General features: G+C 54.1%; 53 protein-coding genes, 1 tRNA gene and 1 riboswitch (1 of these 55 running past the window's edge). Of the genes, 39 read left to right on the forward strand and 15 right to left on the reverse strand.

The features are described from left to right. The 24 genes from HX773_RS14885 to HX773_RS15005 all read left to right on the forward strand — a co-directional run. A partial coding sequence (locus HX773_RS14885; protein WP_176972176.1) for a type VI secretion system contractile sheath domain-containing protein occupies positions 1 to 487 on the forward strand: 487 nt, incomplete at its 5' end. A gap of 15 nt (positions 488 to 502) precedes the next feature. Next, positions 503 to 1840 carry a type VI secretion system baseplate subunit TssK gene (gene tssK, locus HX773_RS14890; protein WP_176972177.1) on the forward strand — a complete coding sequence of 446 codons (1338 nt, stop codon included), beginning with the start codon at positions 503 to 505 and terminating at the stop codon, positions 1838 to 1840. Next, a complete protein-coding gene (gene tssL / locus HX773_RS14895; RefSeq protein WP_176972178.1) occupies positions 1837 to 2490 on the forward strand; it encodes a type VI secretion system protein TssL, short form in 654 nt (217 codons plus the stop codon). The genes tssK and tssL overlap by 4 nt, the downstream gene beginning before the upstream one ends. A 29-nt stretch (positions 2491 to 2519) precedes the next feature. Beyond that, entirely contained in the window at positions 2520 to 4148 is a 1629-nt protein-coding gene (locus tag HX773_RS14900) for an OmpA family protein (RefSeq protein ID WP_176972225.1), read from the forward strand. Positions 4149 to 4152: 4 nt separating this feature from the next. Beyond that, complete coding sequence (hcp, locus tag HX773_RS14905; RefSeq protein WP_008105313.1) at positions 4153 to 4644, forward strand: type VI secretion system effector Hcp; 492 nt, start codon at positions 4153 to 4155, stop codon at positions 4642 to 4644. Positions 4645 to 4953: 309 nt separating this feature from the next. Next, positions 4954 to 7560 carry a type VI secretion system ATPase TssH gene (tssH, locus tag HX773_RS14910; protein ID WP_176972179.1) on the forward strand — a complete coding sequence of 869 codons (2607 nt, stop codon included), beginning with the start codon at positions 4954 to 4956 and terminating at the stop codon, positions 7558 to 7560. Positions 7561 to 7565: 5 nt separating this feature from the next. Continuing rightward, the gene (locus HX773_RS14915) at positions 7566 to 8213 is read left to right on the forward strand and encodes a hypothetical protein (protein ID WP_176972180.1); all 648 of its coding nucleotides are present in this window, start codon (positions 7566 to 7568) and stop codon (positions 8211 to 8213) included. Between the two features lie 246 nt (positions 8214 to 8459). Next, the gene (locus tag HX773_RS14920) at positions 8460 to 8726 is read left to right on the forward strand and encodes a hypothetical protein (RefSeq protein ID WP_176972181.1); all 267 of its coding nucleotides are present in this window, start codon (positions 8460 to 8462) and stop codon (positions 8724 to 8726) included. Positions 8727 to 8770: 44 nt separating this feature from the next. After that, positions 8771 to 11329 (forward strand): type VI secretion system Vgr family protein, encoded by a 2559-nt coding sequence (locus HX773_RS14925; RefSeq protein WP_176972182.1) that lies wholly within the window; start codon positions 8771 to 8773, stop codon positions 11327 to 11329. Beyond that, on the forward strand, positions 11326 to 12990 hold the full coding sequence (locus HX773_RS14930; RefSeq protein WP_176972183.1) for a DUF2235 domain-containing protein: 1665 nt from the start codon (positions 11326 to 11328) through the stop codon (positions 12988 to 12990). Before HX773_RS14925 ends, HX773_RS14930 begins: the two co-directional genes overlap by 4 nt. A gap of 33 nt (positions 12991 to 13023) precedes the next feature. Next, a complete protein-coding gene (locus HX773_RS14935; RefSeq protein WP_176972184.1) occupies positions 13024 to 13713 on the forward strand; it encodes a DUF2931 family protein in 690 nt (229 codons plus the stop codon). 37 nt (positions 13714 to 13750) lie between these two features. Further along, a complete protein-coding gene (locus HX773_RS14940) occupies positions 13751 to 14242 on the forward strand; it encodes a hypothetical protein (RefSeq protein ID WP_176972185.1) in 492 nt (163 codons plus the stop codon). Between the two features lie 84 nt (positions 14243 to 14326). Beyond that, positions 14327 to 14593: a PAAR domain-containing protein gene (locus HX773_RS14945; protein ID WP_176972186.1), complete on the forward strand. Its 267-nt coding sequence runs from the start codon at positions 14327 to 14329 to the stop codon at positions 14591 to 14593. Between the two features lie 3 nt (positions 14594 to 14596). Beyond that, a complete protein-coding gene (locus HX773_RS14950; RefSeq protein ID WP_061718488.1) occupies positions 14597 to 15751 on the forward strand; it encodes a hypothetical protein in 1155 nt (384 codons plus the stop codon). Beyond that, positions 15738 to 19127 carry an ImcF-related family protein gene (locus tag HX773_RS14955; RefSeq protein WP_176972187.1) on the forward strand — a complete coding sequence of 1130 codons (3390 nt, stop codon included), beginning with the start codon at positions 15738 to 15740 and terminating at the stop codon, positions 19125 to 19127. Before HX773_RS14950 ends, HX773_RS14955 begins: the two co-directional genes overlap by 14 nt. Continuing rightward, positions 19124 to 20707 carry a type VI secretion system protein TssA gene (gene tssA, locus HX773_RS14960; RefSeq protein ID WP_176972226.1) on the forward strand — a complete coding sequence of 528 codons (1584 nt, stop codon included), beginning with the start codon at positions 19124 to 19126 and terminating at the stop codon, positions 20705 to 20707. The genes HX773_RS14955 and tssA overlap by 4 nt, the downstream gene beginning before the upstream one ends. Positions 20708 to 20727: 20 nt before the next feature. Next, the gene (locus HX773_RS14965) at positions 20728 to 21444 is read left to right on the forward strand and encodes a hypothetical protein (RefSeq protein WP_176972188.1); all 717 of its coding nucleotides are present in this window, start codon (positions 20728 to 20730) and stop codon (positions 21442 to 21444) included. A gap of 47 nt (positions 21445 to 21491) precedes the next feature. Next, entirely contained in the window at positions 21492 to 21989 is a 498-nt protein-coding gene (locus tag HX773_RS14970) for a DUF805 domain-containing protein (protein WP_176972189.1), read from the forward strand. A 29-nt stretch (positions 21990 to 22018) separates the two neighbouring features. Continuing rightward, entirely contained in the window at positions 22019 to 23782 is a 1764-nt protein-coding gene (gene tssF, locus HX773_RS14975; protein ID WP_176972190.1) for a type VI secretion system baseplate subunit TssF, read from the forward strand. Next, positions 23737 to 24834, forward strand: a complete 1098-nt coding sequence (tssG, locus tag HX773_RS14980; RefSeq protein ID WP_176972191.1) for a type VI secretion system baseplate subunit TssG — start codon at positions 23737 to 23739, stop codon at positions 24832 to 24834. Before tssF ends, tssG begins: the two co-directional genes overlap by 46 nt. Then, positions 24809 to 25342 (forward strand): type VI secretion system lipoprotein TssJ, encoded by a 534-nt coding sequence (tssJ, locus tag HX773_RS14985; RefSeq protein WP_176972192.1) that lies wholly within the window; start codon positions 24809 to 24811, stop codon positions 25340 to 25342. The genes tssG and tssJ overlap by 26 nt, the downstream gene beginning before the upstream one ends. 2 nt (positions 25343 to 25344) lie before the next feature. Further along, a complete protein-coding gene (tssE, locus tag HX773_RS14990; RefSeq protein WP_176972193.1) occupies positions 25345 to 25785 on the forward strand; it encodes a type VI secretion system baseplate subunit TssE in 441 nt (146 codons plus the stop codon). A gap of 21 nt (positions 25786 to 25806) precedes the next feature. Next, on the forward strand, positions 25807 to 26217 hold the full coding sequence (locus HX773_RS25795) for a DUF1283 domain-containing protein (RefSeq protein WP_218168268.1): 411 nt from the start codon (positions 25807 to 25809) through the stop codon (positions 26215 to 26217). A 44-nt stretch (positions 26218 to 26261) separates the two neighbouring features. Continuing rightward, positions 26262 to 27605 (forward strand): VasL domain-containing protein, encoded by a 1344-nt coding sequence (locus tag HX773_RS15005; protein ID WP_176972194.1) that lies wholly within the window; start codon positions 26262 to 26264, stop codon positions 27603 to 27605. 117 nt (positions 27606 to 27722) lie between these two features. Here HX773_RS15005 and HX773_RS15010 read toward each other — a convergent pair. Continuing rightward, positions 27723 to 27798 (reverse strand) — tRNA-Ile (locus HX773_RS15010). A gap of 189 nt (positions 27799 to 27987) precedes the next feature. Continuing rightward, complete coding sequence (locus tag HX773_RS15015; RefSeq protein ID WP_176972195.1) at positions 27988 to 28770, reverse strand: SDR family oxidoreductase; 783 nt, start codon at positions 28768 to 28770, stop codon at positions 27988 to 27990. A gap of 134 nt (positions 28771 to 28904) precedes the next feature. On the opposite strand from HX773_RS15015, the gene HX773_RS15020 reads away from it, so the two are divergent. Continuing rightward, on the forward strand, positions 28905 to 29492 hold the full coding sequence (locus tag HX773_RS15020) for a TetR/AcrR family transcriptional regulator (RefSeq protein ID WP_176972196.1): 588 nt from the start codon (positions 28905 to 28907) through the stop codon (positions 29490 to 29492). Further along, on the forward strand, positions 29489 to 30004 hold the full coding sequence (mug, locus tag HX773_RS15025; protein WP_176972197.1) for a G/U mismatch-specific DNA glycosylase: 516 nt from the start codon (positions 29489 to 29491) through the stop codon (positions 30002 to 30004). The genes HX773_RS15020 and mug overlap by 4 nt, the downstream gene beginning before the upstream one ends. A gap of 63 nt (positions 30005 to 30067) precedes the next feature. Here mug and rpoD read toward each other — a convergent pair whose 3' ends face one another. The 3 genes from rpoD to rpsU all read right to left on the reverse strand — a co-directional run bounded on the left by rpoD (position 30068) and on the right by rpsU (position 34272). Beyond that, positions 30068 to 31909, reverse strand: a complete 1842-nt coding sequence (gene rpoD, locus HX773_RS15030) for an RNA polymerase sigma factor RpoD (RefSeq protein ID WP_064738465.1) — start codon at positions 31907 to 31909, stop codon at positions 30068 to 30070. 283 nt (positions 31910 to 32192) lie between these two features. Beyond that, on the reverse strand, positions 32193 to 33938 hold the full coding sequence (gene dnaG / locus HX773_RS15035; protein ID WP_008103438.1) for a DNA primase: 1746 nt from the start codon (positions 33936 to 33938) through the stop codon (positions 32193 to 32195). 118 nt (positions 33939 to 34056) lie between these two features. Further along, positions 34057 to 34272 (reverse strand): 30S ribosomal protein S21, encoded by a 216-nt coding sequence (rpsU, locus tag HX773_RS15040; protein WP_008103436.1) that lies wholly within the window; start codon positions 34270 to 34272, stop codon positions 34057 to 34059. A 281-nt stretch (positions 34273 to 34553) separates the two neighbouring features. Here rpsU and tsaD point away from each other — a divergent pair, with 281 nt between their 5' ends. Continuing rightward, complete coding sequence (gene tsaD / locus HX773_RS15045; protein WP_176972198.1) at positions 34554 to 35567, forward strand: tRNA (adenosine(37)-N6)-threonylcarbamoyltransferase complex transferase subunit TsaD; 1014 nt, start codon at positions 34554 to 34556, stop codon at positions 35565 to 35567. 29 nt (positions 35568 to 35596) lie between these two features. Here tsaD and plsY read toward each other — a convergent pair whose 3' ends face one another. Then, positions 35597 to 36196 (reverse strand): glycerol-3-phosphate 1-O-acyltransferase PlsY, encoded by a 600-nt coding sequence (plsY, locus tag HX773_RS15050; RefSeq protein WP_061720459.1) that lies wholly within the window; start codon positions 36194 to 36196, stop codon positions 35597 to 35599. A 107-nt stretch (positions 36197 to 36303) separates the two neighbouring features. Here plsY and folB point away from each other — a divergent pair, with 107 nt between their 5' ends. Then, entirely contained in the window at positions 36304 to 36663 is a 360-nt protein-coding gene (gene folB, locus HX773_RS15055) for a bifunctional dihydroneopterin aldolase/7,8-dihydroneopterin epimerase (RefSeq protein ID WP_008103431.1), read from the forward strand. Positions 36664 to 36854: 191 nt separating this feature from the next. Next, positions 36855 to 37673, forward strand: coding sequence for an undecaprenyl-diphosphate phosphatase (gene bacA / locus HX773_RS15060; protein ID WP_101762986.1), 819 nt, complete (start codon positions 36855 to 36857; stop codon positions 37671 to 37673). A gap of 18 nt (positions 37674 to 37691) precedes the next feature. On the opposite strand, the gene HX773_RS15065 is transcribed toward bacA, so the two are convergent. Both HX773_RS15065 and HX773_RS15070 read right to left on the reverse strand, forming a co-directional pair. After that, a complete protein-coding gene (locus HX773_RS15065; RefSeq protein ID WP_176972199.1) occupies positions 37692 to 38924 on the reverse strand; it encodes a multifunctional CCA addition/repair protein in 1233 nt (410 codons plus the stop codon). Between the two features lie 142 nt (positions 38925 to 39066). Then, positions 39067 to 39690: a TIGR04211 family SH3 domain-containing protein gene (locus HX773_RS15070; RefSeq protein WP_101762988.1), complete on the reverse strand. Its 624-nt coding sequence runs from the start codon at positions 39688 to 39690 to the stop codon at positions 39067 to 39069. A 204-nt stretch (positions 39691 to 39894) separates the two neighbouring features. Here HX773_RS15070 and HX773_RS15075 point away from each other — a divergent pair, with 204 nt between their 5' ends. From HX773_RS15075 to hldE, 3 genes are read left to right on the forward strand one after another with little or no spacing between them, the layout of a single operon-like run. Beyond that, positions 39895 to 41205 carry an inorganic triphosphatase gene (locus HX773_RS15075; RefSeq protein WP_176972200.1) on the forward strand — a complete coding sequence of 437 codons (1311 nt, stop codon included), beginning with the start codon at positions 39895 to 39897 and terminating at the stop codon, positions 41203 to 41205. A gap of 25 nt (positions 41206 to 41230) precedes the next feature. Then, complete coding sequence (glnE, locus tag HX773_RS15080; protein WP_176972201.1) at positions 41231 to 44089, forward strand: bifunctional [glutamate--ammonia ligase]-adenylyl-L-tyrosine phosphorylase/[glutamate--ammonia-ligase] adenylyltransferase; 2859 nt, start codon at positions 41231 to 41233, stop codon at positions 44087 to 44089. Between the two features lie 59 nt (positions 44090 to 44148). Continuing rightward, positions 44149 to 45573 (forward strand): bifunctional D-glycero-beta-D-manno-heptose-7-phosphate kinase/D-glycero-beta-D-manno-heptose 1-phosphate adenylyltransferase HldE, encoded by a 1425-nt coding sequence (gene hldE, locus HX773_RS15085; RefSeq protein WP_176972202.1) that lies wholly within the window; start codon positions 44149 to 44151, stop codon positions 45571 to 45573. A 37-nt stretch (positions 45574 to 45610) separates the two neighbouring features. On the opposite strand, the gene HX773_RS15090 is transcribed toward hldE, so the two are convergent. Continuing rightward, complete coding sequence (locus HX773_RS15090) at positions 45611 to 45916, reverse strand: accessory factor UbiK family protein (RefSeq protein ID WP_110867312.1); 306 nt, start codon at positions 45914 to 45916, stop codon at positions 45611 to 45613. Positions 45917 to 46087: 171 nt separating this feature from the next. Then, a riboswitch (FMN riboswitch) is annotated at positions 46088 to 46237 on the forward strand. A gap of 105 nt (positions 46238 to 46342) precedes the next feature. Between HX773_RS15090 and ribB the strand changes: the two genes are divergently transcribed. After that, complete coding sequence (gene ribB / locus HX773_RS15095) at positions 46343 to 46999, forward strand: 3,4-dihydroxy-2-butanone-4-phosphate synthase (RefSeq protein WP_008103416.1); 657 nt, start codon at positions 46343 to 46345, stop codon at positions 46997 to 46999. A gap of 57 nt (positions 47000 to 47056) precedes the next feature. On the opposite strand, the gene HX773_RS15100 is transcribed toward ribB, so the two are convergent. Beyond that, a complete protein-coding gene (locus HX773_RS15100) occupies positions 47057 to 47440 on the reverse strand; it encodes a cell wall hydrolase (protein ID WP_176972203.1) in 384 nt (127 codons plus the stop codon). Positions 47441 to 47713: 273 nt separating this feature from the next. Here HX773_RS15100 and ygiD point away from each other — a divergent pair, with 273 nt between their 5' ends. Beyond that, positions 47714 to 48499, forward strand: coding sequence for a 4,5-DOPA dioxygenase extradiol (gene ygiD / locus HX773_RS15105; RefSeq protein WP_176972204.1), 786 nt, complete (start codon positions 47714 to 47716; stop codon positions 48497 to 48499). Positions 48500 to 48537: 38 nt separating this feature from the next. On the opposite strand, the gene HX773_RS15110 is transcribed toward ygiD, so the two are convergent. The 4 genes from HX773_RS15110 to HX773_RS15125 all read right to left on the reverse strand — a co-directional run bounded on the left by HX773_RS15110 (position 48538) and on the right by HX773_RS15125 (position 52184). Continuing rightward, positions 48538 to 49701, reverse strand: coding sequence for a glutathionylspermidine synthase family protein (locus HX773_RS15110; protein WP_176972205.1), 1164 nt, complete (start codon positions 49699 to 49701; stop codon positions 48538 to 48540). 8 nt (positions 49702 to 49709) lie between these two features. Next, complete coding sequence (locus HX773_RS15115; protein ID WP_061720467.1) at positions 49710 to 50384, reverse strand: DUF1190 family protein; 675 nt, start codon at positions 50382 to 50384, stop codon at positions 49710 to 49712. 139 nt (positions 50385 to 50523) lie between these two features. Then, positions 50524 to 51996: an outer membrane channel protein TolC gene (gene tolC / locus HX773_RS15120; RefSeq protein WP_176972206.1), complete on the reverse strand. Its 1473-nt coding sequence runs from the start codon at positions 51994 to 51996 to the stop codon at positions 50524 to 50526. Continuing rightward, positions 51993 to 52184, reverse strand: coding sequence for a hypothetical protein (locus HX773_RS15125; protein ID WP_225614418.1), 192 nt, complete (start codon positions 52182 to 52184; stop codon positions 51993 to 51995). The genes tolC and HX773_RS15125 overlap by 4 nt, the downstream gene beginning before the upstream one ends. Positions 52185 to 52209: 25 nt before the next feature. Between HX773_RS15125 and nudF the strand changes: the two genes are divergently transcribed. From nudF to parE, 5 genes are read left to right on the forward strand one after another with little or no spacing between them, the layout of a single operon-like run. After that, positions 52210 to 52845, forward strand: a complete 636-nt coding sequence (gene nudF, locus HX773_RS15130) for an ADP-ribose diphosphatase (protein WP_101762996.1) — start codon at positions 52210 to 52212, stop codon at positions 52843 to 52845. After that, positions 52842 to 53267, forward strand: a complete 426-nt coding sequence (locus tag HX773_RS15135; RefSeq protein ID WP_008103400.1) for a DUF1249 family protein — start codon at positions 52842 to 52844, stop codon at positions 53265 to 53267. The genes nudF and HX773_RS15135 overlap by 4 nt, the downstream gene beginning before the upstream one ends. A 44-nt stretch (positions 53268 to 53311) precedes the next feature. Further along, on the forward strand, positions 53312 to 54139 hold the full coding sequence (gene cpdA / locus HX773_RS15140; protein WP_176972207.1) for a 3',5'-cyclic-AMP phosphodiesterase: 828 nt from the start codon (positions 53312 to 53314) through the stop codon (positions 54137 to 54139). A 3-nt stretch (positions 54140 to 54142) separates the two neighbouring features. Next, positions 54143 to 54724 carry an esterase YqiA gene (yqiA, locus tag HX773_RS15145; RefSeq protein WP_176972208.1) on the forward strand — a complete coding sequence of 194 codons (582 nt, stop codon included), beginning with the start codon at positions 54143 to 54145 and terminating at the stop codon, positions 54722 to 54724. A 46-nt stretch (positions 54725 to 54770) separates the two neighbouring features. Beyond that, a complete protein-coding gene (gene parE / locus HX773_RS15150) occupies positions 54771 to 56666 on the forward strand; it encodes a DNA topoisomerase IV subunit B (RefSeq protein ID WP_061720471.1) in 1896 nt (631 codons plus the stop codon). A gap of 27 nt (positions 56667 to 56693) precedes the next feature. Here the strand turns inward: parE and HX773_RS15155 are convergent, their stop codons facing one another. Beyond that, positions 56694 to 57671, reverse strand: the 3' portion of a protein-coding gene (locus tag HX773_RS15155) for a tetratricopeptide repeat protein (RefSeq protein WP_176972209.1). 498 nt of this gene lie beyond the right edge of the window; the window shows 978 of its 1476 coding nt (coding positions 499–1476); its start codon lies beyond the right edge, outside the window — the gene reads right to left on this strand; the stop codon is at positions 56694 to 56696.

Consider the following 57671-nt stretch of genomic DNA (forward strand, 5'->3'; position numbering starts at 1 on the left):
GATGATCCCGGAAACCCGCGAATTCGAGTTCGCCAACCTCGGCTTTATCCCGCTTTCGTACTACAAGAACCGCGATTACGCCTGCTTCTTCTCGGCTAATTCGACGCAGAAACCGGCGTTGTACGACACCGCCGACGCCACCGCCAACAGCCGCATCAACGCGCGTCTGCCGTACATCTTCCTGCTGTCGCGCATCGCGCACTACCTGAAGTTGATCCAGCGCGAAAACATCGGCACCACCAAAGATCGCCGCCTGCTGGAGCTGGAACTCAACACCTGGGTGCGCACGCTGGTGACCGAGATGACCGATCCAGGCGACGAGCTGCAATCCTCGCACCCGCTGCGCGATGCGAAAGTGCTGGTGGAAGATATCGAGGACAATCCGGGCTTCTTCCGCGTCAAACTGTTCGCCATCCCGCACTTCCAGGTGGAAGGCATGGACGTGAACCTGTCGCTGGTGTCTCAGATGCCGAAGGCCAAGGCTTAAGGCGCAGGAGGCGCGATGAAAATCTACCGACCGTTATGGGAAGACGGGGCGTTTCTGACGCCGCAGCAGTTTCAGCAGCAGTCACTGTGGGACGCCCACGTCGCCGACACCGTGGCGCGTATGGGGCTGGCGAATCCGTGGGGTGTTGTTCACGCGGAGTTTGACGACGGCGCGCTGGCGCTCTCTCGTCTTAACGCCACCCGCCTGACGGTGCGCTTTCCCGACGGGACGCTGACGGACACCGCGCTCTCCGACAATCTGCCACCGGCCTGCGACCTGTCTGTTGCAGCCGGTCAGGAACTGGTTGAAGTGGTGCTGGCTTTGCCGTTGCTGAGCGCCAATGGAGGCAATCTTGACGACGGCAGCGACAGCGAACGTCCGCGCCGCTGGGTGGCCGGACGGGAAGAGGTGCAGGAGCTGGCGGGGCAGGAGCGCACCGGCATTGCCGTGCAGCGTTTTGCCCTGCGTCTGCGTCTCGCGAACCAGGAAAACGGCGCGTATCTCACCTGTCCCGTGGCGCGCCTGGTGCGTAACGCGCAGGGGCAGTGGACACGCGACGCGTCATTCATTCCGCCAATGTTGTCGCTGTCGGCCAGTCCGGCGGTGCTGACTGCGCTGGGTGATCTGCTGCATCGCCTGAGCGCCCGTCGTCAGCGGCTAATGGCGCTGCGCCGCGAAAGCAACGAACGCATGGCCGATTTTGCCGTCGCCGACGTCTCGCTGTTCTGGCTGCTCAACGCGCTGAACAGCGCCGAGCCGGTGTTGCTGGAGTTGTTCCAGTCACCAACCCGTCATCCGGAACTGCTGTACCGTGAGCTGGTACGTCTGGCGGGCGGTCTGCTGACATTCTCACTCGAACACGATGCCGGAGATATTCCGGCTTATCGCCACGACGCGCCGGAGCAGGTGTTCCCGCCGCTGTTTGCGCTGCTGGATTCACTGCTGGAAGCCAGCCTGCCGTCACGCGTGGTTGCCATCGACCTCAGCCGCGAAGGCGTGCTGTGGAAGGGGCGATTCCACGATGCGCGGCTGCGCGAAGGGGCGGACTTCTATCTGTCGGTGCGCTCCTCGCTGCCAAATCACGAGCTGCAGAGCCGCTTCCCGCTGCTGTGTAAGGCAGGCAGCCACGACGACGTGTCGGAGGTGGTCAACATCGCGCTCAGCGGCATGACCATCCGCCCGCTACCGCACGTGCCTGCCGCTATCCCGCTACGTCTGGAGAACCAGTATTTTGCGCTCGACCTGTCAACGGCGGCGGCGCGCGCAATGCTCGACTCTGGCGGCTGCACCTTCTACACCCCGGAATCACTGGGCGAACTGAAACTTGAACTCTATGCGGTACTGCGCTCATGAACAGCAATAACGCGCTGACCGAGCGCCTTTTCTTCGCCGGCTGGCTGATGGTCAGCCAGCTACGCTGCGGTCAGCAGATTGACAATGGCGATGTGCTCTATCGTCGCGCTACCGGCTGGGTGAACGATGCCCGCCAGGCGCTGACGGAGGCGGGTTTTAGCGAAGCCAATCGCGACCACATGCTGTACGCCTTTTGCGTGCTGCTGGACGAAGCGGTGCTGAACCGCGGTCAGCAGGACGACGGCTGGCTGCGCTGGAGCCGTGACCCGCTGCAGGTGCGTTTTTTTAACTCGCTTAACGGTGGCGAGGCGTTGTGGGAACGTATTCGCGAATTGCTGCGCGAACCCGCTGCGGACGAGACGGTGCTGACCTGTCTGTATCGCACGTTACAACTGGGTTTTGTTGGCCATTACCGCGCGCAGGATGATGAACGCCGCGAGGACGTGGTGCGCGAACTGGCCGCACGCGTGCCACCGTTTGCCCTGGCGCAGGATGCGCCGCTGGTGGTGCGTCCGGCAGGCATGCGCACAGGTCGCCGTTTTTACTGGATGAGCTGGGTGGCCGCCGCCGTGCTGCTTGGCGGCCTGTGGTTCGTCCTCGACGGCTGGCTGGCGCAGATGGTGTCCGGCATCGCGGAGATGGGCAAGTGAGAAGCGGCACCGGTAAATACGCGCTGATCATGCTGGCCGCGTTGCTTACATTGTGGCTGATCCTCGGCTTCTGGCCGCTGTCTGGCATCACAGCGGCAGCTCTGTGCCTATTGGCGCTGCTGGTTGCCGGGCTGATGCTGTGGCGGCAGTCACGCCAGCGTGATGTGGAAATCGCGGTGGCTGATGATCGTCTGCCGCCTGAAGATTTTCGCGGCGCGGTAGTGCTGGTGTGTGGCGACAGTGCATCGCTGTTCTCCGGCAATCAGCCGCGTGAAACCGCGCAGGGCTGGTATCTGCCGGTCGATGCGCCCGGGCAACTCGCTGCGATGGCTGACTACATCACCACTCAGCGTCCGGCGCTGCTGCCACAGGTCTCGCTGCTGCTGGCAGTGGTGCCGGAGCAGCACACGTCTGCTGAAGACTTTACTTCCCACTTTCACGGCTGGCAGCGTGCGCTGCTGCAGTGCCGCCGCGTGCTGAAGTGCGCGCCACCGCTGTGGACTGCATGCTGGGTATCACATCCACAACACGAAACCGAGTGGTTCAGCATCACGCCGGGCCAGAGCGCGCTGCAGGCGTGCATCGCCGGCAACGACACGATGCCGCTGGCTGAATGGTTCCGGGAGCAGCCGTCGCGCCTGGTGCAAATGCAGTGGCTTAACAGCCTGCTGATGTGGCAGGAAAAGCACATTACGCCGCTGACGCAGAGTAAGCCTTGCCGCGCCGGGATTTGCCTGACGCCGGTGACGGCGCTGGTGGACAACCTGTGGGCGCAGCATCTCACCGCGCTGACCACACTGCCCTGTGTACCCGCAGGCAATGATGTCGCGCTGCCGTTGCCGGACACGCTGCTGGCGGGGATGCCACGCCGTCAGGGTGTCAGCCGACGCCTGCGCCTGGCGCGCGCGGCGGGCATAATTGTGGCGGTATTTCTGGCGCTGGCGCTGCTGGCGTCGTTCCTCAACAACCAGCGGCTGATCCGCACTGTTGGTGACCACCTGACGCTGTGGGCACACCTGTCTGATGAACCGGCAGAGCCGAAGGTTAACGCGCGCGCGCAGTTAATCGCCGATCGCACACTGCTTGATGGCTGGCAGCGCGGCGATGAACCGCTGCGCCTCGGCCTGGGACTGTATCAGGGCATACGCCTGTTCGCGCCGGTAGAGGCCGCCATCAACAGCTGGGCGCCTCCTCCGCCACCGCCGCCGGTTATCCAGCAGATTGTTGAAGGGCCGAAAACTGTGCGCCTCGACAGCCTGTCGCTGTTCGATTCCGGCAAATCCGATCTGAAAACAGGCTCGACCAAAGTGATGGTGAACGCGCTGGTCAACATCAAAGCGCGCGCGGGCTGGTTGATTGTGGTCGCGGGTTATACCGACGATACCGGCAATCCGGCGCTGAATCAGCGTCTGTCCCTCAAGCGCGCCGAAGCGGTGCGCGACTGGATGCGCGACACCGGCGACGTGGATGAAAGTTGCTTTGCGGTGCAGGGCTTCGGTCAGAGCCGTCCGATGGCGACCAACGACACTGCCGAAGGCCGCGCGGCCAACCGGCGTGTTGAAATCAGTCTGGTGCCGCAGGCCGATGCCTGCCAGGCGCCGGACGCAATCCCTCCGTCATCACAGGATGGTGACGGCAATCATGAAGAAAAGGAGTAACAACATGGCAATTCCGGTTTATCTGTGGCTGAAGGACGACGGCGGTGCGGACATCAAGGGATCGGTGGACGTACAGGACCGTGAAGGCAGCATCGAAGTGGTGGCACAGGAACATAACCTGTACATCCCGACCGACAACAACACCGGCAAGCTGACCGGCACCCGCATCCACACGCCGTTCCTGTTCACCAAGGAAATCGACTCGTCCAGCCCGTACCTCTACAAGGCGGTCACCACCGGCCAGACGCTGAAGTCTGCCGAGTTCAAATGGTACCGCATCAGCGACGCCGGCCAGGAAGTGGAGTACTTCAACACCAAGCTTGAGAACGTGAAGGTGGTGAAGGTCAACCCGGTGATGCACGACGTCAAGGATCCGTCGAAAGAGAAGCACAACCATCTGGAGCAGATTGAGCTGCGCTACGAAAAAATCACCTGGACCTATAAAGACGGCAACATCATTCATTCCGATTCGTGGAACGAACGCGCCACAGCCTGATTACGCGTCATATTTCGCGCCGCAGGTGCGTTGGCTGCGCTCGCGCACCCCGGTCACTTACTTATGTAAGCTCCCGGGGCTGCACTCGCTTGCCGCCTTCCTGCGACACGAACTATTTAGCGTAATCTCGCCCCGAGCGGACCGTAGGGTCGCCATTTATGGCGACCTTAATACCCACCACGCAGATGCCTTTTGCTTTCATCCCTTCAGGGTGAAACCACAAGTCATTTCCACCTCAGACCTGCTGACCTTATGCGCTTCGGTACACGGCGACGGGCGGTAGCGTGCCCCCAATCAGGAGATTTTGCTATGGACAGTCAGTCAGCCGCGCTTCTGCGCCGCCTCAATCCGTTCTGCGCGCAGGCGCTGGAAGCCGCCGCGTCGCTGTGCCAGACTCGCGCCCACGCTGAAATCCAGCCGGAACACTGGCTGCTCAAGCTGCTGGAGCAGGGCGAGGGCGACATCACGGTGATCGCGCGCCGCTACGAGTGGGACATGGATGCTATCTGGCAGGATTTACTGGCGTTTCTCGACCGCCAGCCGCGCGCGGTGCGCGGACGTCCGCAGCTTTCTTCCTCATTAGAAGCGCTGTTAAAACAGGCGTGGCTGATGGCCTCGGCTTCCGATAGCGCCCCGCAAATCCGCAGCATCCACTTACTGATGGCGCTGGCGGATCAGCCGTCGCTGGTGCGCTGCGAAGGTCTGTGGCCGCTGCTGAGCCTGCGCATGAGTCAGCTCGAGCGTTTACAGCTGATGCTGGAAGTACAGTCCGACGAGCGTGCGGAAGCGGAACAGCCAGAGATGCCGATCAGCACCCTTGAACAAGCTCCCGCAGGCGAAACCAGAACCGCATCCACCGAAGCGCTGACCCGCTTCACCCGCGACGTCACCGCCGATGCGCGCAGAGGCAAAATCGACCCGGTGTTTGGCCGCGACAACGAAATCCGCCAGATGGTCGATATCCTGTCGCGCCGCCGCAAGAACAACCCGATTCTGGTCGGCGAGCCGGGCGTCGGCAAAACCGCGCTAGTCGAAGGGCTGGCGCTGCGCATTGCGGAGGGCAACGTGCCGGACAGCCTGAAGCCGGTGAGCGTGCATACGCTGGACCTCGGCATGCTGCAGGCGGGCGCGGGCGTGAAGGGCGAATTTGAGCAGCGCCTGAAAAACATCATCACCGAGGTACAGAATGCGCCGAATCCGGTGCTGCTGTTTATCGACGAGGCGCACACCATCATCGGTGCGGGCAACGCAGCGGGCGGCGCGGACGCGGCCAACCTGCTGAAGCCGGTGCTGGCGCGGGGTGAACTGCGCACTATCGCGGCCACCACGTGGAGTGAATACAAGCAGTATTTTGAGAAGGACGCCGCGCTGGAGCGCCGCTTCCAGATGGTGAAGGTCGACGAGCCGGACGACGACACCGCGTGCCTGATGCTGCGCGGCCTCAAGTCGCGCTACGCCGAGCATCACGGCGTACACATCACCGATGCGGCGGTGCGCGCCGCCGTCACGCTGTCGCGCCGCTACCTCACCGGCCGCCAGCTGCCGGACAAGGCGGTTGACCTGCTCGACACCGCCGCCGCGCGCGTGCGTATGAGCCAGGACACGGTGCCGGAAGCGATTACCCGCTTAAGGGCGAAGCTGGACGCGCTGAACATCGAGCAGCGCGCCATCCTCGACGATGAAGCGCTGGGCGGCGCGGTGTCGCAGGAGCGGCTGACAGAAATCGCCGGACTGATTGCGGTAACCGATGAAGAGCTGGAGGCGCTGGAGCAGCGCTACGGCATCGTGCAGTCGCTGATGCAAGAGCTGCTGGAAGGCCGCAAAGACGCCAGCCAGCGCAACGCCATCGCGCAACTCCAGACCGATCTCGACGCGCTGCAGCCCGGCGAGCCGCTGCTGACCGCCGACGTCGACGCGCGCATTGTGGCGGGCGTGATTGCCGACTGGACCGGAGTGCCACTCTCCTCATTAATGAAGGACGAGCAGGCGGAACTGCTGGCGCTGGAAAACCAGCTCGCCACCCGCGTGGTCGGGCAGGACGCGGCGCTGAACGCCATCGCGCAGCGCCTGCGCGCCTCAAAAACCGGACTCACCTCCGAAAGCGGCCCGCAGGGCGTGTTCCTGCTGGTCGGCACCAGCGGCACTGGAAAAACCGAGACCGCGCTGGCGCTGGCCGATTTGCTGTACGGCGGTGAGAAGTCGTTAATCACCATCAACCTCAGCGAATACCAGGAAGCGCACACCGTCAGCCAGCTGAAAGGCTCGCCGCCGGGCTACGTCGGCTACGGCCAGGGCGGCATCCTCACCGAAGCGGTGCGCAAGCGCCCGTACAGCGTGGTGCTGCTCGACGAGGTGGAAAAGGCGCACCGCGACGTGATTAACCTGTTCTATCAGGTGTTTGACCGCGGCTTCATGCGCGACGGCGAAGGGCGCGAAATCGACTTCCGCAACACCGTGATTCTGATGACCTCCAACCTCGGCAGCGATCAGTTGATGCAGCTGCTGGAGGAAAGCCCGGATGCCAGCGAAGGGGAACTGCAGGAGTGCCTGCGCCCGATCCTGCGCGACCACTTCCAGCCCGCGCTGCTGGCGCGCTTCCAGACGGTGATTTACCGCCCGCTGGCGCGCGAGGCGATGCGAAACATCGTGGAAATGAAGCTCAGCCAGGTCAGCAAACGTCTGCAGCGTCATTACGGCCTGAACGTGAGCATTGATGAAAGCCTCTATGATGCACTGACTGCGGCTTGCCTATTACCAGACACCGGCGCACGCAACGTCGACAGCCTGCTCAATCAGCAGATCCTGCCGGTTTTGAGTCAGCAACTGCTGCAATACCTTGCCGCCAGTCAACGCCCCAAAACGCTTTTGTTGGGTTGGGATGATGAAGAGGGCGTAGTGATGGAGTTTGGAGAATAAGCTCAATGGATAGCGCAAAAGAAATTGCCCGGGATATGCTTAGAGCGATTAGTCTTGACGACTCAGGTGTTTTAGTAAATTTTGCAAAGGGGTTCATTTCTTTCTCAGTGAGTATTGCGTACTTAGGGTATGACCGTTTAGATACGGAGCATTATAGAAATAATAAAAATGACAAGTACCGAATAGCTGGATTAGTAGAGCGGGGTACATTCAGGAAAGAAGTCATTGAACGTGTGATCGGCGTATTTATGGATGATTTCACTTCGAGAATTAATTTTGAAAAGACAACCGACATGATTGATAGAACAGGCGCAAACTTGATTGGGAAGTTAGCATTTTCTCAATTGACAGGTTTTAGCCTTGGTCGGGCCTTAACTGCCAATGCTACAAGTGCTTTTTTCGCTGGTGCAGTGGTTGGTACGATATTATACCTTGGTAGTGAGGCATCAAGAGCTATATATACATCAAGGCGTTTGGAGTTAACTAATCCTAAAATTTATTTCAAGTTAAGGAGAATGGGGGACTTAGATTTATTGTACTTCATTGTTCAAGACATTGTTGGCCCCTTCGAAAAAGCCTGTGTTATGCACGATGAGAATCCGCTTGAATTTGACAAGATTTGCGAGCTCTTCTTTCTAGGGTTGAAGGCTTAAATCTATCGCTGAAATTCATCCGAGGCTAATTTATGAAATACTCATTCATTAAACGAACCAAGTTAATACTGGCATCTCTTTTAGTTCGTGCAGTAGGTGCGATCCTTACCACAACTGGTGTCGTCATGTTTGTCTGGTACTCATTTTTCTCAAGCAAAGAATATAAGTATATTATTGCTATTTATTTTTTTGTTCAAATGTATGTTGGTTACCGAGTGGTCAAATTCAGTTTTGAGAGGATGTATAATGAATTTGATCATCACAGATAACATCAAGAAAAAATTGTCCAACATCATTAGCAAGATAATCAATGGCACAATCTCCGTAGTGCTCCAAACTCTGTTAGCGTCAGGCATGTGGATTGCCCTTTTAGGTGCAGCATTATCATATTACTTCTTTTTTATGTCTGAACTTCCTCAGCGGATGATGTGGGGAATTGGATCATTAACAATCACAGTTATCGGATGTGTTCTTATGTGGTTGGTTGCGAGATTCGGTCGCAACAGAATTTAATCACGCCCAGCTATAAATAGAACCTTTCTTGTCATGGAGGACAAATGAACCTGTCCAGCTTATTGAATAAAGTCTTGCCGGTTTCTCTTAATCGCTATTATCTTGAGATTCCTGACTGTGTTTTCCAAACGGATGTCGAAGAGTTTGATGCTGAAGAAAATCTAAGTGAACTTTATCGCTATACAATCAAGTTCACCAGTAATGAGTCGGATATTAAACCGCAGCAAATGTTGCGCAAAAATGTCTGGCTACATATGCAGGACACTCCGGGCATTCTTGATAAAGTTTTACCGGGTATAACGCGTAAAACTGTGCATGGCATTGTTACTGGCTTCCGTCGCTTGCAAGGATCAGCCGATCAAGTTTTTTACGAAATTGAGATAAAACCTTTTATTTCTCTGCTCGAAAAGCAATTTCGCAGCCATCGATTTTTTGTCAATAAATCTGTGCCCGAAGTGGTTTCGCAAATATTAACTGAGCATGGATTAGCGGGCTGGCAATATCAATTTACGTTGAAACAGGATTATCCGAAACGCGAACAAATCAATCAGTATCAGGAAAGTGACCTGACCTTTATCCAGCGGTTATTGGCAGAGGTCGGTATTTTCTATTACTTCCGACTACAGGAAGATGCCCGTACTGAAGTTGTTCATTTTGGTGATAGCCAGGCAGCATTCGAAGCGGGTAAAACATTGCCGCTCAGCAGTCCTTCGGGAATGGGGGATGGAGGCACAGATTCGATCTGGGGGCTGAGCCAGCACCATCAGGTAGTGCAGGCCGGTGTTACGGCCAAAGATTATAACCATCGTGAGGCGCAATATATCTTACGTTCTGCGGAAGCAGACATGACACGTGGTGATGGTGATGAAACTAATTACGGTAAGGTTTACAACTACCGAGCCCGTCATCCTCAGTCTGGTGATAAGTTCGATCCATCTGCAGAAACCGCTAACTTTTATGCACGACTGGATCATGAACGCTTTCTTGCCAGCCAGACGCTAGTAACTGGAGCGAGTACTGATCCTTGCCTCGCAGCAGGTCAGGTTATCACTGTTACCGACAGCAATTTCCCGCCATCATTACCAGAGTTACTCCTGAATCCCTTGGTTCTGGTACGCCTGGGATTTATCGCCAGCAGAAAGTCGGCAATGCGCGTGTTGATAGGCGCAGTTCCTTACAGTGAAACGATCTGCTGGCGTCCAGAATTGCTTGAGCGTCCAAAAGTCAGCGGCACCATGACAGCTCGAGTTACGAGCGCAAAAGACAATGATATCTATGCCTGGCAGGATGCCTCCGGTCTGTACCGCGTGGTGTTTGATGCGGATGAAGAGAGCAAAGATCGCGGTCAGGAAAGCATGCCGGTACGCCTCGCCAAACCTTATGGCGGCGATATGTATGGTTTCCATTTCCCGCTGATACAGGGCACGGAGGTGGCGATAGCCTTTCGTGAGGGGGATCCTGACCAGCCCTATATTGCTCACGCGCTGCATGACTCGCGACATGTCGATCATGTCACAGAGAAAAACAGCACCCGCAATGTCATTCGCACTGCCGGGCTGAATAAGCTGCGTATGGAAGACAAGCGTGGTGAGGAACACATCAAGCTCAGCACCGAATACGGCGGCAAGACGCAGCTTAATCTGGGATATAACGTTGATGCATCGAGAACGTTAAGAGGTGAGGGGGCTGAACTCAGAACGGATGATTGGATGGCATTGCGGGGCGGGAAAGGCGTGTTTATCAGCGCTGATGAACAGCCGTTGGCTGGAGGCCAGATGCTGGATATGGATGAAGCAATTCAGCAGTTGGAGCAGGCACTAACACTTGCTCGCAGTATGTCTAAAGCAGCTGCCTCTGCAAAAGCAACGGAGGGGGATGTTTCAAGCCAGCAAAAACTTAATGCATCATTAAGCGATCTAAGTGCTCCTGGTATGCTGCTACACGCTCCGGCAGGCATTGGTTTGTTAAGCCCCAAAGCAATGCGTCTGGCCTCTGGAGGAGAGAGTGTAGGCATCATGTCTGGTCACAACACCGATATCAGTGCAGGAGAATCGTTTACTGCTGTAGCTGGAGGAGCGGTGAGTCTGCTTGCTAACAACCAAGGGATGCAATTGTTAGCTGGAAAAGGCCAGGTGGATATTCAGGCACAGACAGATGCGTTATCAATGATTGCGCAAAAAGATATTTCGATAGAGAGCACTGAAGATAAGGTCATTATTACCGCAGGGCAGGAGCTACTTTTGAAGTGTGGTGGAGCCTACATAAAATTAAGCGGCGGAAATATCGAACTAGGGTGTCCAGGCAATATCCTTTTCAAATGTACAAATGCTCAGAAAATGGGTGCTGCAAACATTGATAGCGTGCCGACAGAGCTACCTGGCGGATTTGGTGGAGGGTTTATCCTCACCGATGAAAATGGTGTTCCCCAAGCCGCAACGCCATATCGGATGAAAACGGAAGATGGGGAAATTCTGTCTGGTGTCACTGATAAAGATGGCAAAACAGCAGCGATACATACGCTGGCACCATCCCCGGTGTCTGTAGAGTTTGGCGCGAATAAAAAAACCGTTACGGACACACAAGGCAAAGGAGATGCAACATGACTAAATATCAAGGCTATGAAGTTGCAGATGGTACACATAAAACCAGTATTGATAATGAATGGAAACCTGTTGTCGCGAAAAAAAAAGCGGTGCGCGGCATTACGCTAACCATTGGTGTTTTCTTTGATGGAACGGGCAATAATCGAGAGAATACAGCATCCAGACTGTTAAAATTCAATGAGTGTAGTGCTCCAATACAAGGTGTTAGTCAAAAAGATGCAGAGAGCTGCGAAGATTTTCTTAAAGCCATAAACAAAGATGGTTTTTCTAATGGTAGTTATCGCGGTTATTTTTCTAATATTCATTGGTTGAATTTACTCTATAAGCCCGATCAGTTTTTAACAGGTGACCAAAGCTTAGCTCAAATTAAAACATATGTATCTGGAATAGGCACGGCTTCAGGGAAGTCTGATTCAATTCCAGGCATGGGTACTGGTTCCAGCTTACTTGATGTTTTCGAAGGGGTAGTAACAAAAACTGATGAAGCGATGGAGGGGATTACTAATGCAATAATGGAATTTATGGAGTTCAATACAACCCCAGATTTTTGTATTGCCGAAATAAATTTTGATGTTTTTGGCTTTAGTCGTGGCGCGGCTGCCGCGAGACATTTTTCCAATCGGGTTATGGAGCAAGATCCGGCTGTAGAAAAAGCGATAACTGCTGGACTTCGTGGTGAGTACTATGATGGAAAAAAATCTGGGCAGGTTCGTTTTCTTGGTTTATTTGACACCGTAGCAGCCATTGGTGGAATAAAAAATTTTTTTGATATCAATGGGCGAGATAATCCCGGCGTTAAACTCGAACTGCGTCCCTCGGTGGCGAAAAAGGTGTTTCAAATTTCGGCTCTGAATGAGTATCGATACAACTTTAGCCTTAATAGCATCAAAGGTATGTGGCCGGAATTAGGTCTACCGGGAGCACATTCTGATATCGGCGGAGGCTACAATCCCGTTGGTTCTCCATTACAGGAAAGTGACAATTTATTTCTTACCTGTCCAGAGTTTGAAATAGTTAGCGACGACACAAAAGAAGTTGAGACTAGGGTCTATCGCAATGCAGAAAATGCGATGCAGAAGCTTTTATCTAACCCAACCTTAAAATATCTGTTGGCTCATGGAAAAATAACGGCTAGAACTCGTTCAGTCGGGGTTTTAAACAGTAATCAGCGCCGCAGCGGGATAATCCAGAAACAAGTTGGAGCTGCTGTTTTATTTGAGCGTAATGCCGTTCCTAATGATTGGGCTAAAGTCAGTTTGCGAGTCATGCTAGATGCTGCCAAAGATGCTGGGGTGATTTTCGCTCCTTTAGATCCGGATAATCCAGACACTACTCTTCCTGCCGAGTTAATACCTTTATCTGATAAAGCTATCGCTCAGGGCAAAGCCGTGCGATTGGGCCAATCTCCTCAGGAGTTTACCTCGGAAGAATTGCTGCTTATTGGTAAATACATGCATTGCTCTTCTCACTGGAATATTGAATCAGATCGAAATTTATGGGTAGACCCTAAAAGTGGTGAGATTTTTATAAATCGCTTCGCTGCCAAGGAAGATAAAGCTTTTGTTTTTCCTAACATGCCAAATAAAAATTGGATGCGTTCAATTTGGTATATGGATGATCAGCAGAGAATAAACAATCTAGCAGTGAAAAAGAGTGCTTAGTCTAATTTTATAAAGATAATGCAGGATGGTTCCATGATTTTATTAGTTAGGTTTATTTTGTTATTGTTATTTTCATTTCTTGCAGGATGTTCTGTAAACAATGCTTCATTAAAGTACAAAAAGGATACTTCATCTGAGACTGAGTGGGGCTATAAGAAATTACCTTATGATGAATGGAAGTTTTTATTTATTTACCCTAAGTCGCTTCCTGCATTAGCAACTCAGGCGTTGATGGTCGATGGTGCAGGCTATGTAACCGCATATCAATATGTTGATGGCACTGAATCCAGTGATGTTAGTATTGGGCGATGGAATGATCGTCTGGGTGGCACCCAAGCCCACTATAACAAAGGAAAGTCTCTCCCTGTAATGCTGAAATTTTGCTGGGATTCCGTGATAGATAAAAAGAACTATGAAACGGTAGTAATGTTTAAGCAGGGGACATGGAATCAGATGGTGACACCCTATAATGACAGTCGCTGGAACGAAATTTATTACCGTTCAACCATGATTATTGGGCTGGCTCCAGGTGGAAGTGTCAGTGTGTGGTTAGGTGATCGCGGCAATCCGGTAGTCCTTCAATCTGATGCAAAAATAACTACAGTCTCTGGTGATAAATTGACGATATGTAAGGGGGTTACGAAACACCCTAATGGGTACACTTATTATGGCGATACGCCAGAGTTTGTTAAAGGGAAAACCTATCCTTACGGAAATTGGTAATCTTACTCCCAAAAGCTACTTTTAATGAGCATTCAAAATGAATAAAAAATATCTCATAACATTTCTGCCAATAATGGTCGCTCTAAATGGTTGTACAACACCATCAAAAGAATCTGCGTGCGCCAATATGGCAGGGCAATATCAATCCATAGATTCTCCACTAGCTCTAAAAGATAAAATGAAAACAACTGTTTATCTAAAACGAATCAGTAATACTTCCAATGGATTCTATGGCGTTATGGATGTCGTTAAATTTCAAGCGGCTCTACAGCCAATGGTGAGAGAGAACCCGCAATGTGAAGTCATATTTGACAGAGTACACATAGTTTACACTCCAGACTCCAGCCGTTATGGTTGTAATTATGCAATGATAGACAATGCAGATAAATCTAGATTTTTCTGTTTAAAAAAAATATCAAATAAAACCCCTAGTCGATTTGATGTTGTTTTTGATGAAATCAGAAAGGAACCATTTTTTAATAACATGTCAGAAGTGAATTCTGTTATTGAATGGAATCATGAATTGTAGTTGTGCACGTTCTACCTCCGCATTTATTTTTTTTCGCTTATGTCAAGATTTCAATTAAATAAAATATCTTGTTAAGGTTTAACTATGGCTAAAGGGTTTGTTTTGCTGGGTGACAAAACCACCCATGGTGGAGAAGTTATTACTGCGTCATCAACCACGATTGTAAACGGCAAGAAAGTCGCCCTTATCGGCGATGAGATCCGTTGTCCAATTCCTGGACATGGGATTAACGCTATTATTGAGGGTTCCCCTGAATGGAACTCAGATGGAAAAGCTATTGTGGTCGATGGCTGCCGCTGTGAATGTGGTTGTCAGGTGATCTCAAGCGCACCGGATTGTTCAATAGGATAAGTTATGGGCTGGGAACGCAAAAATCCCGTTATTACATGCCTGCCGAAAGAGCCATCACTGAATATATGGCTGATTGCAGGAATTATGGCTCTGCTCGGAAGTATTGCGCTATTTGTGTTGCATGCAAATATGTTACTCGGTCCACTCCAGTTAATGAACGTATGGGTAATATCTTCGGGGCCGCTGTGTTTATGGCTTTTTTTCGTATGCCTGCGCGCTGCGATATATAACGCTGCTTTTAATCGCCACGCATTCGCAACAAATGAAGCTGAATATGCGCAACAAAGGTGGACTGAGTGGGCGGGTCGTTATCTGGCTGTTTTGCATAGCAGAGCCATACTTCCTGACGCATTTACCGCATCGCAATTTATCCAGCCTCCGCCGGGACTTGAACAACATGGTCAGCAAACTCGGCGAATTTCCTGGGGAGAGACTAAAAGTTTGACCATCTGTCTGCGCGACGTGAGTGATTCCCTGCTATCACTGCCTTCAGAATTAACGCTAAACGTCACTCTGTTGAGCGATAGTCTTCAGAGCGATTCAACGCTCCAGCAACTTTTTGATGAATGCTGGTCAGGAATAATGCCTGATACTCGTCCGGTCCCGTTCCTTACCATTTTGCGATCCCACTCTCTTATGGAACTTGAAGAGCGAATCAAGTCACCTGAAATTTCAGTTGAGCTGATAGTAATTCAGCAGTTGCAAGGCAGAGATAAATACAGTGATGCGCTTGCTGTGCTTCTCCTCGCACCTGACGACATCGCAACTAAATACCAGCTTACACATGATGTTCGACTGCTGCGTCCTATGACGCTTGATAGTGGTCGCTTGCAGGAAGAGTTGGATCTGTTCTTCACTACGCAGACCCAGGCAAATAGCACTCAGTTTATCGCTGGTGATCGGCAGGGGTGGGCCAATGATTTTGTTGAAATCCTAAAAGCCAGTGCAGGTACGGGCGGCTATTGGAAAACAGAACAGGTGGGTTGGCTGGAAAACTTTATTGGAGTCAGCGGACCGCTTTCTCCCTGGACAATGACAGCAGTGAGCAGCGACATCGTACGTTTACAGCAGGCAGATTGTTTGATGCTTTCCTCGGATGGGAAGCAAAGCTTTATCAATACCGTTACAACAGGGAATCAGAATAATGGCAACAGGTAGTTCAGTGTGGCGCGGGAGCTGGGGCAGTTTTGGTCTGACGGCAATGATCGCAGTAGCTATTGCCTGGGGCATCTGGCATTACGGCGAATTGATTGGGCTGGAAACCTCTGGGGCAAAATGCCTTTGTTTCGCCGGTGCCATGGTTATTCTGATGCTGGTGCGACATGGTAAAACCTTTGGCACAGCCATTCAGCAAAGCTGGCATCGCTTTCAGTCCAGGCGTAAGCATGAGTTACCCACACATGAATCCCGTCTGGCTCAGACTCCGCCCCGTAATATCATCGTTGAAGAAATCCGCCACGCACTCCGCATGCATTATGGCCATTTCTGGAAACGCAAAGTACGCATCCTGCTTGTCACCGGAAGCATGGCTGATGTTGAACGTCTGACGCCAGGCTTAACTAACCAGCTCTGGCAGGAGGATCGCGGCACATTATTACTGTGGGGCGGCGATCCCGCATCCTCACCAGATGAAAACTGGCTGGCCGCCCTTAAACGTCTGCGTCGTCGTCCAGTTGATGCGATGATTTGGGTTACCTCTGCCGTCGACCATCTTGCCGATACTTCGGGTGTATCTGCCACATCCTTGCCCTCTGCAGCCATGATGGACGCCACCGCGCACGCGTTATCGGCACGCTACGAGAAGCTGGGTTGGCGACTGCCGCTTTATGTCTGGTCGCTGCATCCGCGCGCCGAAAAGCAGCAGGGCCGCATTACTCAGGCTGTGGGCGTTCAGACACTCACAACAGGCAAAAATGATAAGTTATTGTCGGAACTGACGGCGCAGCTCACCTCGCAGGGTATTCAGCAGGCGGCAGGTTCGCCGCAGCATCGTTTCCTGCTGAGCCTGGCAGATCAACTGACGCGTGAACCTGAAACACTCAATGCGCTGATTGCACCACTGCAGAATCCGTATCGACCACTACCACTGGCAGGGCTGGTATTTAGCCCGCCGTCTGAAGGTGCAGAACGCGCGGTGCCCAATCACTGGGGCCGCGATAACCGATGGGATGCGCTGCCGTCTACATTCACTTCGTTGCCAGCACACCTGCGTCCGCAGCGTCGCGGTTTTTCCTGGCCGCGTCTGCTGGCATCAGTGGCGTGCGTGGCGGTGATTCTTTGGGGCGCAGGGCTGCTGGTCTCGTTCACTACCAACAGCAGCGTAATCAGCAATGCGCACACCCAGGCGAAACAGGCCGCAGATGCACAGCAGTCAATGCAGCAGCGTCTGGCGGCTCTCGCCAGCCTGCAGAAAACCATGCAGCGCCTGCAACATCGTGCGGAACACGGTGCGCCTTGGTACAGCCGTCTTGGGCTGAATCAAAACGACGCGCTGCTGGCGGCACTGTGGCCGCGTTACGCGCAGGCGGCGCTGCCGTTGCTGCGCGATGCGGCAGCCACGCATCTGCGTAAAGAACTGCAGACGGTTGCTGACCTGCCGCCAGACAGCCCGCTGCGCGACACCCTCGCCAAACCGGCTTACGCCCAGCTCAAGCTATGGCTGATGCTGGTGCGCCCGGAGCGTATGGATTCAGCATGGTTCAGCCAGGCGCTGATGCAGGACTGGGCGCAGCGCGCAGATGTGGCTACAGGTTACTGGCAGGGCATCGCGCCAGAACTGCTGGCGTTTTACGGCGCGGGTCTGGTTGCGCATCCTGAATGGAAGCTGAAGGCGGACCCGGAACTGACCGGCCAGGTGCGCGCGCTGCTGGTGCGACAGCTTGGCGTCAGCAACAGCGAATCGCGTCTGTATCAGCAGGTGCTGGCACAGGTGTCGCGCAACTATGCCGATATGCGCATGACTGACATGACCGGCGATACCGATGCGGCGCAGCTGTTTAACACCGATGAAGTGGTGCCGGGCATGTTTACCCGTCAGGCGTGGGACGACGGTGTGAAACCGGCGATTGAGAAAGTTTCCAGCGCGCGCCGCGAGGAGATGGACTGGGTGCTGGGCGATAATCCGGCAGCAACCGGCAAATCCTCCTCGCCCGATGTGCTGGAAGCGCAGCTCACCAGCCGCTACTTCGCTGACTACAGCGCAGCCTGGCTGAATTTTCTAAATAGTCTGCGACTGCAGCCTGCGCCAACGCTGTCGGATGCGATTGACCAGCTGACGCTGATGGCCGACGTGCGCCAGTCGCCACTGGTGGCGTTGATGAACACGCTGAACGTGCAGGGCCGTACCGGTCAGACCGGTGGCGCACTCGCCGACTCACTGGTGAAGTCAGCACAGAACCTTTTTAGCAAAGATAAGCGCCCGGCAATTGATCAGAATGCCGGGCCGAGCGGTCCGCTGGATGCGACCTTCGGTCCGCTGCTGTCGCTGACCGACGCACAGGGCAGCTCGTCGTCGATGAATCTGCGCACTTTCCTCACCCGCGTCACGCAGGTGCGCCTGCGTCTGCAGCAGGTCACCAACGCCGCCGATCCGCAGGCGATGACACAGACGCTGGCGCAGACGGTGTTCCAGGGCAAAACCGTCGACCTGACTGAAACCCGCGACTACGGCAGTTTGATTGCCGCTGGTCTGGGGCAGGAGTGGAGCGGCTTCGGCCAAACGGTGTTTGTGCGACCGATGGAGCAGGCCTGGCAGCAAGTGCTAAGCCCGGCGGCGGAAAGCCTCAACGCCCAGTGGCAACAGGCAGTGGTCAGCGAGTGGAACAGCGCCTTTGGCGGTCGCTATCCGTTCAAAAACGTCAGCAGTGAAGTTTCTCTGCCGCTGCTGGCGAAATACCTCAACAGCGACACCGGCCGCATTACTCGTTTCCTGCAAACCCGGCTTAACGGCGTGCTGCACCGCGAAGGCACGCGCTGGGTGCCGGACAGCATCAATGCGCAGGGGCTGACCTTCAACCCGGCATTCCTGAAAGCGATTAACCAACTTAGCCAGATTTCCGATGTGGTGTTCACCACCGGCGAGGCCGGACTGCATTTTGAGCTGCGTCCCGGCACGGCGGCAGGTGTATCGCAGACGACGCTGACCATCGACAGCCAGAAGCTGGAGTATGTGAACCAGATGCCGGCCTGGAAGCGTTTCACCTGGCCGGCGGATACCGAAGCGCCGGGCGCAACGCTGAGCTGGGTCAGCACCGAGGCGGGTACACGATTATATGGCGACATGCCGGGGGGCTGGGGCTTAATCCGCTTGCTGGATAAGGCGCAGGTCACCGCTAATCCAGGCATCAGCAGCAGCTGGCAACTGAGCTGGGCTGCACCGGACGGTCGCGCACTTAACTACATTTTGCGCACGGAAGCCGGTGATGGCCCGCTGGCGCTACTAAGGCTGCGCAATTTCACGTTGCCATCCGATATTTTTCTGCAGAGCGCCGCATCCGGTGCGCCTGAACCAATGAGTGTCACGGAGGACGAATAATGCCGCTTAAATCCTTAATCAGCGCCTGCGGAGCAAACGCTGAAATTCTGCGAATCCAGGCAAAGCAGCAGACAGCGCTTTGGAACAACTGGCTGCAGCCGATTTCAGACGACAATCCCGCCGGTGAAGACCCGACCTATCACGACGGTTTTCAGCAGATGCAGGAGGAGGTGAACCGCCTTTCCGGGGCGGACACCACGCTTATTTGCGAGCTGGCAGAGAATCTGCTCACAACCATTACCAAAGATATCCGCGTGGCAGCCTGGTACAGCTGGGCTCGCCTGCAGCTTGATGGCGAAGCCGGGCTGGCAGATGGCCTGTCGCTGATGGCCGGACTGCTGACGCAGTTTGGCAGCAGCCTGCATCCGCAACGCGCGCGCAGCCGTGAGGCGGCGCTGCGCTGGCCCGCTGGTTCGCGCATGCTCGACACGCTTTCACTCTATCCTGAAGTCACCACGCAGGATGCGTTGCGTACCGCAGGCGCACTGTTGCTGATTGAAGACGCGAGCCTGGAGCATGGCGGTGCCGGTCTGGGCAGTCTGTATGCAGCACTGGAAAATCGTCTGCTCAAAGCGGGTGGTCCCGATGCGGTGGTGCCGCAGGCAGCGGGTGAAGGGGATAAGCATCAAACCATCGGTCCGGCTGCGCCACAGATGGTGGCGATTGCCTCCGGGCGTGAGTTGCTGGATCAGGCGCGCACGCTGTCGAAATACCTGCGCGATCAACCTGGTGGCTGGCTTGCTGCGCACCGTCTGATGAAATCCCTGCGCCACGACACGCTGCTGCAACTGCCGCCGCTTTCCGGCGATGGTAAAAGCCGTATCGAACCGCCTAAGGCCGACCAGCGCGCGCAGCTTAAACGTCTTTGGCTACAGCAGAGCTGGCAGGAGCTCACCGAGCAGGCCGACAGCCTGTTTTCGCGTGGTGGTAACCACTTCTGGCTTGACCTGCAGTGGTACATCCATCAGGCGCTGACGCGCGCCGGCAATACCACGCTTGCCGCCATCGTGCAGGACGACCTCAAAGGACTGTTGTCGCGTCTGAGCGGCCTGGAAACGCTGGCGTTCAGCGACGGTACGCCGTTTGCCGATGAGGTGACGCTCGGCTGGATACAGCAGCAGGTGATGAACACCGAACCCGATTGGGGCGAAGGGACATCAGCTTCTGCCGGTGCCCGCAATGAGGATGACATCCTGCAACTGGAAAGCGAAGCCGTAGAGCTGGCCGATCGCGAAGGTATTGAAACTGCGCTGAACTGGCTGCAGCAGCGACCGGGAACAGCTTCACCTCGACAGCAGTGGCTGCTGCGCCTGCTGATGGCGCGCGTCGCCGAGCAGTTTGGTCGTCAGGAAATGGCGCTGCACCTGCTGGGCGCACTGGATAACAGCGCAGATGACATGACGCTTGCCCAGTGGGAACCGTCGCTGCTGTTTGAAGTGAAATCGAGGCGGTTAAAACTCCTACGCACTCGCGCCGGGCGTAGTGAAGCGGATAAAGCGCGAGTGCAGCCGGAAATGGAACAACTGCTGGCCGGGTTGGTGAATATCGATGCGGCGCGTGCTGTTGTGTTATTGGGTTAACAATTCAAAAGGATATTGTAATGTTTTCATTTCGTATACTCGCTCCGATTATGATGTGTTTATTAACCGGTTGCACTCAGCTTTTATGGACTCTAAATGACTATCAATCAAAGGGATATAACCGCGAAATAAAAATCGCAGACAGGGTTAATGGCATATTTAAATATAACAACATCAGCCTGACAGTAAGTGGGGGAGGAGATGAAAAAGACTTCATCAGACTTCCAGAAAATGGTGTTGGATTTGTGGGTGAGAAAAATATTTACTTTGTGACGGTTAATGGTAAGGAGTTGCTCGCCTTAGATGCGATCATCAAAAATATCCCATTGAAAATGAATGATCATGACAAACACATAAATATCGGCGTGAATAGCTATTATGATAAAAATGTTAATGCTGCCTTTAAGCAAGTAATGAATGTCATGACCAGACAGTCTGTGGATGAATTAACGGCATCGCAAAAAACATTGCTGGAAAGCAATGGCTTTAGAGCTACTAAGGGTTACTATCAGCGACTGGTCAGTATCGAAGGAATTATCATAAACAGACAGCGCTTAGGAAATTCATTCCCGGATGCTTCATCTCTTAATGATAGTTATCAAGTCCGTTTTTACTCTGATTATTTGTCCAGTAATATTGATGCTGGAAAGTTGGCCTTCAACCTTGCAATGACACCTGTTACTTTGATAGGTGATGTCATTCTCAGTCCTCTTTATTTAATTTCTGCGATGCAATGATTATAGGTGTAAATAATTATGCATTATGTCAATAAGTGAGGTTTGAGATGTTCAAAATCATTATTCAATTTTACATTTCTGGCTGGCGCAACACCTTTGATTATAAAGGACATGCGAGTCGGAAAGAGTTCTGGGTTTTCATTCTGGTTAATTTAATGTTTTTTAATTTATACTCTGCAATAACTGGAATGCTGAAGCTGAATGGAAGTGGAATAGTTGACGTCTTATTGTTCCTTTCGATGGGCTTTTCTCTTCAACTTTTATTTATAAGCATCCTTATCATCCCTGTTATGTCTTTGGGCGTAAGAAGAATGCATGATATCGGAAGGAGTGGCTGGTGGTTTAGTGGCCTACTACTGAGCAATATTTTTATTATTCCAGTATTCCTTGGTGTTCTGGTCAACAGTATTGCAAATCTTTACTCATGGGATGTCGCACTCCCTATATCAATTTGGGCAAGCCTCGTATTGAATTTGAGCGTTATTTTTTACCTGACATATCTGTGCTGCAAACCTTCAGTAAGACCATCACCGCTTCCACATTAACGCAATAAAAATAAAATCAGAGCTACGTAATGAAAGATCTCACCCTGCGCTATTACGACACCGAAATGCGCTACCTGCGTGATGCCGCGAAGGAATTCGCCGCCACGCATCCTGACCGCGCCGCGATGCTTAATCTTGACCGGGCTGGCGCGCCGGACCCGTTTGTTGAACGTCTGCTGGAGGGCTTTGCCTTTTCGGTCGGTCGCCTGCGTCAGAAAATTGATGACGACCTGCCGGAGCTGACTGAAGGGCTGGTCAGCATGCTATGGCCACACTACCTGCGCACCATTCCGTCACTGTCGGTGGTGGCGCTGAAACCAGACCTGCCAAAAATGAAAATGGCGGAGGTGGCGCCAGCCGGACTGGAAGTCTATTCGCGTCCGGTTGGCCCGAAAAATACCGTATGCCGCTATCGCACAACGCAGGCGCTGACGCTGAATCCGCTGGAAGTAGCCGGCGTGACAATGGCAACCGAGCCGGACGGGCGTTCACTGCTGCGCATCCGTATTAACGGCAGCGGTCAGGCCGACTGGAATCAGACCGACCTGAGCTGCCTGCGCTTCTGGCTGGGCGAAGACGTGCCGGTTGGTAATGCGCTGCACCAGATGCTGACGCGTCGCCAGGCGGCGTTGTACATTCGCCTTGCTGGTCAGGAAGAGCGAGTGAGGCTCGACGGCTGGTTCAGTCCCGGCGGATTTGGCGACGATGATCGGCTGTGGCCGAAAGGTGATAGTGCCTTCAGTGGCTATCAGTTGCTGCTGGAATACTTCACCTTCCCGGAGAAATTCCGCTTCGTACATCTTAACGGGCTGGAGAACATTACGCTGCCGCCGGGCCTTGCGTATTTCGATATTGATGTAGTGTTCAGCGCGCAGTGGCAGAGCGATCTGCCGGTGACGGATGAGTCGCTGCGGCTGCACTGTGTGCCGGTTATCAACCTGTTCACGCTGGAGGCAGATCCGCTGACGGTCAGCGGGCTGGAGAGCGAATACCTGCTTCGTCCGAAGCGACTCCAGGACGGTCATACTGAAATCTACTCGGTGGATGCGGTTAACGGTTCGGGCATTGGCGGCAGCGCGGATTACGTGCCGTTCTCCAGTTTCCGCCACAAGGGCGGCATGATGCGTCGTCAGGCACCTGAACGCTATTTCCATACTCGTGTGCGCAAAGGAGTTAGCGGGCTACACGATACCTGGCTCATTCTCGGCGGCCAGCAATGGGAAGCGGGGCAGGAGCTGGCCAAAGATACGCTGTCGTTACGCATCACCGGCACTAACGGTCAGCTACCGCGCCGGGCGCTGCAGAGCACGCTGCTGGATCGCTGCGAACAGGTATTACAGACGCCGGTAACGGTGCGCAACCTGTGTCGTCCAACGCTGCCCGCTTATCCACCGGCAGAAGATCGCTTTCACTGGCGCGTGCTGAGCCATCTCGGCTCTGGCTTCATCAATATGATGAGCAGTGCAGAAGTGCTACGCGGCACGCTGGCGCTCTACAACTGGCAGGATGACGAGCTGTGTAACCGCAGGCTCGACGCCATTCTTGACGTGCAGCATCACCGTCTTCAGCGCTTCGAAAACGGTTATCTGCTGCGTGGACTGGAGGTGGAAATCACCCTGGACAGCAACGGTTTCACCGGTGACGGCGACATCAACTTGTTTGGCGAGATGCTCAACCGCTTCCTGTCGCTGTACGCCGACATGAACCAGTTCATCCAGCTCTCCCTTATCATCCGGCCAGAAGGAAAATGCATCCGGTGGAAAGAGAATCACAGCCAGCGCCTGCCCGGCTAATTGCGCAGCTGGGTGACCGGCTGCCGTACATGAACTTTTACCGCTTCTGCCAGCTGCTTGAGCAGAGCGACCCCGATGCACCGGTGCCCGGCAGCGGTTGGCAGGTGCGCCATGAGCCGGTGCGCTTCCGTCCGCATCCGGGCATGGGCTTCCCGGCGGGCGAAATCCGCAGCTATGAAAACCCCGCACGTCCTGGTTTGCCGCCGACGGTGCGCGTCAACTTTATGGGGTTGTACGGCACCGAATCACCGCTGCCAACGCGTTATATCGATGACATCGCCCAGCGCCGCGATGGCCATGAGGCGATGCAGGATTTCCTCGACATCTTCAACCATCGTCTGACCACGCAGTTCTACCGCATCTGGCGCAAGTATTCCTATCCGGCAACCTTCGCGGAAGGTGGCCGTGATAATACCTCGCAATATCTGCTGGGGCTGGCCGGACTCGGCATTAAAGGCTGCGCCGAAAACGTCGCCACGCCGGTGTCGCGATTCCTGGCACTGCTGCCGGTGATGTTGCTGCCGGGGCGTACCGGTGAGGGCGTGAGTTCTCTGGTCACCTTGCTGGCGCCGGATACGCGTGCGGAGGTAAAACCCTGGGAGCCGCGACGCATTGAGCAGCGTAACGTACTGGCGATGAGCGCACGACAGCCGGTAAGCATGAAAAATCGCCCAGTGATGGGGACGCATGCCACCGATGTGAACGGCCAGGTGCTGATTCGGCTGTTTACCGACAATCGCGATGAAGTTAGCGGCTGGCTGCCGGGCGGACAACTGCACGGTGATTTTATGGCGATGCTGCACGTTTACTTCGGGGCGAAGCTCGATGCCCGGCTGGAGCTATGCGTGGAGCGCCAGTTCCTGCCGGATGCCCAACTGAATTGCCGCCGTCCCGATGCCGTGCAATTGGGGCGCACCGCTGTGCTGCCGCAGTTGAGCGCATCACCAGCTATAAAAAACAACGTTATTACTATTCAGCTCGGTCGCTATGAGCGCGTCCGGGTCAACACATCAAGGATTGAGACCGATGAAGAAGGCGATTACCGCTGGTAAAACCCTGCTCCTTATACTATTCGCGCTGGCCGTCAGCGGCTGTGGGCTGACGCAGAAAGTGTCGGATGGCACTGTTTCGATGACCAAAGCCATTTTCTACAAACAGATTAAAACGCTGCACCTCGACTTTGTCGCGCGTGAAGGTGTTAACCGCAACGCGCAGGGCGCGGCGCTGACCACTGTGGTTCGCGTCTGGCAACTGAAAGACCGCAAGGCGTTTGATAGCTCAGATTATCCGTCGTTGCTGGCCGCCGACAGTCAGGCGCTGAAGGCCGATTTAGTAGCGGAGAACTCGGTGAGCGTGCGTCCCGGCGAATCAGTGAGCATCGACGTACCCATGGAAGAGAATGCGCAGTTTGTCGCGGTGGCGGGCATGTTCCTGTCACCGGACCAGCAGAATGAGAAATGGCGGCTGGTGCTGACGCGCGACGACCTCGATCCGGACAAGGCACGCATTATTGAGCTGGGCGACGGCACGTTGACGTTGCTGGCCGTGAAGAAGGATTAATTATGACACCTTCACTTTACGATATCCTGTACGGCAATTTTGAAGGTGATCTGGAGCTGGAACGTGTTAGCGAAGAGAACCAGGTGATTTTGTCGGTGCTGGATAACATGCTGCGCATTCTTAATAGCCGCGCCGGTTCGCTGGCGCACCTGCCGGATTACGGCCTGCCGGATATGACGCGCATCCTGCAGGGCATGCCCGGCACCGCCCATCAGTTGATGCACACGCTCTCTGGTGTGCTGCTGAAATATGAACCGCGCCTGAAGCGCATTGATGTGGTGATGCTGGAGCAGACGCAGCCCGGTGAACTGCGCTATGCGATTGATGCCGAGTTAAAGGATGTAGGGCTGGTACGCTACGGCACGGCATTTATGCCGGAGGGGCGGGTGCTAATTCGTCATATGAAACAGCAACAGTATCTGGATGCAAAAGCTTCTGTTTAAGGCGAACGAATGGAGTCGTAAATGAAGAAATCACTGTTATTTGGAGTGCTGGTTTTAATCAGTGCAGGTGCCGTAAATGATACCAGCGCGCATCCAGGCAGAACTAATTCCGAAGGCTGTCATAACGATCGTAAAAATGGCGGCTATCACTGCCATGGCGCAAAAAGAAAATCTGCTGACTACTTCGCAAGCGAACCAGCTGCGCCGGCGAGAAGCCCTGAAAAGAACCCCGCTAACAAAAAACCATCGCGCACAACTCCTCGACCTTCGATAACTACACAAAAACCTGAAAATAAAGTGCTGCAGCGCGCAGTGGATAATCCACAGGAGCGGATGCAACGTTGCGTCAACAGCCAAAATGTTTACGCCTACTGGGAGCCGACAACCAAACGTTGTCTTGATAGTAAAACTGGGCGCGAACTTACCATCTGAATAACTTTCTTTTTCGCCTGATTAAGGCTTTTCGGAACACAGCAATGACTTCCTCTCAACCCCGTTTTGTCAAAACTGGCGGCGATCCGCGCGCGTTCGCGGAGTATGTCTCGCTACGCAAGGAAATGCAGAAACTCACGCATCCGGCGCGTCCGGATGTCGATTGGCCGCACGTCTCTGCGCTCTGTCTGACGCTGTTTGAACAAAACGGCGTCGAACTCCAGAGCGCCATTTGGTACACGCTTTCTCGTGCTCATTCCGCTGGCACGGCGGGGATGGCAGAAGGCTTGACGCTATTAACAGCCTTGTTAATCCGCGAATGGCCGACGCTATGGCCGCAGCCAGCACATACGCGTATAGAACTGCTGGCGGGATTAAGCCGTCGCTTGCAGCAGTTTTTGCGCACTCAAACGTTGAGCGAAGCCGATCTTACGGCACTCAGTCAGGCGGCGCGTTTGCTAAGCGAAATGGGCGATCATTTGCAGCGACTGGAACTGCGTCAGCTCAGCCAGATCGATCCACTGCTGGATCGCATTCGCAGCGCAGTTGTGATGCTAGAGCGCTGCGATGCGTTGCCATCTGAAGCCATGGCCGTTCTGTCTGAAGAGATTCAGGTTGCAAAGCCTGCCATTGCGCTCGCTGATGCGGAGGTCAGCGGTTGGGTGTACGTACCCGCGCCGGGCGCACCTGCGCCAGATATGGGACGGCTTCGCCGCCGGGCTTTTATGAGTGGTGTAGGCGCAACGCTGCTGAGTGTCTCACTCATCGTCGCCGCTTGTTACTTCGTTGAACAACATGCTGAGCAGGAATCACGGTTGCAGCAGGAATTACTGGCGTCGGTATCACCGCTCCCTGCGCCGCTGGCGCCGGAAATGGTCGCTGAACTGCAGGCTAACCCACCTGAATGGCTGAACGACAGTGCATGGCTTGAGCAAACGCAGCAGCAACTGAACTGGCTGCAGGGCGCACCGCCGGACTGGAATCTGCAGCACGGTAATGCGCTGGTGATGCAGGCCAATCAGTTATCGCCGGATTCGGATGCGGTCAAAACGATGAGCGCACGCTGGAACAGGCAGCTTAAAGCCACAGCGATGCCTGCGGAGAAAATGCAGGGATGGCAGCAGGGCATGGAGCAACTTAATACGCTGTCGCAACGCCTGAATGGCTTGGATGAGAAGCGAGGAAAATACCTAACGGTAAGCGAACTTAAAACGGCGGTTTACAACATGAGGCAGGCGTTCAACGAAACTGTGCCACTTGAAGAGGAATTGCGCGTGTTGCAACAATCAAATGGCGAAGCTCCACAGCATCAGTTAACAGAAGCGGAAACGCACTTAAGTCAGCTTATCGCCAGTTACCATCAGTTGGTCACATCAGTAAGAGAGTAGCGTTTTCGGTAGAACTAAATATCTGAAGCCCGGGTTCAATAAAATTTGGCTGGCACCCCCATGGAACCCCCAGAAAAAATAAAGGCTCGCATTATTAATGCAAGCCTTTGATATTATTGGTGGCCCCTGCTGGGTTTGAACCAGCGACCAAGCGATTATGAGTCGCCTGCTCTAACCACTGAGCTAAGGGGCCAGCGGAGCGGGGATTATAGAGTATCTTGTTAGGGTGATCCAGAGTTCGCCATTTGGATGGTGAAAATTACATCAATAGCTGACTCTTTGATCTCAAAAAGAAAAATCTCTCATCCCACACTTCATCGCTTATTAAGCGCCCAATCATCATTGGTTTTTGAGACCAGGCTCATTCGAAAATTTGCCGATGCTACAAATAACGCGATGCGGGCTTGTTGAGCGAGATGAAGGGCAATATGGCGATGCGTGCCTCTTCGTAGCTCTGCCAAAGCTGCACATCTTCAACGGATGGGATGGTCACCAGCTCGCCGGCATCAAGTCCACGTAGCGCTGCCGAGACTAAATCATCCACTTCCATCAGCATCTCAGCGGGAAGGTCGTTGATGGATTTTCCTGCGCGCTCGAAGATTTCGGTACGCGTTAAGCCCGGCAACACTGCTTGCATACGCACACCGCTTTCGGCTAATTCACGATGAAGATTACGAGTCAGTGAAAGCACATACGCTTTGCTGGCGTTGTAGGCGCCATTGGCCGATTCGTTTACCAGCGCTAGCACGGAAGCAATATTCACAATCGTGCCATTGCGACGTGCACGAAATGCCTGAGCAGCAGTGTGCGCCAACTGCGTAAGCGCCACGATATTTAACGTCAGCATCTTTTGAATTTTTGCGATGTCACCGTCGATGAATTCACCTTCAACAGTCATGCCCGCATTGTTTACCAGCTGAGTAATCGCTTTATTTTGCTGGATTTCGCGATCGACTCTTTGCAAATCATCGTGGTTGGTGAGGTCGGCCGCTAACACGCTGACTTCAACGTCATGCGCTTCACGCAGAGATTGCGCCAACAGATTGAGCCTGGCTGCATCGCGCGCCACCAGAATCAGGTTTGTGCCGCGTGCTGCCAGCTGTTTTGCATAGGTCGCGCCAATTCCGCTTGATGCGCCGGTGATCAAAGCCAGTTGTTGTGACATGGTGTGTTCCTCTAAATGATGGTTATCATATTTACGAGGTTAAATATGACGATCATAATATTTATCGTCAAGCTAGAATATGATGGTTGTAATAATTACACTGATTGCTATCAACGATGTCGGAGTCAATGAAGATGGAAAAGCTGAGCCATAAAGCGCGTACACGACAGCGCATTCTGGATGAAGCCTCTGTGGTGATGCGCGAGAACGGTACTGAAAGCATTGGCGTCGCGGCGCTGATGAAGCGCGTGGGATTAACGCACGGCGGCTTTTATGCCCACTTCGCCTCGCGCGAAGATCTGGTGCAAGCGGTGATCGCTGAGATGTTTGCCGATTCGGCGCGACGCTTTGCGGATATCACCTCAATTAACGATCCCGCTGAACGACTTAATCAATTGATTGATAGCTATTTATCTGAGCAGCATTGCAATACGCCGGGTGAAGGCTGTCCGCTGCCTGCGCTGGTGAGTGAGATGGCGCATTTGCCGGTTGAGGCACGCACGCTGTTTTCTCAGCGGCGTGAAGCGATGCGGCAGCGTTTAGTATTGACGCTACGCGAACTTAATCATCCGCATGCGGATGACGCGGCGACCACCATATTGGCTGAGATGGTTGGCGCGGTGGCAATGGCACGCGCTTGTCCGGACGATGAGGAAGCACGCACCATGCTAGCGAGCAGTCGTCGGTCGGTAAAACAACGCGCCGGACTGGAGATGGCATGAGCGAGCACGATATCCGCGACATCATTGCGCCTGATTTACAGGTGCTGTTTTGTGGCATCAATCCGGGCAAGTCGTCGGCGCACACCGGATTTCACTTCGCGCATCCCGGCAATCGTTTCTGGAAAGTGATTTATCAGGCCGGCTTTACGCGCGAGTTACTCAAGCCTGAGCAGGAGCAGCGGCTGCTGGAAACCGGCTGTGGCATCACGATGCTGGTGGAGCGTCCGACGGTGCAGGCTAACGAGTTGGACGGCGATGAATTACGCGACGGTGGTTCACGCTTGCAGCAAAAGATTCTGCACTATCAGCCGCGCGCACTGGCGGTGTTGGGCAAGGATGCTTTTCAGAAAGCGTTTCGTCAGCGCAAAGTTGAGTGGGGCGAGCAGCCGCAAACGCTGGGTGAAACGCGTTTGTGGGTGCTGCCTAATCCGAGCGGGTTAAATCGTGCCACGCTGGAAGAGATGGCGGCATCCTATCGCCAACTGCATGATTGGCTGCAGCGCAACGCGTGATAGAGCGACTCTTCAGGCAATAAAAAACCCCGGCAAGCCGGGGTTTTTTCATCTCGACAACGATTAATCGTCGAGGAAGCTACGCAGTACTTCTGAGCGGCTTGGGTGACGCAGTTTACGCAGCGCCTTGGCTTCGATCTGACGAATACGCTCACGCGTTACATCAAACTGTTTGCCAACCTCTTCCAGCGTGTGGTCGGTGTTCATGTCGATACCGAAACGCATACGCAGCACTTTCGCTTCACGCGCGGTCAGGCCAGCCAACACGTCGTGGGTCGCTGAGCGCAGGCTTTCCGAGGTTGCGGAATCCAGCGGCAGCTCCAGCGTGGTGTCTTCGATAAAATCGCCCAGATGCGAATCTTCATCATCACCAATCGGCGTCTCCATAGAGATCGGCTCTTTAGCGATTTTCAGCACTTTGCGGATCTTATCTTCAGGCATCAGCATACGTTCAGCCAGCTCTTCCGGCGTCGGTTCGCGACCCATCTCCTGCAGCATCTGACGCGAAATACGGTTGAGTTTGTTGATGGTCTCAATCATATGCACCGGAATACGGATGGTGCGCGCCTGGTCAGCGATAGAGCGGGTGATAGCCTGACGAATCCACCATGTGGCGTAAGTTGAGAACTTATAACCACGGCGGTATTCAAACTTATCAACGGCTTTCATCAGACCGATGTTGCCTTCCTGAATCAGATCGAGGAACTGCAGACCACGGTTGGTGTATTTCTTGGCGATAGAGATAACCAGACGTAAGTTTGCTTCAACCATCTCTTTCTTCGCACGACGCGCTTTCGCTTCGCCGATAGACATGCGACGGTTGATGTCCTTCACCTGCTCGATGGTCAAGCCGGTTTCTTCTTCGATCTGCTGCAGTTTGTACAGCGAACGATTTACATCATCTTCAACTTCCAGCAGCTTCTCAGACCATGGCTTGTTCATTGCCAGCGCGGCTTTGAACCAGCTTGGGTTGGTTTCGTTGCCGGTAAACAGCGTGATGAAGTTTTTCTTCGGCATTTTGCACAGTTCAATACACAGCTTCATGATCAGGCGCTCTTGCGTACGCACGCGCTCCATCATTTCACGCATATTGTTTACCAGGTAATCGAACTGCTTCGGTACCAGGCGGAACTGCTTGAACACTTCAGAGAGATTCTGGATTTCGGCTACGGCGTCAGCATGGCTGCGGCCTTTAGCTTTGATGACGGTACGCGTGGTTTCATACTGCGTACGCAGGTCGCCAAACTTCTCGCGAGCCAGTTCTGGATCGATAGAATTATCGTCGTCAGAGCTGTCATCATCCTCTTCATCTTCTTCTTCATCGTCATTACGATCTTCCTGAGATAACTCAGAACCCACATGCGTGGCGGTCGGCGCGATATCTTCTTCCGCGTTAGGATCGATGAAGCCGATGATCAAGTCAGACAGGCGATAGTCGCCCGCTTCTACACGATCGTACTGATCGAGCAGATAGGTGATCGCTTCCGGATATTCGGCTACAGAGCATTGGACCTGGTTGATACCGTCTTCGATGCGCTTAGCGATGTCAATTTCGCCTTCGCGCGTCAGCAGTTCAACGGTACCCATTTCGCGCATGTACATGCGCACCGGGTCGGTGGTACGGCCAATTTCAGATTCAACACTGGATAAAACCTGAGCGGCGGCTTCTGCGGCATCTTCGTCAGTATCGGAGCTGTTTTCATTCAGTATCAGATCATCAGCATCAGGCGCTTCTTCAACAACCTGAATACCCATGTCATTAATCATCTGGATGATGTCTTCGATCTGATCGGAGTCGACGATATCTTCCGGCAGATGGTCATTGACCTCAGCATAGGTCAAATAGCCTTGCTCCTTACCACGGGTGACAAGTAGCTTAAGCTGTGACTGCGGGTTTTGCTCCATAAGACGGTATCCACACTTCTGTTAATTAGATTGGTGTCGGTCGGCGCGAGCCAACTATAACAGTGAAGGCGTTGTGTTTTTGCCGCTGCCTACATCGCGGCCAGGGCCTTTGCCCTCATATAATCGGCACTTAAGCCGCTTGTGTTCTTTCGAGGCTGGCTTCGACGCCTACGGCCCTAATATAGTCATGTTTCCGGCTTCGCTTATCGCGTCTATCAATCCGGAAATCACTGAGCCAGAATGCCGTTTTTAACGTACTTGCAGTTCTGACCCCGTTAAAATCTTATTTTTTCGCTAATGCCTGGCTTAGAGCCCAGAATTCGCGGCGTTCGATGGCGCTTAGGCCTTCAGTTCGCTCGCGTGCGATCAGCGCTTCAAGGCGCTGTTCGAGCGCGGAATCGTAAATGCTCGCCAGTGAATCCTGGAACACTTCTTCCGCCTCTTCATCCACTATCATGTGGTTCCAGGTGGCCAGTGTTTCAAGGGGCTGGCTAAAATTTGTTCCGCGATATAACTCTAGTAGCTGTCCGGTGGTCAGGCCAGGATTCTCTGTACAACGGCTGACTAACTCCACAAATAGCGGTAAACCCGCCATTTTTGACTGCTCCAGTCCATCCAGTGTAGGCACGATGGAGGCAAATTGCGGATTCTGCACTAATAACGCGATCAACACGCGCATGGTGGTGCGCTTCAACGGTGGGGCAGTTGGCAGCACTCCGCTTTCTGCCAGCTTCGGCATCAGCTTGTCTAACTGGTTATCGTCAAGAATCCCGAGTTTATTACCCAATGTTTGACGCATATAAATGCGCAGCGTTTCACCGGGAATCTGACTGATCAGCGGTAATGCCAGTGTCGCCAGCTTTGTCTTGCCATCGCGAGTACTCAAATCCACTTGCGGCATCAGGCTGTCGAACAAAAACGTGGAGAGCGGTGTAGCCTGCTCCATCCGCGCTTCAAAGGCTTCTTTGCCCTCTTTGCGTACCAGCGTGTCCGGATCCTCGCCATCGGGCAAAAACATAAAGCGTAGCTGACGACCATCATTCATGTAAGGCAATGCAGTTTCGAGCGTACGCCATGCTGCTTCACGTCCGGCGCGGTCGCCGTCGTAACAGCAAATCACGGTATCCGTTGAGCGATAAAGCAGCTGAACGTGTTCAGCGGTGGTCGAGGTGCCCAGCGACGCAACGGCATAATCGATGCCAAATTGCGCCAGCGCCACCACGTCCATATAACCTTCGACAACCAGCAAACGCGTGGGTTGCGGATGATTTTTCTGCGCTTCATAAAGTCCGTATAACTGGCGGCCTTTATGGAAAATCGGTGTTTCCGGCGAGTTCAGATACTTCGGCGTATCGTTGCCCAGCACGCGGCCACCAAAACCAATCACGCGGCCACGCTTATCGCGAATAGGGAACATCACACGATCGCGGAAGCGATCGTAGGTGCGGCCTGAGTCATTGCTGACCAACATGCCCGCTTCCATCAGTGATTCGCGATCGTCTTTCTGCTGCCCAAAGCGTTTCAGTGCATTATCCCAACCCGCAGGCGCATAGCCGATAGCGAAGTGATCGATCACTTCCTGACTAAGACCGCGCGTGGCGAGATAGTTCTGTGCAGATTGCGCTTGTGGATTACGCAGGCTCTGTTGATAGAAGCCGTTCAGGCCATCCAGCAACTGATAAAGACTTTGACGTTGATGGCGCTCCATCTGGCTAGGACCATTGCCCGCTTCATATGGCACTTCTAAGCCATGAAGCGTGGCCAGCTCCTCAACGCTCTCAACAAATTCCAGACGATCGTGATTCATCAGGAAGTCGATGGCGTTGCCTTTGGCGCCACAGCCGAAGCAGTAATAAAACTGCTTCTCACCGCTTACGGTGAAAGAGGGGGTTTTCTCGTTATGAAAAGGACAGCACGCGTGATAGTTCTTACCCTGCTTTTTCAGCTTAACGCGGGCATCGATAATATCCACGATGTCCGTGCGGGCAAGTAAGTCGTTGATAAATATGCGTGGAATTCGTCCAGCCATAAGCCCCGATTTTTCAGCTCATAAACGACAACAAGCCGCGCTTCCTTTCGGAAAGCACGGCCTTTTACTTGACTCTGTCTGCGTTTATCACGCGGCGGAAGCAAGCTTCCGCAAGAAATTAGTACAGACGAGTGCGGCGTGCGTTTTCGCGAGCCAGTTTCTTGGCATGACGCTTAACTGCAGATGCTTTAGCGCGCTTACGCTCAGTGGTAGGCTTCTCGTAGAACTCACGGCTACGAACTTCTGCCAAAACACCTGCTTTCTCGCATGAACGCTTGAAGCGACGCAGTGCTACGTCGAACGGCTCGTTTTCACGTACTTTAATTACCGGCATGTAACTCTTACCTCGATAAAATTCGGTTTTTGCTGCTGGCTGCGGCGCCAGCACATTTCAAAATGGTGCAGCATTTTACTCCAGCCGCGGCCGACTTGTAAAGCACCATGTATAATTTAGAACCAACAGGGGCATATGCCATCGCGGCTGCCGGTTTTTTCAGGCCGTGGAGTATAGCGCACTCTTTGTGCGACAGAAAAACACTTTTTCAGGGGCAAACTCTCTGGCGTGAGAATTGCCTGTGTTACACTGCGCGCCGCACGAAGAGGGTGATAAAAGCTATGCGAGTTCTGGGTATTGAAACGTCCTGCGATGAAACCGGCATCGCGATTTACGACGATGCGTCCGGTCTGCTGGCAAATCAACTATATAGCCAGGTCAAACTGCATGCCGATTACGGCGGTGTGGTGCCGGAACTGGCATCGCGTGACCACGTACGTAAAACCGTGCCGCTGATTCAGGCGGCACTGAAAGAAGCGGGCCTTGAGCCACAACAGATTGATGGCGTTGCTTACACCGCCGGGCCCGGATTGGTGGGCGCACTGCTGGTTGGCGCCACCATTGGCCGTGCGTTGGCGTTCGCCTGGAAGGTGCCGGCGGTGCCGGTGCATCATATGGAAGGGCATCTTCTTGCGCCGATGCTGGAAGAGAATCCGCCAGAGTTTCCGTTTGTCGCGCTGCTGGTTTCCGGCGGTCATACACAATTGATCAGCGTGACCGGTATCGGTGAATACACCTTACTGGGCGAATCGATTGACGATGCGGCAGGCGAAGCGTTCGATAAAACCGCCAAGCTGCTGGGGCTGGATTATCCCGGCGGACCGATGCTGTCGCGTATGGCGCAGCAGGGCACGCCAAACCGCTTCCGCTTCCCACGGCCAATGACCGATCGTCCGGGATTGGATTTCAGCTTCTCCGGCCTGAAAACCTTTGCGGCGAACACCATTCGCGAGCATCAGGGCGACGAGCAAGCCCGCGCGGATATCGCCCGCGCGTTTGAAGATGCGGTGGTTGATACCTTAATGATTAAGTGCAAACGCGCGCTTGAGCAAACCGGCTTCAAGCGTTTGGTGATTGCGGGTGGCGTCAGCGCGAACCGCACGCTGCGTGAGCGTATGGCCGAGATGATGCAAAAGCGTGGCGGCGAAGTGTTTTATGCGCGCCCTGAGTTTTGCACCGATAACGGCGCGATGATTGCTTACGCTGGCATGGTGCGTCTTAAAGGCGGCACCAGCGGTGGACTCGGCGTCAGCGTGCGGCCACGCTGGCCGCTGGCAGAATTGCCCGCCATCTAAAACAAAAAACCGGCCTCGCGCCGGTTTTTTTATTTCTTCTTTTTCCGCTTCCAGATCTTATTTTCCTGGCCGCGCCACAGGCGCTGGATGTTGTCGTGGTGCCGCAACAGAATCAGGCACGAGAGCATCGAAACGGGGAAAGTGAATTGCGGTTTGAACCACCATACGTAAAACGGTGCGATCAGCGCGCTGACAATCGCGCCAAGTGACGAATACCCGCTCAGCAGCACCGTCAGCAGCCAGGTGCCGGTCATCAATCCCGTCAAATCCCAGCCAATCGGCGCAATCGCACCAAAGGCGGTCGCCACGCCTTTACCGCCGCGAAAACGAAAGAACACCGGATAGATGTGACCCAGACAGGCAGCAATCGCCGTGAGGCCAAGATAGAGCGGAGCAACGTGCAGCAGATAAGCGATCCACACCGGCAGCATGCCTTTTGCCACATCGAAGATCAGCACCGCCGCAGCGGCGGCTTTGCCACCAATGCGCAAAACGTTGGTCGCGCCAGGATTGCCTGAGCCTTGCGAGCGCGGATCGGGTAAACCAGCCAGTTTACAGACCAGTATCGCACTGGAAATCGAGCCGCAAAGATACGCGAAAATAATCATACCAAGCGCGATAGCACTCATAGCGTCGTACCGTTCCTTTTGGGTCGTTTTGTTCTCGATAAGCGTGGATAATACGCATAATCCGCCGGAAGTGGTATCCGGCTTAGCCAAAAACAGAGACTGACATCATGGATATCGTATTTATCGAGCAGCTTACCGTGTTCACGACTATTGGCGTTTACGACTGGGAACAGGGCATGCAGCAGAAGCTGGTGCTCGATGTCGAAATGGCGTGGGACAACCGTCAGGCCGCGGCCAGCGACGATGTGAATGATTGCCTGAGCTACGCCGATGTCACCGAAGTGATCCTTAATCATCTGCAAGGCCAGCGTTTTGCCCTGGTCGAAAGGGTGGCAGAAGAAATCGCCGATCTGTTGATGAATCGTTTCAAAACCCCCGGAGTGCGTATAAAGGTAGGAAAACCGGGCGCTGTAGCCCAGGCGGCCAGCGTTGGCGTGCGTATTGAGCGCGGGACTATTCCGAAATAAATCTTCCGTGATTGCCATCACAATGAAACCAAACCAAATTATGGTGTGTCTCACTTGAGGCCGTTGCGCTAACCAGCAGGAAGTTACCGAATTTCTTAAGGTTTCCTTCAGCGTGACGCAGGCATAATTTCAGGCGGTAGCCCTTTGCGACCGCCTTTTTACTGTTTAAAACGGATAGAGGAAATATTTTGATGGCAGACATTCACCAGCTTTGGGTAGCTGCAATCCTGGGGGTTGTAGAAGGCCTCACGGAATTCCTGCCGGTCTCTTCCACGGGCCACATGATTATTGTTGGCCATCTGTTGGGTTTTGAAGGCCAGACCGCTGAAACCTTCGAAGTAGTGATTCAGCTCGGTTCGATTCTGGCTGTGGTCGTGATGTTCTGGCGCCGCCTGTTTGGTTTGATTGGCATTCACTTCGGTGAGGTCAAACATGAAGGCGTTGGTACCGGCAAATTAACCCTGATTCATATTCTGTTGGGAATGGTGCCGGCGGTGGTGATTGGTTTGCTGCTGCACGACCAAATCAAAACGCTGTTTAACCCGATCAACGTGATGTATGCGCTGGTGGTCGGCGGTGTGCTGCTGCTGGTGGCGGAATACTTCAAGCCGAAGCAGCCGAAAGCGGTTGGCGTTGACGATATCACCTACCGTCAGGCGTTTATGATTGGCTGCTTCCAGTGTCTGGCGCTGTGGCCGGGCTTCTCGCGCTCAGGTGCGACGATTTCTGGCGGTATGTTGATGGGCGTGAGCCGTTATGCGGCGTCAGAGTTCTCGTTCATTCTGGCGGTGCCAATGATGATTGGCGCAACCGGACTGGATCTCTACAAGAGCCTCGGCTTCCTGACGATGCAGGATTTCCCGATGTTTGCCGTCGGTTTTGTAACGGCCTTCGTCGTGGCGCTGCTGGCGATCAAGGTGTTCCTTGAGCTGATCAAGCGTATCTCGTTCGTCTCTTTCGCTATCTACCGCTTCATTGTTGCGGCCGTGGTTTACGCCATCTTTATGTAAGTTGCCCCGCGCGGCTGGTTACACTGGCCGCGCGTTAATCAATTCCGCCTGCAGCACCGCCACACGTCGACGCGTCAACTCTTCCCGCACTTCCGCCCCTTTAAAACCTGCAGCAACGACATCTTTGGTTGGCACCGCTTGCGCCAGCGCAAACGCCTGACGCAAATAGTCGCCTTGCGGATAAGCCATGCTTTCCAGACCCGCACGCCCGCGCGCATCCGCTTCGCTGGTCAGCGCCATCTTCTCCACCCGATCGGGCTTGCGCCAGGCATCGATACGATCAAAAAGCGCGATTAATGCGTCAGCCGGCTGACGTTCAATGGTGTGCACCACGTCATGGAATTCGGTCACCACTAACGCCAAATCACGCACCTGATTCGGCACGCGCAGGCGCTGGCACAGCGCTTCAACAATCGGCACGCCCGCGAGGCCATGACCATGATGGCTCGGCCATTTTTCTGGTGGCGTCAGCGCTTTGCCGACATCGTGGAACAGCGTAGCGAAACGCACATCAAGCTGATCTGAGAGCGCGGCGGACATCGCCAGTGTCATCAGCGCATGAATGCCGGTATCAATCTCGGGATGCCATTTGATCGGGGCCGGAATGCCATACAGGTTATCGATTTCCGGGAACAGCACCTGTAGCGCGCCGCAATCACGCAGCACCTGGAAATAGACCTGAGGATTACGCGTCAGCAACGCTTTTTCCGTCTCTTTCCACACCCGTTCTGCGGTGAGATGCGCCAGTTCGCCGCTGAACGCCATTTCGCGCATCAGCGCCTGAGTTTCTTCGGCAATCCGGAAATTAAGATGGGCAAAGCGGGCGGCGAAACGCGCCACCCGCAGTACACGCAGCGGATCTTCGTTAAAGGCGGCGGACACATGGCGCAGCTGGCGTTTCGCCAGGTCGCGCTGACCGCCATAAGGATCAATCAGCTCGCCGCCGTCGCTTTGGGCGATGGCATTGATGGTGAGATCGCGGCGCTGCAGATCTTGCTCGAGCGTGACATCCGGCGCGAACTGCGTCACAAAGCCGGTGTAACCGTTGCCGCTTTTGCGTTCCGTACGCGCCAGCGCATACTCTTCACGGCTGCGTGGATGCAAAAAAACCGGAAAATCCCGGCCAACCTGCTGATAACCTTCCGCCAGCATCGCATCTGGCGTCGCGCCTACAACAACCCAATCTCTATCTTTTACCGGCAAACGCAGTAAGGCATCGCGCACTGCGCCACCGACCAGAAACGTCTTCACTCAACCACTCCAGAGGCAGATCAAAAATTGCGTGCTGAACACGCTTGTTACTTTATTGTTGCATACTTTGGCTAAATATCGGGCACGCCAAAAAGGGCATCTTACGATCCCCTTAAATAAAAGAACAAATCTGCGTGGCGCGTTAGTTCATCCAGCGATCGTTTTTCTTGCGGCGCGGCACCATATGCGGCAGCAACAGACCCAACAGCAAACCAACGCCCAGCACGCCGCCGCCATACATAAACCACTGCATGATGATGGTGCGCTGCTTGTCATCCAGCTGCACATTGGCGGCGCTGACTTTCTTCTGCGCGACAATCAGCTCATTTTTCAGCTTCTGATTCTCGGCTTTCAGGCCATCAATGGTGCCGTCGCTGTTGGCGACTTTGTTCTGCATCTCAGAAGTGCGCTGATTCCAGCTGTTATCGATATTCGCCAGCTTGGCCGTCAGGTCTTTAACCTGCTGCTCCAGCTGCGGTACGCGGGTACGCAGGCTAGGACTGGCGCTCAGCTGCGACAGTGGAATCCAGTTGGTTTTGCCTTCTGCATCACGAATCTGACCATATTGAGAGTCGTTATTGGTTTGCAGCAAGGTCACTTCCTCTCCGGCGTTCAGCTTACCGATCAGGCGATATTGATCGCCCGGACCGCTGCGCACCCAAGTGGATAATTCATCGGAGATGTAACGCTTTTCGTCAGCAGCATGAGCAGGCGTGATGGCGCTGAAAGCCAGCAAAGAAAGGGCAGCAAGTGTGATTTTTTTCATTCGATGTCGTTTTTTCTTAATGGCGTAAAATTACCGGCACAGTCTGGAGACGCTTCTCAAAAATCTGAATGAGAACTATCCTGGTCTCAATCCGGTGCGAAAAGGGTCGTAAAAGCACAAGAAAGCGGAGACAGCGGGCTTCCGGTGCATTACTCTTCGCCAGATTAAACTCGTAAGTGCCAGCAGCGTATTGAATAAAAAATTATGACCATCGAAATCGAATTAAAGTTCATTGCTACACCGCAAGCCGCCGAAAAACTGGCGGAAAAGCTTGCCGCGTGGCCACATCAGCACTTCGCCGCGCGCGAGCTGACCAATATCTATTATGAAACCGACGATAACCAACTGCGTCGTTGGGACATGGGCCTGCGTATTCGTGGCGTTGACCAACGCTATGAAATGACGCTGAAAGCGGCCGGTAAAACCGTTGGCGGCCTGCATCAGCGTCCGGAATACAATGTTGATCTCACTGAGCCGCAGCTCGATATTGCGCGCCTGCCAGCCGATATCTGGCCGCAGGACACCGATATCGCCGCACTGCAATCGCGCCTGCAGCCGCTGTTCAGCACCCATTTCCAGCGCGAAGCCTGGCTGGTGCAATTTGGCGACAGCGAAATTGAAGTGGCGTTTGACCGCGGCGAAGTGGCTGCCGGTGAATTCAGCGAACCGCTTTATGAAGTCGAGCTGGAGCTCAAAAGTGGGCAACGCGATGACATGTTGAAGTTCGCCGAAGCGCTTATCGCGCTGGGCGGACTGCGTCTCGGCAGCCTGAGCAAAGCCGCGCGCGGCTACCAGTTGGCGCAGGGTAACTTACCGCGTCCCATCCGTACGCTGCCGTTGCAGAAAATCGCCGCGAAAGCGTCGGTTGAGCAGGGCATGATCAACGCAATGACCGCGGCACTGAATCATTGGCAATATCACGAAGAAGTGTGGCTGCGTGGTAATAAAGATGCCAAAGCGGCGGTGATTGATGCGCTGGAAACGCTGCGTCAGGCGTTCTCACTGTTTGGTGCGTTGGTGCCACGCAAAGCCAGCAGCGATCTGCGTCAGAAATTAACCCGTCAGGAAGAGTTGCTGGCCGATGAAGAGAATAATGCAGAAGACACTTGCTTCTCGTTGACCTCCGTTGAAGCTCAGTTAGCGCTTACTCACTGGCTGGTTGAGTCGCAGTGGCAAAGCTGGCTCGACGACAAAAGCAAAAGCAAGTTGCAGGGTTCGTTCAAACGCTTCAGCGATATTATGCTGAGCCGCATCTCAGCCGATCTCCGTGAAACCTTCGTTGACGTTCAACTCTTCAATGAGTTTCAGGATAAAGCGACGCGCCTGAATCGCCAACTGCTGGCGGTGAACCTGCTGGCGGGTGCATATCCGGCGGAAGAGGTGAATGTTTGGCTGGAAGGCTGGCTGGAGTTACAGCACGCCATTCGGATCAAACAGAATCACGGCTTAATGCAGCTGGTGAATCTGGCGATCAAACCGACGCCGTTCTGGCTCAATAGCGGAATCAAACGCTAACGAAAAATCCAATCAGGGAGAGAAGATGTTGTTACCGTTACCGGCGCTCATGCAGGCGCAGTTGGCTAATGTGGCAGAGCGACTTAATTTGCCACCCTCAGCGTTCACGCCAGAACAGGCGGGCGCGCTGACCTTTAGTGACTTTATCCTCGATAACCTGCAGCAGCATCCCGAATGGTGGCAGCATCTGCAACAGCAAGCGCCTGCGCCAGATGAGTGGCAGCACTATGCCCGCTGGCTGAATGACGCGCTGCAAGCGGTTGATAACGAAACCTCCCTGATGCGTGAACTGCGTTTGTTCCGGCGTCATATGCTGGTGCGCATCGCCTGGATGCAGGCGATGCAACACGCCACTACCGAACAAAGTTTGCAGCAGCTCAGCACGCTGGCGGAAATTCTCATCGCTGCCGCGCGCGACTGGGTTTGGCAGGATTGCAGCCGCGACTTCGGTACGCCATGTAATGAAGCCGGTGAAGCTCAGCCGATGCTGATTCTTGGCATGGGTAAACTCGGCGGCTGTGAACTCAACTTCTCTTCTGATATCGATCTGATTTTTGCCTGGCCGGAAAACGGCGTTACCCAAGGTGGACGGCGCGAGCTCGACAATGCGCAATTCTTCACGCGCATGGGGCAGCGGCTGATCAAAGTGCTCGATCAACCAACGGTGGATGGATTTGTCTATCGCGTGGATATGCGCCTGCGTCCGTTCGGTGATAGCGGTCCGCTGGTGCTGAGCTTTGCGGCACTGGAAGATTATTATCAGGAGCAAGGCCGCGACTGGGAACGCTATGCGATGGTCAAAGCCCGGTTGATGGGCGACGATCATGGCCACTGGAGCCAGGAATTGCAGCAAATGCTGCGTCCGTTCGTTTATCGACGCTATATCGATTTCAGCGTGATTCAATCGCTGCGTAACATGAAAGGCATGATTGCGCGCGAAGTGCGTCGACGCGGCTTGAAAGACAACATCAAGCTCGGCGCCGGCGGCATTCGTGAAACGGAATTCATTGTGCAGGTCTTCCAGCTAATTCGCGGAGGACGTGAGCGCTCACTACAACTGCGCTCCTTGCTCCCTACGCTCAAAGCGATTGGCGAGCTGGCTTTGTTAAGCCAAAAACAGGTCGATCATCTACGTGAAGCCTATCTGTTCCTGCGTCGGCTGGAAAACCTGCTGCAAAGTATCAATGACGAGCAAACGCAAACGCTGCCAGAGAACGAACTTGATCGCCAGCGCTTAGCCTGGGCAATGGGCGCGGCAGACTGGAACGCACTGATGGCGCAGCTTGAGCTGCAAATGGCCGGTGTGCGCGCCATCTTTGACGAGCTGATTGGTGACGATGCGCCGGATGTCGACGATCAGCCACAGTTGGCCGAATTTGCTGGCTTATGGCAGGACGCGCTGGAAGAGAGCGATCTCATTCCGGTGGTACCACAGTTGGACGATGCGCAGCGACACGCGCTTTACAACGCGTTGAACAACTTCCGCCAGGATGTGAGCCGCCGTACCATTGGTCCGCGCGGTCGTCTGGCGCTCGACCAGTTGATGCCGCGTCTGCTCAGTGAAGTTTGTCCACGCGAAGATGCCGATGTGTTGCTGAATCGTCTGACGCCGCTGTTGCTGGGCGTGCTGACGCGCAGCACTTATCTGGAATTACTCACCGAATATCATGGCGCGCTGCGTCATCTGATTCGTCTGTGTGCCGCATCACCGATGGTTGCCAGCCAGCTGGCGCGCTATCCGCTGCTGCTGGATGAGTTACTTGATCCCGCGACGCTGTATCAACCCACCGCGACCGATGCTTACCGCGACGAACTGCGCCAGTATCTGCTGCGTATTCCCACCGATGATGAAGAGCAGCAACTGGAAGCATTGCGCCAGTTTAAACAGGCGCAGCATCTGCGCATTGCCGCTGCAGATATCGCTGAAACGCTGCCCGTGATGAAAGTGAGCGATCACTTAACCTGGCTGGCAGAAGCGATTATTGAATCAGTGGTGCAGCAAGCCTGGCAGATGATGGTGCAGCGATATGGTCGTCCATCGCATCTAACCAGCGACAATGAGCGCGGTTTTGCGGTTGTCGGTTATGGCAAACTCGGTGGTTGGGAGCTGGGTTACAGCTCTGACCTTGATTTGGTGTTCCTGCATGATTGTCCGGATGAGGCGGAAACCGATGGCGAGCGCGTCATTGATGGTCGCCAGTTCTATCTGCGCCTGGCGCAGCGTGTGATGCATCTGTTTAGCACGCGCACTTCGTCCGGCATTTTGTATGAAGTGGATGCGCGTCTGCGTCCTTCTGGCGCGGCGGGCATGCTGGTTAGTACTTTTTCCGCTTTCAACGAATACCAGCGCAGCGAAGCATGGACCTGGGAACATCAGGCGCTGGTGCGCGCGCGCATTGTGTTTGGCGAACCTGCGCTGTGTGAACGCTTTGATGAAATCCGCCGTGGCATTCTTTGCCTGCCGCGTGAAGTTGAGACGTTGCAAAAAGAAGTGCGTGAAATGCGCGAAAAAATGCGTGCGCATCTCAGCAATAAACATAAAGGTCGCTGGGAAATTAAGACCGATGAGGGCGGTATCACCGACATTGAATTCATCGCGCAATATCTTGTCTTAGGCTACGCGGCCGATCAGCCAGCGTTGACGCGTTGGTCGGATAACGTCCGCATTTTCGAATTAATGGCGCGTCATGGCATTATGCCGGATGAAGAGGCGCAGGCTTTGACGCATGCGTACGTCACGCTGCGTGATGCGCTGCACCATCTGGCATTGCAGGAATTACCGGGCCATGTGGCACCTGAAGCCTTTGTCGCTGAGCGCGCGGTGGTCAACAACAGTTGGCAGCGTTGGTTAAGCGGTACCGAATCTGACAGCGCGGAACAGTGAGCCTTATGGCTTATGTGGTAATATCCCGCGCATTATTTTGACCGTGTTGGAGTCTCTGAATGAAAGTAACACTGCCCACTTTTGGCAAGGCCACTGTGCTGGTCGTCGGCGATGTGATGTTAGATCGCTATTGGTATGGCCCAACCAGCCGTATTTCCCCGGAAGCGCCGGTGCCGGTGGTGAAAGTGGATACCATTGAAGAGCGTCCAGGCGGCGCGGCAAACGTCGCCATGAACATTGCTGCGCTCGGTGCAGCATCACGGCTGATTGGCTTGACCGGCGCCGATGATGCCGCGCGCGTGTTGAGTGAAACCCTGCAGAAGGTCAATGTCGACTGCGATTTTGTGGCGGTGCAAAGCCATCCAACCATCACCAAGCTGCGCGTGCTGTCGCGCAATCAGCAGCTGATTCGCCTCGATTTCGAAGAGGGTTTTGAGCAGATTGATCCGCAGCCGATTCACGATCGTATGCGTCAATCGCTGACGCAAGCGGGTGCGCTGGTGTTGTCTGACTACGCCAAAGGCGCGCTGAACAGCGTGCAGACCATGATTCAACTGGCGCGTGAAGCTAAAGTGCCGGTGTTGATTGATCCCAAAGGCACTGATTTTGAACGTTATCGCGGTGCAACGCTGCTGACGCCGAATTTGTCTGAATTCGAAGCGGTTGTGGGTAAATGCAAAACCGTGGAAGAGATTGTCAGCCGTGGCATGCAGTTAATCGCGGATTATGAACTCTCCGCGCTGCTGGTCACCCGTTCTGAAAACGGTATGACGCTGCTGCAGCCGGGCAAAGCGCCGCTGCATCTGCCTACGCAGGCGCAGGAAGTGTATGACGTGACCGGTGCGGGCGATACGGTGATTGGCGTGCTGGCCGCAGTGCTGGCAGCTGGCGACAGCCTGGAAGAAGCCTGTTTCCTTGCTAATGCTGCTGCAGGCGTCGTCGTCGGTAAGTTGGGTACTTCCACTGTCAGCACTGTTGAGCTGGAAAATGCCATTCATGCCCGTCCGGAAACGGGATTCGGTGTGATGACCGAAGCGGAGCTGAAAGCCGCTGTTGCGCTGGCGCGTCAGCGTGGTGAGAAAGTGGTGATGACCAACGGCGTGTTTGACATCCTGCACGCTGGCCATGTTTCTTATCTGGCGAACGCGCGCAAGCTGGGCGACCGCCTGATTGTGGCCGTTAACAGTGATGCCTCGACTAAGCGTCTGAAAGGCGAAACGCGTCCGGTCAATCCGCAAGAAAACCGCATGATTGTGCTGGGTGCGCTGGAAGCGGTGGATTGGGTGGTGCTATTTGAAGAGGATACGCCACAACGTCTGATTGCTGGAGTGCTGCCGGATCTGCTGGTAAAAGGCGGCGATTACAAGCCGGAAGATATCGCGGGAAGCAAAGAAGTGTGGGCGAACGGCGGTGACGTGCGTGTGCTTAACTTCGAAGATGGCATCTCAACCAGCAACATCATCAAAACTATTCGCAGTCATTAAGTGTGAATCGGCGGGAGGAAGACTCCCGCCAATGAGCTTACTGCGGAGTATCAATTTTCCCAGCAGGATCTGGCGTGACGATTGCCGGCGCGGGTGCTGCTGGACTTTCACTTTCCAGTTTTGCCAGGCGCTGTTCCAGCGCAGCTAATTTCTCACGCGTACGCAGCAGAACCTGCGTCTGCACATCAAACTCTTCACGGTTAACCAGGTCCATGCGCGTCAACTGCGCCTGCAATACCTGACGAATTTTCTTTTCGACATCATCGCCAAAATCGCGAATCCCTTTCGGCATAGCTTCATGTACCTGGCGAGCCAGTTGTTCAATTTTTTTCGTGTCGATCATGATTATTTCCTGGTTACGGTGGCCGATAGCTGCGCGTGTTCGGACTCAATAGCTATTAAGTGTAATGCCTGAAACGAAAAGGTTAAACCTGAAATCCGCAACGCAGGAAATGCAAAAGCATTTGCACTTTTGTCGATTGCCCGACCAGATGATTGGCGTTATAGTTTGTTCGCTTATTCTCAGGGCGGGGCGAAATTCCCCACCGGCGGTAAATCAGCTCTAGCTGAAAGCCCGCGAGCGCTCTCACAGCAATGTGAAAGGTCAGCAGATCCGGTGTAATTCCGGAGCCGACGGTTAGAGTCCGGATGGGAGAGGGTAACGACATCAGCCGGGCTTTGCCCGCGTCACGTTTTTGCCATGTGTTTTGTACGCACTCCTAAGCACGCCCTGGTTCTGGTAACTCATATTTTATAAGGTTTTTTTACCATGAATCAGACGCTTCTTTCTGAATTTGGCACGCCTGAACAGCGTGTAGAGCGCGCCATTGATGCGCTGCGCAACGGCCGCGGTGTAATGGTGCTTGACGATGAAAATCGTGAAAACGAAGGTGACATGATCTTCCCGGCAGAAACCATGACCGTTGAACAGATGGCATTAACCATCCGTCACGGCAGCGGTATTGTGTGCCTCTGCATCACCGAAGAGCGCCGTCAGCAGCTTGAGCTGCCAATGATGGTGGAAACCAACACCAGCGCTTACGGCACCGGTTTTACAGTGACAATTGAAGCTGCAAGCGGTGTGACCACCGGCGTTTCTGCTGCCGATCGCATCACCACGATTCGCGCTGCGGTGGCTGATGGCGCTAAGCCTTCAGACCTTAACCGTCCGGGCCATGTTTTCCCGCTGCGTGCGCGTGAAGGCGGTGTTCTGTCGCGTGGTGGACACACCGAAGCGACTATCGATCTGGTAACGCTGGCAGGATTCAAACCTGCGGGCGTACTGTGCGAATTGACCAATGATGATGGCAGCATGGCGCACGCGCCAGAAGCGATCGTGTTTGCTAAGCAACATGATATGCCGGTCGTCACCATTGAAGATTTGGTGGCGTATCGCCGTCAGCGTGAAACGCGTCACGCCAGCTAACTGAATTAATACAGAAGAAAGAGGCCGGATAGATATCTATCCGGCCTCTTTTTTGTTTTAGCGATTGGCATAAAACACGTGATTGCCAATCACCACAGTACGCTGAAAGGTATGACGCCAGGCCGGTTTGACGCTATGCGCATGGAAAAAGGTCGCGCCTTGAGTGACGTCCTGTAATTCCCCTTCAACGATCTTCTGTGCCAGCTTTCTGGCGCGTTGCCAGCTCTTATCTTCATGTGGTGGATAACGATAAGGATTCTTTTTGAGAGACGTCCAGGAGAACTGCTTTGGTGCATACACCACAGGACAGATCTCTTTGACATCCCAATTGGCCCGGTTCATGGTCACCGTACCAACGGCTATTTGTCCTTTAATCGGTTCGCCACGCGCCTCATGGTAGATATTCATCGCCAGGCACAATATTGCTCCCTGAATTAACATAAATTCCAACTCATGTTTCTAAAACCGGGTGGAGTTTATGAAGTAGATTCATTGGATGTAACAAGACCGGTCTCGCTCGGTCTTAGGTGTGGGCTATATCACTGATATATAAAAGGCGCGCGCGCAATATTGAGACCCATCTTGTCTCAAATTCCCCCGCCCAATATCATTCAAATTCCCTGACAGAGATCATCATACTTATCAGAGTTAATCCCCCAGCGAAAGCGCGTATCGTAACGGTTAACAAAGCGACACTTCGTCAGAGGATTAATCATGAGCACTACACGCATGCCTGCGCTGTTCCTTGGTCACGGCAGCCCGATGAACGTACTGGAAGATAATCGTTATACCCAAACCTGGCAGCAGTTGGGCGCAACGTTGCCGCGTCCACGCGCGATTCTTGCGGTTTCGGCGCACTGGTACACACGTGGCACGGCGGTGACGGCGATGAATAATCCACGCACTATCCATGATTTTGGTGGTTTCCCGCAGGCGCTATTTGATGTGCGCTATCCCGCGCCGGGATCGCCAGAACTGGCTCAGCAAGTGATTGATTTACTCGCACCGATCGCCGTTCATGCCGATCAGGAGTGGGGTTTTGATCATGGTTCCTGGGGCGTGTTGGCAAAAATGTATCCCGATGCAGACATTCCGGTGGTGCAACTAAGTATCGACGGCACTAAGCCGGCCGATTGGCACTACGCATTGGGGCAAAAGCTGGCGTCATTGCGAGATCAAGGTGTGATGATCGTGGCCAGCGGAAACGTGGTGCACAATCTGCGTATGCTGCGCTGGCAGGGCGCAGAAACCGCGTATCCATGGGCGGAAAGCTTTAATCTGTTTGTCCGTGAGAATCTGGATTTCCACGGCGAGACGGCGGATCACCCACTGGTAAACTTTATGCAGCATCCGGATGCGCAGCTTTCGAACCCAACGCCTGAACACTATCTACCGCTGCTCTATATTCTCGGTGCGCGTGCCGCTGATGAAGCGATCAGCATTCCGGTGGAAGGTATGGAAATGGGCGCGATCAGTATGATGTCGGTGCAGATTGGCTAATGCGCGTGGCCGCTCGAAGATTGCGGGCGGCACAGCGTTTACTCAATAAAGGTATGCGGATAGAAGCGCGACAGATCCTGCGTGATCAAGGCACGATCTTCACGTAAGCCGATACCCGCAGGTTGATCGTCAATCAGCCAGCTGCCGATCAACGTATAGCTATCACCAAATTTCGGTAGCTGATAGAACTGCTGAATAATCATGCCTTCTTCGCCATACGGACCATCGGCGCGGGCGATCTCCTGACCGTTTTCAATGATGCGAATATTGGCACCTTCGCGTGAAAACAGCGGTTTCACCACGTACTTATCCATCTGCGGCGCGTTCTTATCATCGGCAAAATAAGCGGGCAGCAAGTTGGGATGATTAGGGAACATCTCCCACAACAGCGGTAACAGCGCTTTATTGGAAATGATGCTTTTCCATGCCGGCTCCAGCCAGCGCACGCCCGCGTCCGCCAGCTTAGTGGAGAACACTTCGCGCAGCATGAATTCCCACGGATAGAGCTTAAACAGATTGCTGATGACCTGATCGTTTACGTCGGTAAACTGGCCTCTTTCACCCAATCCGATTTCGTCAATATAGAGAAACTCGCTCGGCAATCCGGCCTCGGTGGCGCAGTCCTGCAGATATTGCACCGTGGCGCGATCTTCCTCGGTATCACGGCAGCAGGAGAAGTGCAGCCAGCTGAAACCGAACTGCTGATGCAACGTGGCGAAGCGCTCGATCAGCTTCTCTTGCAGGCTGTTGAACTGGTCGCTGCCCTGTGGCAGGTTGCCGGCTTTAACCTGGTCTTCCAGCCAAATCCACTGAAAGAAGGCGGCTTCATACAGCGAGGTTGGCGTGTCGGCATTGTTTTCCAGCAGCTTGGCGTCACCTTTACCATCCCATGCCAGATCGAGGCGCGAATAGAGCGATGGCTGGCGCAACTTCCAGGAATCACGCACAAAATCCCAGGTGTGCTTAGGAATGCAGAAGCGGATAAGCAGCTCGTCACTGTTGACCACTTTCTCCACCGCCTGCAAACACATCTGGTGCAGCTCGGCGGTGGTATCTTCCAACTGTTCAACCTGCGCTAGCGTGAATTGGTAGTACGCATCTTCACACCAGTAAGGTTCGCCATACATGGTGTGAAACTGGAAACCATACTCCGCGGCTTTTTCTCGCCAGTCTGGACGTTCAGGGATTGCTATACGTTGCATGCTGCGGCTTAGCCTCCCAGCGAGCGGCTGCCGGTACCTGAGGCACTGCTGCGCTGCATGGTGTTTTGTTTTGCCACGCTGTCGCCAAAGCCGCCACGCGTGATGGTGGAAGTGGTAGCGGGTTTCGGTGCCATTGCTGTTTTCGGCACGTTGATGGTGCGGCCCGATGTGGCATTACCGTAGTTTTTACCCGCCGCATCAACAAATTTTCCGTTTGCCGGGCTGTTCGGATTTTTTGGCGAGAACAGTGGCTGCTGGGCAAAGCCTGCGCCGCCGCTCATCATACGTCCCATCATGTAACCGGCCATCAACGGCATCCAGAAGCTACCGCTTTGCTGAGCTTCAGCGTTGTTTGCTGTGGTGCCCACACCCGCTTGCGCAGGCGTTTGCTGGCACTGGTTCTCACCAAATTCAGCCACACAATCTTCACGCGTGGCGTATTTTGGTGCGGTACGTTCGGCTTCTTTCTGTGCGTTGTTATACGCAGTGGTACACTGCGCGCTCTGGCCTGGATTGGCTTTGGCGCAATCATCCGCGTTTTGATAGAGCGACACCGTTTCATCACTCTGTTCGCAGCCTGCCAGCATAAACACTGCGCTAACGGCAAAGGCGACTGGCGTTAAGTGGCGTGCCTGCCAGCTTTTACGGAAAGCGGCATGGCGAATATTTTTCGTCCGTTTCATTATTTTCATCCTGTGCCCAAAGGTGGGGTAAGGATAGGGGATGAGCGGTGGAAAATGAAGCGCGAAGCCAGATGGGGAAAGGATCTTTACGTAGCTATACGATTGAATGCGAAAGGGGCCGCATGCGGCCCCCTGGGAATTAATTACCGAATGGATTTCCGCTGCTGCGTGCGGCAGCTGGACGGGCTTGTGCGGCGGCTGAAGGCGATGAAGCTTTCGGACCGTTATCCACACGCGCGGCCTGCTGGTTATTCTCCGGCGCCACCACTTCTGGTGTAGTGGTGATCTCTTTGCCCAGCGTGCTGTTCAGCTGCTGCAGATCCTGCTCGTTCAGCGTACCCAGCGCATATTTGATATTCAGCTGGTTAATCAGGTAGCTATAACGCGCATCAGAAAGCTGCTGTTTAGCATTGAACAACGTGGTGGTCGCATCCAACACATCAACGATGGTACGCGTACCAACCTGATAACCGGCTTCCATCGCATCCAATGAGCTTTGTGCAGAGACAACCGCCTGCTTATAAGCATCGATGCTGCTGATAGAGGCATTCACGTTATTGAATGAAGAACGCACCGTCTGAACCGCGCTACGATGCGCGCCTTCCAGCTGTTCGCTGGCCGCGACATAGTTGTACTGCGCCTGTTTCACCTGCGAAGTCACCGAACCGCCGCTGTAGAGTGGCATGGTGAAGCTCAGGCCAACCTGGTTAGAACCGGTGATGGAATCGGTGCTACCGCTACTCTGATTAGCGCGGCTGCCGCCATATTTGCTGTTCGACATGCCGGTTGAGGCGGTCAAATCCAGCGTTGGCATGTGGCCGGTTTCAGCTGAGCGAATCTGCTCACGTGCCAGATCCTGGCTAAGGCGCGCAGACAGCAAGGTCAGGTTGCGGCTTTCTGCTTCTTTCAGCAGGCTGGCAACAGCATCTGGACGCGCAGTTTTGAAACGATCGATATTCAGTGAGGCCAGCGACAGATAATCCATGCCGGTAATCTGACGCAGCGATTCCACCGCATTATCGAGGTTGTTACGTGCAGTCACTTCGTTGGCCAGTACGGTGTCATACTGTGCACGGGCGTTCTGCACGTCAGTGATCGCGACCAGACCCACATTGAAGCGCTGAGTGGTTTGATCCAATTCGCGGTAGATCGACTGTTTCTGTGCTTCGGTGTAAGAAAGCGTATCAATCGCCTTCAACACGTTGAAATAAGCCGTTGCACTGTTCAGGATCAGATCTTGCTGAGCCACCTGATAAGTGACGTCCTGAATACCGGCTTGTTTTTCCTGCAGCGACAGCGCACGCCATTTCGACATATCGAAAATAGTTTGAGTTAATTGCAGAGAGGCGCTGGTCGTGTTGGAATGAAGTCCGCTGCTGTCACGGTAGCCATTGTTATAAGTGTAATCTGCGCCCAAGCCTAACTGCGGCAATAAAGGACTACGCGCTTCATTGATTTTCTCAAATGCAGCGTCGCGGTTAGCGGCAGAAGATCGCAGATCGGGGTTGCTAAGGCGCGCCTGCTGATAGACCTGCAACAGGTTTTCTGCCTGGCCGGCAAGGCTGAATCCGCCCAGAGTCAGCCCAATAAAAAGTGGGAGCAGTTTTTTCATTTGCATTCCTTTTGTTGCAGCAAAATGCACTGGTAGTGCTGCAGGTAAGCCAAAAAAATAATCGCCGATTCTACAGAGGCGGCGTCAGAGATAAGTTGGCTGAACGTGCCTTCTTCCCCTAATTTACGTAAATAATTCAAAAAGAACCACTCGGACGGAGCGGTAGACTTGGCTTTTCTTTGCTCCATCCCAATCTGCATAAGGAATCAGACGATGGCGAGTGAAAAAAAATCCCCTGTGACTTTCACAAAAAACGATGTAGAAATTATTGCACGCGAAACGCGTTACGATGGTTTTTTTTCCATCGTCAGCTACCGTTTCCGCCACCGTCGTTTTAATGGCGAAATGAGTGGTGAAGTGGTGCGCGAAGTTTTTGAGCGCGGACACGCCGCCGTGCTGCTACCCTATGATCCCTTACGTGATGAAGTGGTGCTGATCGAACAGATCCGCATTCCCGCTTTTGATTCCAGCCCAACGCCCTGGCTGCTGGAAATGGTGGCTGGCATCATTGAACCTGGCGAAACACCAGAAGATGTCGCACGACGTGAGGCGGTAGAAGAGGCTGGCCTCAAGGTTGGCCGCGTCAAACCGATAGTGAATTACTTAGCCAGCCCCGGCGGAACGTCTGAACGTTTATCGGTGCTGGTGGGCGAAGTGGATGCCAGCCTGGCAGAGGGAAATCACGGGCTGGAGGAAGAGAATGAGGATATTCTTGTCCATGTGGTGAGCCGCGAACAGGCTTATCGCTGGGTGGAAGAGGGGATTATTGATAACGCGGCATCTGTCATCGCCTTGCAATGGCTGGCGTTGCACCATGAAAAACTACGACAAGAGTGGAAGCTAAAATGAAACAGCGCTATACCCCTGACTTTCCCGAAATGATGCGCCTGTGCGAAACCAATTTCGCCCAGCTGCGTCGCCTGCTGCCGCGCAATGACGAGGCAGGCGCATCGGTGATTTATCAGGTGAATGGCGCCAGCTATCAGCTCACCATCGAAGAATCGACGCGATACACCACGCTGGTGGAAGTGCGTCAGGTGGCGCCCGCGGTGAGTTACTGGAGCCTGCCTTCTATGTCGGTGCGGCTCTACCATGATGCGATGGTCGCTGAAGTGTGTTCCACTAAACAGATCTACCGATTTAAAGCGCGCTATGATTATCCTAATAAAAAACTGCATCAGCGCGATGAAAAACATCAGATTAACCAGTTCCTTGCGGATTGGTTGCGTTACTGCTTAGCGCACGGCGCTGTGGCAGTACCGGTTTGCTGATAGCGTAAAAAACGCAACGATGGCGTGGAGATTAAGGAAACGCTTTGGATAGCCTGCTAACTCTTCCTGCGCAAGATGGGTCTGATATCAGGATTTTACAAATCACGGATACCCATCTTTTTGCCGGAAAACATCAATCGCTGCTTGGGGTAAATACCTGGTCGAGTTTTGATGCGGTACTGGATGCTATTGAAGTACAACAGCGCCAGTATGATCTGATTATCGCCACTGGCGATCTCGCTCAGGATCACACCGTCGAAGCTTACCAACACTTTGTAGCGGGCATTAATCGTCTGCCGAAACCGTGCGTCTGGCTGCCGGGAAATCACGATTTTCAGCCGGCGATGGTGGATACGCTGGCCGACGCGGGCATCAAATCCGATAAGCACGTTCTGTTGGGCGATCACTGGCAGCTGGTGCTGCTGGATAGCCAGGTATTTGGCGTGCCGCACGGCATGTTGAGCGAATACCAGTTGGAGTGGCTGCACACCGCGCTGAGCAAGTACCCGGAACGTCACACTTTGGTACTTTTGCATCATCATCCGCTGGCTTCCGGTTGTACCTGGTTAGATCAACACAGCTTGCGCAATCCGCATCAGCTGGAAGCGGTACTGCAGCACTTCCCGCGCGCACGCAATCTGGTGTGCGGCCATATTCACCAGGAACTCGATCTCGACTGGCATGGTCGCCGCGTGATGGCTTCGCCATCGACCTGCGTACAGTTCAAACCACACTGCACCAACTTCACCATTGATACGCTGGCGCCGGGCTGGCGCTGGTTCACCTTGCAGCCTGACGGCGCGCTGCACACCGAAGTGAATCGCCTGCAAAGCGACATGTTCCGCCCCGATCTTGATTCCGAGGGCTACTAAGCAATGGCGGCGCTGATTTATCTGCATGGCTTCAACAGTTCACCGCAATCGGCGAAAGCCACGCAGCTGCAGCAGTGGCTCAACGAGCAGCATCCACATATTAATGTGATGGTGCCGCAACTGCCGACGTTCCCAGCCGAAGCCGCCAGCATGCTGGAAGAGCTGGTGATGCAATATGCCGGTGAACCGCTGGGATTGGTGGGATCGTCGCTGGGCGGCTATTTTGCGACCTGGCTGTCGCAGTGTTTTATGTTGCCTGCGGTGGTGGTTAATCCCGCCGTACGGCCGTTTGAGCTGCTGGTGGATTACCTCGGCGAGAACCGTAATCCCTACACCGGCCAGCAATATGTGTTAGAGTCTCGCCACATTTACGATCTGAAAGTAATGCAGATTGACCCTCTTGAAGCGCCCGATTTACTCTGGCTGCTGCAACAAACCGGCGATGAAATACTCGATTATCGCCAGGCGCTGGAGTATTACAGCGCATGCCGCCAGACGGTTGAAGAGGGCGGCAATCATGCCTATATCGGATTCGAACGCCATTTCGCACAGATAGTTGATTTTCTGGGATTAAACGCCCAGTAACTTTGCGAAGTGGGGCCATTTTCCTATTGCTAATCAGACATTTACGATGAGCCAATCAAGCTATAATGCCGATGCCATTGAGGTCCTGACCGGCCTTGAACCGGTGCGTCGTCGTCCTGGGATGTACACCGATACCACGCGCCCGAACCATTTGGGCCAGGAAGTGATCGATAACAGCGTCGATGAGGCGCTGGCCGGTCACGCCAAACGTGTGGAAGTAATTCTTCATGCCGACCAGTCGCTGGAAGTTATTGATGATGGTCGTGGCATGCCGGTGGATATCCATCCGGAAGAAGGCGTGCCTGCGGTTGAGCTGATTCTTTGTCGCCTGCATGCGGGCGGCAAATTCTCTAACAAAAACTATCAGTTCTCAGGCGGCTTGCACGGCGTCGGGATTTCGGTGGTTAACGCCTTGTCGAAGCGCGTGGAAGTTACCGTGCGTCGTAACGGCGAAATCTACCAGATTGCCTTCGAAAATGGCGACAAGGTGCAGGATCTTACGGTTACCGGCACCGTCGGTAAACGCAATACCGGCACCAGCGTGCACTTCTGGCCAGATGAAAGCTTCTTTGATAGCCCACGTTTCTCGGTTTCTCGTTTATCACATCTGTTAAAAGCCAAAGCCGTGCTCTGTCCGGGCGTGGAAATTGTCTTTAAAGACAAGGTCAACGACACCGAACAAACCTGGATGTATCAGGATGGCCTGACCGATTACCTGTGTGAAGCGATTGATGGCTTACCGACGCTACCGGAAAAACCCTTTGTGGGCAGTTTTGCTGGCGATGTGGAAGCGGTGGATTGGGCGCTGCTGTGGCTGCCGGAAGGCGGCGAACTGCTGACGGAGAGCTACGTTAACCTGATCCCAACCATGCAAGGCGGCACGCACGTTAACGGCTTGCGTCAGGGATTGCTGGATGCCATGCGTGAGTTCTGCGAATACCGCAATATTCTGCCGCGCGGCGTGAAGCTGTCAGCGGAAGATATCTGGGATCGCTGTGCTTACGTGCTGTCGGTGAAGATGCAGGATCCCCAGTTTGCCGGTCAAACCAAAGAGCGCCTGTCGTCACGTCAGTGTGCCGCGTTCGTCTCAGCGGTGGTTAAAGATGCCTTCAGCCTGTGGTTGAACCAGAACGTGCAGGCGGCTGAAATGCTGGCCGAGCTGGCGATCTCCAGCGCGCAGCGCCGTATGCGCGCCGCGAAGAAAGTGGTGCGTAAAAAACTCACCAGCGGACCGGCGCTGCCGGGAAAACTGGCTGACTGCACCGCACAAGATTTGAATAGAACCGAACTGTTCCTTGTCGAAGGGGATTCTGCAGGCGGATCCGCCAAGCAAGCGCGCGATCGTGATTATCAGGCGATCATGCCGCTGAAAGGCAAGATCCTTAACACCTGGGAAGTCTCTTCGGACGAAGTGCTGGCCTCGCAGGAAGTGCATGATATTTCAGTGGCGATCGGTATCGATCCTGACAGCGAAGATCTCAGCCAGCTGCGTTACGGCAAGATCTGTATTCTTGCGGATGCGGACTCCGACGGCCTTCACATTGCCACGCTGCTGTGCGCGCTGTTTGTGAAGCATTTCCGCTCGCTGGTGCAGCACGGCCATGTGTATGTGGCGATGCCGCCACTCTATCGCATCGATCTCGGCAAAGAAGTCTATTACGCCTTAGACGAAGACGAGAAAGAGGGCGTGCTGGACCAGCTGAAGCGTAAGAAGGGTAAGCCGAATGTGCAGCGCTTTAAGGGCTTGGGTGAAATGAACCCGCTGCAGCTGCGCGAAACCACGCTCGATCCGAATACGCGTCGTCTGGTGCAATTGACGATCAGTGATGAGGATGTCGACCAAACGCTGCGTGTGATGGACATGCTGCTGGCGAAGAAACGCTCGGAAGACCGCCGAAACTGGCTGCAAGAGAAAGGCGATTTAGCCGACCTCGAAGTGTAAAAATTAGGGACGCCGCGGCGTCCCTTTTTATTGCTGCTGCAATGCCTGTTTAACCCGCGTAATGACCGCGCTCCACTCTTCATCCTGCCCGCGCGCAAACAGTCTCATCTGCGGATACCATGGTGAATCTTCGCGATTCTCTAACCAGCGCCAATCGCGCGCCCAGGCAGGCAACAATACCCAACAGGGTTTACCCATCGCTCCGGCTAGATGGATCACTGAGGTATCGACACCAATCACCAAATCCAGCTGCGCAATAACTGCGGCTGTGTCCTGATAACTGCTGAACTGCGCACCAAGTGGTTGCACGTGTAGGAAATCGATAATGTCCTCTTCACCCGCGCCTTTTTGCAGGCTTATCCAGTTGATATCAGGCAGGTCAAACAACGGTGCAAGCTGTGACAAATGCGCAAGTGAACGTTCGCTATCATTATTGTGTTTGCTGGACCCTTTCCACACGATACCGATTTTTTTCCCGTTGCCCTTAATCGGCCACTTTTCCTGCTGATCAGCGGTGCTGAACAGATACGGATGATGCGCACTAAAAGGCTGTGGTGAATTGAGGAAATGCTGCGGTAAATCCAGAAGCGAGCACCAATAATCAGCCTGTGGCAGCGCATGTTGTTGATCGTCTCGCGTGAGATAATGATCGAGGTGTGGCAACGTGCCCATCAATGGTTTTAAGGCTTCGCTTCCCAGCATAATCACTGTTTCTGCCTGCTTTTCGGTTTTCACGCGTGTGAGATAACGGCAGAACTGAATCTCATCGCCCATTCCCTGTTCAGTCCGCACAAGCAGCGTTTTGCCGCGCAGATCTTCTCCCTGCCAGTAGCGAATCGGCAGTTTAGGCAAGGTAAAGAAGCGGTCAGGATTATCTGCCGCATAACGCGCCTGATAGTTGGACCAGCCAGCCGCGAAGTTACCTTGTTGTAATTGCACCATGCCGAGCGCATTACGGCAGCGTCGATCGGCGCGACGTGCGTGCAACACTTGCTGCATCAGGCT

This window comes from Pantoea sp. B9002 (genome assembly GCF_013385945.1).
GTDB lineage: Bacteria > Pseudomonadota > Gammaproteobacteria > Enterobacterales > Enterobacteriaceae > Pantoea.

Excerpts from the sequence above, each read along its gene's own strand:
- tssK (WP_176972177.1), top strand. The coding sequence starts at position 503 with ATGAAAATCTACCGACCGTTATGGGAAGACGGGGCGTTTCTGACGCCG.
- tssL (WP_176972178.1), top strand. The coding sequence starts at position 1,837 with ATGAACAGCAATAACGCGCTGACCGAGCGCCTTTTCTTCGCCGGCTGG.
- HX773_RS14900 (WP_176972225.1), top strand. The coding sequence starts at position 2,520 with ATGCTGGCCGCGTTGCTTACATTGTGGCTGATCCTCGGCTTCTGGCCG.
- hcp (WP_008105313.1), top strand. The coding sequence starts at position 4,153 with ATGGCAATTCCGGTTTATCTGTGGCTGAAGGACGACGGCGGTGCGGAC.
- tssH (WP_176972179.1), top strand. The coding sequence starts at position 4,954 with ATGGACAGTCAGTCAGCCGCGCTTCTGCGCCGCCTCAATCCGTTCTGC.
- HX773_RS14915 (WP_176972180.1), top strand. The coding sequence starts at position 7,566 with ATGGATAGCGCAAAAGAAATTGCCCGGGATATGCTTAGAGCGATTAGT.
- HX773_RS14920 (WP_176972181.1), top strand. The coding sequence starts at position 8,460 with ATGAATTTGATCATCACAGATAACATCAAGAAAAAATTGTCCAACATC.
- HX773_RS14925 (WP_176972182.1), top strand. The coding sequence starts at position 8,771 with ATGAACCTGTCCAGCTTATTGAATAAAGTCTTGCCGGTTTCTCTTAAT.
- HX773_RS14930 (WP_176972183.1), top strand. The coding sequence starts at position 11,326 with ATGACTAAATATCAAGGCTATGAAGTTGCAGATGGTACACATAAAACC.
- HX773_RS14935 (WP_176972184.1), top strand. The coding sequence starts at position 13,024 with ATGATTTTATTAGTTAGGTTTATTTTGTTATTGTTATTTTCATTTCTT.
- HX773_RS14940 (WP_176972185.1), top strand. The coding sequence starts at position 13,751 with ATGAATAAAAAATATCTCATAACATTTCTGCCAATAATGGTCGCTCTA.
- HX773_RS14945 (WP_176972186.1), top strand. The coding sequence starts at position 14,327 with ATGGCTAAAGGGTTTGTTTTGCTGGGTGACAAAACCACCCATGGTGGA.
- HX773_RS14950 (WP_061718488.1), top strand. The coding sequence starts at position 14,597 with ATGGGCTGGGAACGCAAAAATCCCGTTATTACATGCCTGCCGAAAGAG.
- HX773_RS14955 (WP_176972187.1), top strand. The coding sequence starts at position 15,738 with ATGGCAACAGGTAGTTCAGTGTGGCGCGGGAGCTGGGGCAGTTTTGGT.
- HX773_RS14965 (WP_176972188.1), top strand. The coding sequence starts at position 20,728 with ATGTTTTCATTTCGTATACTCGCTCCGATTATGATGTGTTTATTAACC.
- HX773_RS14970 (WP_176972189.1), top strand. The coding sequence starts at position 21,492 with ATGTTCAAAATCATTATTCAATTTTACATTTCTGGCTGGCGCAACACC.
- tssF (WP_176972190.1), top strand. The coding sequence starts at position 22,019 with ATGAAAGATCTCACCCTGCGCTATTACGACACCGAAATGCGCTACCTG.
- tssG (WP_176972191.1), top strand. The coding sequence starts at position 23,737 with ATGCATCCGGTGGAAAGAGAATCACAGCCAGCGCCTGCCCGGCTAATT.
- tssJ (WP_176972192.1), top strand. The coding sequence starts at position 24,809 with ATGAAGAAGGCGATTACCGCTGGTAAAACCCTGCTCCTTATACTATTC.
- tssE (WP_176972193.1), top strand. The coding sequence starts at position 25,345 with ATGACACCTTCACTTTACGATATCCTGTACGGCAATTTTGAAGGTGAT.
- HX773_RS25795 (WP_218168268.1), top strand. The coding sequence starts at position 25,807 with ATGAAGAAATCACTGTTATTTGGAGTGCTGGTTTTAATCAGTGCAGGT.
- HX773_RS15005 (WP_176972194.1), top strand. The coding sequence starts at position 26,262 with ATGACTTCCTCTCAACCCCGTTTTGTCAAAACTGGCGGCGATCCGCGC.
- HX773_RS15015 (WP_176972195.1), bottom strand. The coding sequence starts at position 28,770 with ATGTCACAACAACTGGCTTTGATCACCGGCGCATCAAGCGGAATTGGC.
- HX773_RS15020 (WP_176972196.1), top strand. The coding sequence starts at position 28,905 with ATGGAAAAGCTGAGCCATAAAGCGCGTACACGACAGCGCATTCTGGAT.
- mug (WP_176972197.1), top strand. The coding sequence starts at position 29,489 with ATGAGCGAGCACGATATCCGCGACATCATTGCGCCTGATTTACAGGTG.
- rpoD (WP_064738465.1), bottom strand. The coding sequence starts at position 31,909 with ATGGAGCAAAACCCGCAGTCACAGCTTAAGCTACTTGTCACCCGTGGT.
- dnaG (WP_008103438.1), bottom strand. The coding sequence starts at position 33,938 with ATGGCTGGACGAATTCCACGCATATTTATCAACGACTTACTTGCCCGC.
- rpsU (WP_008103436.1), bottom strand. The coding sequence starts at position 34,272 with ATGCCGGTAATTAAAGTACGTGAAAACGAGCCGTTCGACGTAGCACTG.
- tsaD (WP_176972198.1), top strand. The coding sequence starts at position 34,554 with ATGCGAGTTCTGGGTATTGAAACGTCCTGCGATGAAACCGGCATCGCG.
- plsY (WP_061720459.1), bottom strand. The coding sequence starts at position 36,196 with ATGAGTGCTATCGCGCTTGGTATGATTATTTTCGCGTATCTTTGCGGC.
- folB (WP_008103431.1), top strand. The coding sequence starts at position 36,304 with ATGGATATCGTATTTATCGAGCAGCTTACCGTGTTCACGACTATTGGC.
- bacA (WP_101762986.1), top strand. The coding sequence starts at position 36,855 with ATGGCAGACATTCACCAGCTTTGGGTAGCTGCAATCCTGGGGGTTGTA.
- HX773_RS15070 (WP_101762988.1), bottom strand. The coding sequence starts at position 39,690 with ATGAAAAAAATCACACTTGCTGCCCTTTCTTTGCTGGCTTTCAGCGCC.
- HX773_RS15075 (WP_176972200.1), top strand. The coding sequence starts at position 39,895 with ATGACCATCGAAATCGAATTAAAGTTCATTGCTACACCGCAAGCCGCC.
- glnE (WP_176972201.1), top strand. The coding sequence starts at position 41,231 with ATGTTGTTACCGTTACCGGCGCTCATGCAGGCGCAGTTGGCTAATGTG.
- hldE (WP_176972202.1), top strand. The coding sequence starts at position 44,149 with ATGAAAGTAACACTGCCCACTTTTGGCAAGGCCACTGTGCTGGTCGTC.
- HX773_RS15090 (WP_110867312.1), bottom strand. The coding sequence starts at position 45,916 with ATGATCGACACGAAAAAAATTGAACAACTGGCTCGCCAGGTACATGAA.
- ribB (WP_008103416.1), top strand. The coding sequence starts at position 46,343 with ATGAATCAGACGCTTCTTTCTGAATTTGGCACGCCTGAACAGCGTGTA.
- HX773_RS15100 (WP_176972203.1), bottom strand. The coding sequence starts at position 47,440 with ATGTTAATTCAGGGAGCAATATTGTGCCTGGCGATGAATATCTACCAT.
- ygiD (WP_176972204.1), top strand. The coding sequence starts at position 47,714 with ATGAGCACTACACGCATGCCTGCGCTGTTCCTTGGTCACGGCAGCCCG.
- HX773_RS15110 (WP_176972205.1), bottom strand. The coding sequence starts at position 49,701 with ATGCAACGTATAGCAATCCCTGAACGTCCAGACTGGCGAGAAAAAGCC.
- HX773_RS15115 (WP_061720467.1), bottom strand. The coding sequence starts at position 50,384 with ATGAAACGGACGAAAAATATTCGCCATGCCGCTTTCCGTAAAAGCTGG.
- tolC (WP_176972206.1), bottom strand. The coding sequence starts at position 51,996 with ATGAAAAAACTGCTCCCACTTTTTATTGGGCTGACTCTGGGCGGATTC.
- HX773_RS15125 (WP_225614418.1), bottom strand. The coding sequence starts at position 52,184 with ATGGAGCAAAGAAAAGCCAAGTCTACCGCTCCGTCCGAGTGGTTCTTT.
- nudF (WP_101762996.1), top strand. The coding sequence starts at position 52,210 with ATGGCGAGTGAAAAAAAATCCCCTGTGACTTTCACAAAAAACGATGTA.
- HX773_RS15135 (WP_008103400.1), top strand. The coding sequence starts at position 52,842 with ATGAAACAGCGCTATACCCCTGACTTTCCCGAAATGATGCGCCTGTGC.
- yqiA (WP_176972208.1), top strand. The coding sequence starts at position 54,143 with ATGGCGGCGCTGATTTATCTGCATGGCTTCAACAGTTCACCGCAATCG.
- parE (WP_061720471.1), top strand. The coding sequence starts at position 54,771 with ATGAGCCAATCAAGCTATAATGCCGATGCCATTGAGGTCCTGACCGGC.